General features: G+C 35.4%; 59 protein-coding genes and 1 tRNA gene. 32 read left to right on the plus strand and 28 right to left on the minus strand.

Annotated features, from left to right (window positions below; genetic code table 11):
- The first annotated feature begins 197 nt into the window (after positions 1 to 197).
- On the plus strand, positions 198 to 776 hold the full coding sequence (locus GGR32_RS12045; RefSeq protein ID WP_246415197.1) for a hypothetical protein: 579 nt from the start codon (positions 198 to 200) through the stop codon (positions 774 to 776).
- A gap of 444 nt (positions 777 to 1,220) precedes the next feature.
- Here the strand turns inward: GGR32_RS12045 and GGR32_RS11980 are convergent, their stop codons facing one another.
- On the minus strand, positions 1,221 to 2,057 hold the full coding sequence (locus tag GGR32_RS11980; RefSeq protein ID WP_221403722.1) for an IS3 family transposase: 837 nt from the start codon (positions 2,055 to 2,057) through the stop codon (positions 1,221 to 1,223).
- Between the two features lie 23 nt (positions 2,058 to 2,080).
- Positions 2,081 to 2,551 carry a transposase gene (locus tag GGR32_RS11985; protein WP_221403723.1) on the minus strand — a complete coding sequence of 157 codons (471 nt, stop codon included), beginning with the start codon at positions 2,549 to 2,551 and terminating at the stop codon, positions 2,081 to 2,083.
- 25 nt (positions 2,552 to 2,576) lie between these two features.
- Between GGR32_RS11985 and GGR32_RS10595 the strand changes: the two genes are divergently transcribed.
- The 9 genes from GGR32_RS10595 to GGR32_RS10635 all read left to right on the plus strand — a co-directional run bounded on the left by GGR32_RS10595 (position 2,577) and on the right by GGR32_RS10635 (position 11,846).
- Positions 2,577 to 2,750: a hypothetical protein gene (locus GGR32_RS10595; RefSeq protein ID WP_183478177.1), complete on the plus strand. Its 174-nt coding sequence runs from the start codon at positions 2,577 to 2,579 to the stop codon at positions 2,748 to 2,750.
- A gap of 33 nt (positions 2,751 to 2,783) precedes the next feature.
- Positions 2,784 to 3,287: an outer membrane protein gene (locus GGR32_RS10600; protein ID WP_183478178.1), complete on the plus strand. Its 504-nt coding sequence runs from the start codon at positions 2,784 to 2,786 to the stop codon at positions 3,285 to 3,287.
- Between the two features lie 79 nt (positions 3,288 to 3,366).
- A complete protein-coding gene (locus GGR32_RS10605; protein WP_183478179.1) occupies positions 3,367 to 4,602 on the plus strand; it encodes a hypothetical protein in 1,236 nt (411 codons plus the stop codon).
- A gap of 141 nt (positions 4,603 to 4,743) precedes the next feature.
- The gene (locus GGR32_RS10610) at positions 4,744 to 5,829 is read left to right on the plus strand and encodes a hypothetical protein (protein WP_183478180.1); all 1,086 of its coding nucleotides are present in this window, start codon (positions 4,744 to 4,746) and stop codon (positions 5,827 to 5,829) included.
- Positions 5,830 to 5,843: 14 nt separating this feature from the next.
- Positions 5,844 to 7,148: a hypothetical protein gene (locus GGR32_RS10615; protein WP_183478181.1), complete on the plus strand. Its 1,305-nt coding sequence runs from the start codon at positions 5,844 to 5,846 to the stop codon at positions 7,146 to 7,148.
- A gap of 251 nt (positions 7,149 to 7,399) precedes the next feature.
- Positions 7,400 to 8,023, plus strand: coding sequence for a response regulator (locus GGR32_RS10620; protein ID WP_183478182.1), 624 nt, complete (start codon positions 7,400 to 7,402; stop codon positions 8,021 to 8,023).
- Positions 8,024 to 8,033: 10 nt separating this feature from the next.
- Entirely contained in the window at positions 8,034 to 9,905 is a 1,872-nt protein-coding gene (locus GGR32_RS10625) for a tetratricopeptide repeat-containing sensor histidine kinase (RefSeq protein WP_183478183.1), read from the plus strand.
- Between the two features lie 254 nt (positions 9,906 to 10,159).
- Positions 10,160 to 10,921: a 5'-nucleotidase C-terminal domain-containing protein gene (locus GGR32_RS10630; protein WP_183478184.1), complete on the plus strand. Its 762-nt coding sequence runs from the start codon at positions 10,160 to 10,162 to the stop codon at positions 10,919 to 10,921.
- Between the two features lie 4 nt (positions 10,922 to 10,925).
- Positions 10,926 to 11,846 (plus strand): bifunctional metallophosphatase/5'-nucleotidase, encoded by a 921-nt coding sequence (locus tag GGR32_RS10635; RefSeq protein ID WP_183478185.1) that lies wholly within the window; start codon positions 10,926 to 10,928, stop codon positions 11,844 to 11,846.
- Between the two features lie 78 nt (positions 11,847 to 11,924).
- On the opposite strand, the gene GGR32_RS10640 is transcribed toward GGR32_RS10635, so the two are convergent.
- Entirely contained in the window at positions 11,925 to 12,347 is a 423-nt protein-coding gene (locus GGR32_RS10640; RefSeq protein WP_183478186.1) for an Ohr family peroxiredoxin, read from the minus strand.
- 94 nt (positions 12,348 to 12,441) lie between these two features.
- Between GGR32_RS10640 and meaB the strand changes: the two genes are divergently transcribed.
- Positions 12,442 to 13,518 carry a methylmalonyl Co-A mutase-associated GTPase MeaB gene (gene meaB / locus GGR32_RS10645; protein ID WP_183478187.1) on the plus strand — a complete coding sequence of 359 codons (1,077 nt, stop codon included), beginning with the start codon at positions 12,442 to 12,444 and terminating at the stop codon, positions 13,516 to 13,518.
- A 10-nt stretch (positions 13,519 to 13,528) separates the two neighbouring features.
- Here the strand turns inward: meaB and GGR32_RS10650 are convergent, their stop codons facing one another.
- Genes GGR32_RS10650 through GGR32_RS10665 form a run of 4 tightly spaced genes read right to left on the minus strand, consistent with a single transcriptional unit; the run spans position 13,529 to position 16,238 of the window.
- Complete coding sequence (locus tag GGR32_RS10650; RefSeq protein ID WP_183478188.1) at positions 13,529 to 14,029, minus strand: DUF1648 domain-containing protein; 501 nt, start codon at positions 14,027 to 14,029, stop codon at positions 13,529 to 13,531.
- 3 nt (positions 14,030 to 14,032) lie between these two features.
- Positions 14,033 to 14,596: a phosphatase PAP2 family protein gene (locus GGR32_RS10655; protein ID WP_183478189.1), complete on the minus strand. Its 564-nt coding sequence runs from the start codon at positions 14,594 to 14,596 to the stop codon at positions 14,033 to 14,035.
- A 9-nt stretch (positions 14,597 to 14,605) separates the two neighbouring features.
- Entirely contained in the window at positions 14,606 to 14,833 is a 228-nt protein-coding gene (locus tag GGR32_RS10660; protein ID WP_183478190.1) for a hypothetical protein, read from the minus strand.
- Between the two features lie 40 nt (positions 14,834 to 14,873).
- On the minus strand, positions 14,874 to 16,238 hold the full coding sequence (locus tag GGR32_RS10665) for an MATE family efflux transporter (protein ID WP_183478191.1): 1,365 nt from the start codon (positions 16,236 to 16,238) through the stop codon (positions 14,874 to 14,876).
- Positions 16,239 to 16,390: 152 nt separating this feature from the next.
- Between GGR32_RS10665 and GGR32_RS10670 the strand changes: the two genes are divergently transcribed.
- The 5 genes from GGR32_RS10670 (at position 16,391) to GGR32_RS10690 (ending at position 21,812) form a co-directional block, all read left to right on the plus strand.
- The gene (locus tag GGR32_RS10670; RefSeq protein ID WP_183478192.1) at positions 16,391 to 16,987 is read left to right on the plus strand and encodes a hypothetical protein; all 597 of its coding nucleotides are present in this window, start codon (positions 16,391 to 16,393) and stop codon (positions 16,985 to 16,987) included.
- A gap of 14 nt (positions 16,988 to 17,001) precedes the next feature.
- Positions 17,002 to 18,021: a DUF368 domain-containing protein gene (locus tag GGR32_RS10675; RefSeq protein WP_183478193.1), complete on the plus strand. Its 1,020-nt coding sequence runs from the start codon at positions 17,002 to 17,004 to the stop codon at positions 18,019 to 18,021.
- Positions 18,008 to 19,021 carry a DUF368 domain-containing protein gene (locus GGR32_RS10680; protein WP_183478194.1) on the plus strand — a complete coding sequence of 338 codons (1,014 nt, stop codon included), beginning with the start codon at positions 18,008 to 18,010 and terminating at the stop codon, positions 19,019 to 19,021. The genes GGR32_RS10675 and GGR32_RS10680 overlap by 14 nt, the downstream gene beginning before the upstream one ends.
- The gene (locus tag GGR32_RS10685) at positions 19,008 to 19,739 is read left to right on the plus strand and encodes a shikimate dehydrogenase family protein (protein WP_183478195.1); all 732 of its coding nucleotides are present in this window, start codon (positions 19,008 to 19,010) and stop codon (positions 19,737 to 19,739) included. The genes GGR32_RS10680 and GGR32_RS10685 overlap by 14 nt, the downstream gene beginning before the upstream one ends.
- 93 nt (positions 19,740 to 19,832) lie before the next feature.
- A complete protein-coding gene (locus GGR32_RS10690) occupies positions 19,833 to 21,812 on the plus strand; it encodes a DUF349 domain-containing protein (RefSeq protein ID WP_183478196.1) in 1,980 nt (659 codons plus the stop codon).
- 108 nt (positions 21,813 to 21,920) lie between these two features.
- Here the strand turns inward: GGR32_RS10690 and GGR32_RS10695 are convergent, their stop codons facing one another.
- From GGR32_RS10695 to GGR32_RS10730, 7 genes are all read right to left on the minus strand, one after another.
- Positions 21,921 to 22,691: a LexA family transcriptional regulator gene (locus GGR32_RS10695; protein WP_183478197.1), complete on the minus strand. Its 771-nt coding sequence runs from the start codon at positions 22,689 to 22,691 to the stop codon at positions 21,921 to 21,923.
- A gap of 80 nt (positions 22,692 to 22,771) precedes the next feature.
- Positions 22,772 to 23,041: an ATP-dependent Clp protease adaptor ClpS gene (locus tag GGR32_RS10700; protein WP_183478198.1), complete on the minus strand. Its 270-nt coding sequence runs from the start codon at positions 23,039 to 23,041 to the stop codon at positions 22,772 to 22,774.
- A gap of 52 nt (positions 23,042 to 23,093) precedes the next feature.
- A complete protein-coding gene (gene prmA / locus GGR32_RS12105) occupies positions 23,094 to 24,686 on the minus strand; it encodes a 50S ribosomal protein L11 methyltransferase (protein ID WP_343066442.1) in 1,593 nt (530 codons plus the stop codon).
- Complete coding sequence (locus GGR32_RS10715) at positions 24,683 to 25,174, minus strand: TlpA family protein disulfide reductase (protein WP_183478199.1); 492 nt, start codon at positions 25,172 to 25,174, stop codon at positions 24,683 to 24,685. Before GGR32_RS10715 ends, prmA begins: the two co-directional genes overlap by 4 nt.
- A gap of 18 nt (positions 25,175 to 25,192) precedes the next feature.
- The gene (locus GGR32_RS10720; protein ID WP_183478200.1) at positions 25,193 to 26,269 is read right to left on the minus strand and encodes an ABC transporter permease; all 1,077 of its coding nucleotides are present in this window, start codon (positions 26,267 to 26,269) and stop codon (positions 25,193 to 25,195) included.
- 27 nt (positions 26,270 to 26,296) lie between these two features.
- The gene (locus tag GGR32_RS10725; protein ID WP_183478201.1) at positions 26,297 to 27,256 is read right to left on the minus strand and encodes a BT_3928 family protein; all 960 of its coding nucleotides are present in this window, start codon (positions 27,254 to 27,256) and stop codon (positions 26,297 to 26,299) included.
- Positions 27,257 to 27,351: 95 nt separating this feature from the next.
- On the minus strand, positions 27,352 to 27,903 hold the full coding sequence (locus GGR32_RS10730) for a DUF1599 domain-containing protein (RefSeq protein WP_183478202.1): 552 nt from the start codon (positions 27,901 to 27,903) through the stop codon (positions 27,352 to 27,354).
- 157 nt (positions 27,904 to 28,060) lie between these two features.
- On the opposite strand from GGR32_RS10730, the gene folP reads away from it, so the two are divergent.
- A complete protein-coding gene (folP, locus tag GGR32_RS10735) occupies positions 28,061 to 28,885 on the plus strand; it encodes a dihydropteroate synthase (RefSeq protein ID WP_183478203.1) in 825 nt (274 codons plus the stop codon).
- 27 nt (positions 28,886 to 28,912) lie between these two features.
- Positions 28,913 to 29,701, plus strand: a complete 789-nt coding sequence (gene cdaA, locus GGR32_RS10740; protein WP_183478204.1) for a diadenylate cyclase CdaA — start codon at positions 28,913 to 28,915, stop codon at positions 29,699 to 29,701.
- Between the two features lie 2 nt (positions 29,702 to 29,703).
- On the opposite strand, the gene GGR32_RS10745 is transcribed toward cdaA, so the two are convergent.
- Both GGR32_RS10745 and truA read right to left on the minus strand, forming a co-directional pair.
- Positions 29,704 to 31,476: an ABC transporter ATP-binding protein gene (locus GGR32_RS10745; protein WP_183478205.1), complete on the minus strand. Its 1,773-nt coding sequence runs from the start codon at positions 31,474 to 31,476 to the stop codon at positions 29,704 to 29,706.
- Positions 31,466 to 32,254: a tRNA pseudouridine(38-40) synthase TruA gene (truA, locus tag GGR32_RS10750; protein ID WP_246415199.1), complete on the minus strand. Its 789-nt coding sequence runs from the start codon at positions 32,252 to 32,254 to the stop codon at positions 31,466 to 31,468. The genes GGR32_RS10745 and truA overlap by 11 nt, the downstream gene beginning before the upstream one ends.
- A 21-nt stretch (positions 32,255 to 32,275) precedes the next feature.
- Between truA and GGR32_RS10755 the strand changes: the two genes are divergently transcribed.
- Positions 32,276 to 32,770 carry a metallophosphoesterase family protein gene (locus GGR32_RS10755; protein WP_183478206.1) on the plus strand — a complete coding sequence of 165 codons (495 nt, stop codon included), beginning with the start codon at positions 32,276 to 32,278 and terminating at the stop codon, positions 32,768 to 32,770.
- 58 nt (positions 32,771 to 32,828) lie between these two features.
- On the opposite strand, the gene GGR32_RS10760 is transcribed toward GGR32_RS10755, so the two are convergent.
- A complete protein-coding gene (locus GGR32_RS10760; RefSeq protein WP_183478234.1) occupies positions 32,829 to 33,239 on the minus strand; it encodes a DUF4293 domain-containing protein in 411 nt (136 codons plus the stop codon).
- Positions 33,240 to 33,443: 204 nt separating this feature from the next.
- Between GGR32_RS10760 and rho the strand changes: the two genes are divergently transcribed.
- The 7 genes from rho to GGR32_RS10795 all read left to right on the plus strand — a co-directional run bounded on the left by rho (position 33,444) and on the right by GGR32_RS10795 (position 40,585).
- Complete coding sequence (gene rho, locus GGR32_RS10765; protein ID WP_183478207.1) at positions 33,444 to 35,192, plus strand: transcription termination factor Rho; 1,749 nt, start codon at positions 33,444 to 33,446, stop codon at positions 35,190 to 35,192.
- A gap of 127 nt (positions 35,193 to 35,319) precedes the next feature.
- Positions 35,320 to 37,266, plus strand: coding sequence for a threonine--tRNA ligase (gene thrS, locus GGR32_RS10770; protein ID WP_183478208.1), 1,947 nt, complete (start codon positions 35,320 to 35,322; stop codon positions 37,264 to 37,266).
- Positions 37,267 to 37,290: 24 nt separating this feature from the next.
- Positions 37,291 to 37,842 carry a translation initiation factor IF-3 gene (infC, locus tag GGR32_RS10775; RefSeq protein ID WP_343066444.1) on the plus strand — a complete coding sequence of 184 codons (552 nt, stop codon included), beginning with the start codon at positions 37,291 to 37,293 and terminating at the stop codon, positions 37,840 to 37,842.
- A gap of 37 nt (positions 37,843 to 37,879) precedes the next feature.
- Positions 37,880 to 38,077 carry a 50S ribosomal protein L35 gene (gene rpmI, locus GGR32_RS10780; RefSeq protein WP_183478209.1) on the plus strand — a complete coding sequence of 66 codons (198 nt, stop codon included), beginning with the start codon at positions 37,880 to 37,882 and terminating at the stop codon, positions 38,075 to 38,077.
- A gap of 103 nt (positions 38,078 to 38,180) precedes the next feature.
- Positions 38,181 to 38,525 (plus strand): 50S ribosomal protein L20, encoded by a 345-nt coding sequence (rplT, locus tag GGR32_RS10785; RefSeq protein WP_183478210.1) that lies wholly within the window; start codon positions 38,181 to 38,183, stop codon positions 38,523 to 38,525.
- Positions 38,526 to 38,660: 135 nt separating this feature from the next.
- Positions 38,661 to 39,509 carry a hypothetical protein gene (locus tag GGR32_RS10790; RefSeq protein ID WP_183478211.1) on the plus strand — a complete coding sequence of 283 codons (849 nt, stop codon included), beginning with the start codon at positions 38,661 to 38,663 and terminating at the stop codon, positions 39,507 to 39,509.
- A gap of 110 nt (positions 39,510 to 39,619) precedes the next feature.
- On the plus strand, positions 39,620 to 40,585 hold the full coding sequence (locus GGR32_RS10795) for an OmpA family protein (RefSeq protein WP_183478212.1): 966 nt from the start codon (positions 39,620 to 39,622) through the stop codon (positions 40,583 to 40,585).
- 18 nt (positions 40,586 to 40,603) lie between these two features.
- On the opposite strand, the gene GGR32_RS10800 is transcribed toward GGR32_RS10795, so the two are convergent.
- The 6 genes from GGR32_RS10800 to GGR32_RS10825 all read right to left on the minus strand — a co-directional run bounded on the left by GGR32_RS10800 (position 40,604) and on the right by GGR32_RS10825 (position 47,598).
- A complete protein-coding gene (locus GGR32_RS10800; protein ID WP_183478213.1) occupies positions 40,604 to 41,869 on the minus strand; it encodes an asparagine synthetase B in 1,266 nt (421 codons plus the stop codon).
- 44 nt (positions 41,870 to 41,913) lie between these two features.
- Positions 41,914 to 43,458: a replicative DNA helicase gene (gene dnaB, locus GGR32_RS10805; RefSeq protein ID WP_183478214.1), complete on the minus strand. Its 1,545-nt coding sequence runs from the start codon at positions 43,456 to 43,458 to the stop codon at positions 41,914 to 41,916.
- Between the two features lie 168 nt (positions 43,459 to 43,626).
- Positions 43,627 to 44,577, minus strand: a complete 951-nt coding sequence (locus GGR32_RS10810) for an acetyl-CoA carboxylase carboxyltransferase subunit alpha (protein WP_183478215.1) — start codon at positions 44,575 to 44,577, stop codon at positions 43,627 to 43,629.
- Positions 44,578 to 44,672: 95 nt separating this feature from the next.
- Complete coding sequence (locus tag GGR32_RS10815; RefSeq protein WP_183478216.1) at positions 44,673 to 45,749, minus strand: LptF/LptG family permease; 1,077 nt, start codon at positions 45,747 to 45,749, stop codon at positions 44,673 to 44,675.
- 1 nt (position 45,750) lies between these two features.
- Positions 45,751 to 46,884, minus strand: coding sequence for a tRNA guanosine(34) transglycosylase Tgt (tgt, locus tag GGR32_RS10820; RefSeq protein ID WP_183478217.1), 1,134 nt, complete (start codon positions 46,882 to 46,884; stop codon positions 45,751 to 45,753).
- A 78-nt stretch (positions 46,885 to 46,962) separates the two neighbouring features.
- The gene (locus GGR32_RS10825) at positions 46,963 to 47,598 is read right to left on the minus strand and encodes an SAM-dependent methyltransferase (RefSeq protein ID WP_343066443.1); all 636 of its coding nucleotides are present in this window, start codon (positions 47,596 to 47,598) and stop codon (positions 46,963 to 46,965) included.
- 137 nt (positions 47,599 to 47,735) lie between these two features.
- Here GGR32_RS10825 and GGR32_RS10830 point away from each other — a divergent pair, with 137 nt between their 5' ends.
- The 4 genes from GGR32_RS10830 to GGR32_RS10845 are packed head-to-tail and all read left to right on the plus strand — an operon-like array spanning position 47,736 to position 51,115.
- Positions 47,736 to 48,581 (plus strand): transketolase, encoded by an 846-nt coding sequence (locus GGR32_RS10830; protein ID WP_183478218.1) that lies wholly within the window; start codon positions 47,736 to 47,738, stop codon positions 48,579 to 48,581.
- Positions 48,582 to 48,603: 22 nt separating this feature from the next.
- Positions 48,604 to 49,557 (plus strand): transketolase family protein, encoded by a 954-nt coding sequence (locus GGR32_RS10835; RefSeq protein WP_183478219.1) that lies wholly within the window; start codon positions 48,604 to 48,606, stop codon positions 49,555 to 49,557.
- Positions 49,558 to 49,584: 27 nt separating this feature from the next.
- Positions 49,585 to 50,505, plus strand: a complete 921-nt coding sequence (locus tag GGR32_RS10840) for a T9SS type A sorting domain-containing protein (protein WP_183478220.1) — start codon at positions 49,585 to 49,587, stop codon at positions 50,503 to 50,505.
- Between the two features lie 19 nt (positions 50,506 to 50,524).
- Entirely contained in the window at positions 50,525 to 51,115 is a 591-nt protein-coding gene (locus GGR32_RS10845; protein ID WP_183478221.1) for an outer membrane beta-barrel protein, read from the plus strand.
- Positions 51,116 to 51,198: 83 nt separating this feature from the next.
- Here GGR32_RS10845 and GGR32_RS10850 read toward each other — a convergent pair whose 3' ends face one another.
- The 3 genes from GGR32_RS10850 to GGR32_RS10860 form a co-directional block, all read right to left on the minus strand.
- Positions 51,199 to 52,383 (minus strand): C1 family peptidase, encoded by a 1,185-nt coding sequence (locus GGR32_RS10850; protein WP_183478222.1) that lies wholly within the window; start codon positions 52,381 to 52,383, stop codon positions 51,199 to 51,201.
- Between the two features lie 18 nt (positions 52,384 to 52,401).
- A complete protein-coding gene (gene ettA / locus GGR32_RS10855; RefSeq protein ID WP_183478223.1) occupies positions 52,402 to 54,096 on the minus strand; it encodes an energy-dependent translational throttle protein EttA in 1,695 nt (564 codons plus the stop codon).
- 65 nt (positions 54,097 to 54,161) lie between these two features.
- Entirely contained in the window at positions 54,162 to 54,344 is a 183-nt protein-coding gene (locus GGR32_RS10860; RefSeq protein ID WP_183478224.1) for a CAL67264 family membrane protein, read from the minus strand.
- Positions 54,345 to 54,539: 195 nt separating this feature from the next.
- On the opposite strand from GGR32_RS10860, the gene GGR32_RS10865 reads away from it, so the two are divergent.
- Positions 54,540 to 56,168 carry an acyl-CoA carboxylase subunit beta gene (locus tag GGR32_RS10865; protein WP_183478225.1) on the plus strand — a complete coding sequence of 543 codons (1,629 nt, stop codon included), beginning with the start codon at positions 54,540 to 54,542 and terminating at the stop codon, positions 56,166 to 56,168.
- A gap of 195 nt (positions 56,169 to 56,363) precedes the next feature.
- Positions 56,364 to 56,438, plus strand: a tRNA-Pro gene (locus GGR32_RS10870).
- A 151-nt stretch (positions 56,439 to 56,589) separates the two neighbouring features.
- Here the strand turns inward: GGR32_RS10870 and GGR32_RS10875 are convergent.
- Together GGR32_RS10875 and GGR32_RS10880 are read right to left on the minus strand one after the other, a co-directional pair.
- Positions 56,590 to 56,934, minus strand: a complete 345-nt coding sequence (locus tag GGR32_RS10875; RefSeq protein WP_183478226.1) for a DUF3024 domain-containing protein — start codon at positions 56,932 to 56,934, stop codon at positions 56,590 to 56,592.
- 229 nt (positions 56,935 to 57,163) lie between these two features.
- Positions 57,164 to 57,652, minus strand: coding sequence for a DUF2938 domain-containing protein (locus tag GGR32_RS10880; protein ID WP_183478227.1), 489 nt, complete (start codon positions 57,650 to 57,652; stop codon positions 57,164 to 57,166).
- Positions 57,653 to 57,671: the final 19 nt, after the last annotated feature.

The following is a 57,671-nucleotide window of genomic DNA, read 5'->3' on the forward strand; positions in this document are numbered from 1 at the left end:
AGTGGGGCGGGATGCCTTGCTTTATTGTTTCTTGTAAAAAAACGTTTACAGAAGTCTATATCTTCACTTTTAAGACACTCAACTATTAACTATTCGCTTAACTAATAAAAAAAATAAAGCCGCTTAAAACGGCTTATATAAAATCGATTTAGGCAAAATTATAGGCTTGTGCAACGGTTACCATTGTTTCGACCTGCATGGGTATTGACGGCAAGAAAATCCCCGATGATTACGACCACCCACGTTCAATGGCTATCTGTCGGGATTTGGAACAGAAATACAACCTGCACAAAGCCACCGAGCATGAGCAGAAACAGGGCAATAAAATTTTCAAACCTGTTGATTATCAGCGTGGCGATATAAAGAGCCAAATTGCTTCGGTCGTCCGTCATTTACCAAAGTATTACAGCTTTCCGACTATGGGAAGCTATAATGCTTTGCTTTCCCTATTCAACATCACAGCGGAAGAAGTCAAAGGCGAACGTAACGGTCAGACCGTAAACGGATTGGTGTATGTGGCATTGGACGAGAAGGGCAACAAGGCAAGCAATCCGTTCAAAGCATCGCTTTTCGGAAAAGACGCAGGAGTTGCACAACTGCAAAAACATTTTGAACAGTCAAAAGAGAAAATGAAAAGCAACCCTGCGCGGTCTGTTCTGAAAAACACAGTGGAGCTTGCCATTCATACTACAAGTAGTGAAATGGATTTTAAAAAACAACTTGTAGAGCAAGGCATTAATACGGTTGGAACGACAACGGACGGATTTACGGTATAACATTTATCGACCACGAGAGCCGTAGTGTTTGGAACGGTTCGGCTTTGGACAGAAACCTGTCAGCCAATGTGTTTAACGATTGGTGGAACAACGGAAACAAACCCGAACTGAAAACACGGGATAATCCTCTATCCAAAACGAACACAATGGACGATTTGCCAACGAAAGACCTTTTTGAATTTCTTTCAAATGAGCATTCGTCCAATTCCGATTTAGGATTGCTAAGCTTATTACCCGATGCACAGGGCGAGGACTACGAGGAAGAACAGTTTGCCAACCGAATGAAGAAGAAAAGGAGGAGGTTGTGAAATATTTGTTTTATCTAATAACAAAACCGACTTTATATCTTCGGTTTTTGCCCTCTTTTTCAGTCAGGTTTTTGATAATTCTTTTTTTGTGTCGTCCTGAAAAAATGATACAGGATTAAACAAATAAAACTTTATTTCAAACAGTACAGATATTCAAATTTGTACTGTTTTTCTTTTTATAAGATTTAGGTATTAATTCTTGTTGCTGATGCATTTGGACCGGTGTTAAATAATGGTTTGACAAATGCGGCCTTAATTCATTATAAACTTTTACGGTTTGTTTGACCAAAATCTTTCTTGTATTCAAATCTACATTAAATTTATCAATATCATATTCCTGTTTTAATATTCCATTGATTCTTTCGGCTATGGCATTCTCATAAGGATCTGATTCTTGCGTCATGCTACAACGAATTTCATGTTTTTTCAATAGCTTTTGATAATCATCGGAACAGTACTGTAACCCTCTGTCTGAATGATGAATAAGATTCTTTATGTTTTCTTTTTTCAATGCCATTTTTAGCGCATTTAGACAAGATGCTGTTGCCAAGGAATCCGACACATCAAAGCCTACAATTTTTTTAGAATAAGCATCGGTTATCAAGCTTAAATAAGCTGGGTTTTCTCTGTTTCCTAAGTATGTAATATCTGAAACCCAAACATTATTTGGTTTTCTGTATTGAAAATCTTTAATCAAATTTTTATGTTTTTTAAAACGATGATACGAGTTGGTTGTTTTGTGATAACTTCTTCTAGTTTTGATTAGCAAATGATTAGCTCTTAGTATGTTGAAAAACTTATCTCTGCCAATTTTTAAATTTTCAAACTTCTCTTTCAAAAGAAAATACAGTTTCTTTCCACCCATTTTTGGATGAACCATTCGTATCTCTTCTACCCAATCCACAACCTGCTGTGCATTTTGTTGTCGCTTTGTTCTTCGTTTTAAATGACGATAATAAACCTGTCGGTCCACCCCGAACAATTCACAGGAGAAACTTATGGTTTCTTTTTGTTCCTTTCGGAAAGATTCGATAGTTCGGGTGGTGAGTTTTTTCGTATATCAATTTGATATTCCTCTTCGGCAAGGTTAATCATCATATCGAAAATAATGGCTTTTTTATCAGCCACATAAGCCTGTTTTTCAAGAAAAGTCTTCTGTTTTTGCAAAAGCTTTACCTGAGCTTCGAGCTCCATAATTTTTTGTTCGGGTGACTTTGGCATATTCGATGGTGTTTGGTTTTCCCAGTCAAAGGTACCAAATTTTCTGAGCCAATTGACAACTGTGCTTCGAGCTTGGATGCCATACTTTTGGCAAGCACCAACAGTAGATAACTCCCCAGACTCAATTTCTTTGACAACACTCAACTTAAACGACATACTGTAATCGCGCTGAGTGCGTTTTACATAATTGTTTTTTTCTTCCATAATAACGATTTCTTTTTGTATCGCTATTTCAGGACGCGACATTTCTTTCTAATAAAGATCATTCGGATTGACAAAGAAACGATCTTTTTTATATGCGATTGACCTCGTTTTACAGCCAATTCCGCCAATTATAACTGGATTACAAATAGATATTCTGAAATTTAAAAACACTATCTCAGGGAAAACCCTTAGATGGAATTTCCGTGATTGCCCCGATAAAAACTTATGGACAGCAGCCTAACTTTGCTCCCGAAAACTTTAAATAACATTAGCTATGAATTTAAAATTAACATTTTGTGGAGTTCTATTAAGCCTTGGGGTTGCATTTTCTGCCCAAGCACAGGAAAAAACCCGTATAGGTGCATTTTTCGCGTATGGAACGGAAATAGAAAACATAGGTATTGGTGCCAACGCAGAATTTCCAATTATGGAAAACCTGACCATCTCACCTTCATTGATCTACTATTTCCCCAAAGAAGAATATAGTGTTAAGGTGAATTGGTTTGAAGTAAACGCCAATGCCAATTATTATTTTGTCAATCAAAACAATATGAGCGTGTATGCTTTGGGCGGATTGAATTACAATAGCGTGAAAGTTTCTTTTGATGATGCTTGGCTTGGTGACCATTCTGCTTCAGACGGCCGCTTTGGGCTAAATCTTGGAGGTGGGGTCAACTTCAAAATTGATGGAAAAATCACTCCTTTTGCCGAGCTTAAATATGTCATTATAGACGGTGGGCAACTGGTAGCAGGAGCAGGAGTAAAGTTTAATTTATAATAATAGTTAGAAAACCAGAGGTGAGTTAACAAGTAAACGCAACCCCAAAAACAAAAAATGTAATATAAAATAATTAGATATGAAGATTTTTTTAAACAAACAAACACAGAAATTGGCAACGCTTACCGTTGCTTCGCTAATACTGTTTTCTTGTAGTAGCGACGATGACGGCGTGGATCCAGTTACCCCAATAGTAGAACCTATCGTGCTGGATTGCAGTTATTTTGATAAAAACCCTGACGTTCATTTGACTGATGATCCCAATGCCCCGGTAGATTATATTGTCACCTGCGACCCCATGACCAGCGGAGATTTTATAATAGATGCCGGAGTGGTAATAGCGTTTGAAAGCGATGCCGGACTACGCTTAGGAAAATATGCAGACGGTAAAATACAGATGAACGGTACTGCCGACAAACCGATTATCCTGACCGGAACGCAAAAGGACAAAGGCTCGTGGAGAGGTATTCAGATTTCCAGCGACAACCCTGCGAACCGAATGGACTATGTAACCGTGGAATATGCCGGACAAACCGGTCGCAACGGCTGGGGACTGCAAGGTTCTCTTATAGGTACCTATGGTGCGGTATTGGAGATGAACCATTGTACGGTTCAGCACGGACACCTCATTGGATTTCACTGGTATAATAATTCAAAATCGTTAACACTGTCCAACAGTACCTTTACCGGTAATGACACACCGATTGAAACCTCTGTAAACCACATCAACTCTATCGACGGAACCAGTACCTACACAGGCAACGTAAACAATTATATAAAATTAACGAGCCACGATGTTTATCAAGATGTAACCTTTCATAAAACCGATGTTCCTTTTCTTTCCACAGGCTTCAAGCCCGATAATGGAGCCAAACGTAGGTTTACATTTGAACCGGGAACTACATTGCTGATGGAAGCCGGCAGTCAAATTAGGTTTCAAAATGCTTTTCATTTCAACCACGAAATCATTATGGTGGGAACTGCGAACGAACATATCACGATTAAAGGAAAAGAAGACGTGGCGGGATATTGGGAAGGTATTCGAATTGACGCTAACACCAATCCGCTAAATGAAATCGTGTTCTTGGATATTGCCAACGCGGGGAGTACCAACGGATATCCTAATGGCGCTATTCAGTTAGAAAGCAGTTCAATCTTTTTGAAGATGAACAATGTGAACTTTATTAAATGTTTTGAGTATGCGGTAAGTATTCAGCATCCAAGTACTATTAATTTCAGTTTCAGCAACTTCAATTTAGACAACACACCCAAAATGTTTTCGAACTGGAGTGGAGTTGAAATATTACAAAATTAATACCGCAAAAGCACAACCTCTTATATATAACATTCAACAGGCGGGAGCGGTGCTTGTATAGTATCCTCCCGTTTTTTACTGATTTTAGAAAATGGTAATTTATAATTCTAACAAAAAAATGTAACACTTAAAAAAAATAAGATGATAAATTATTTAAAACAAAACAGATTCTACGCTATACTGCTATGCAGTATATTGGTGTTTTTTTCCTGCTCTAAGAGTGATGATACGCCTTCACCGGATGATGACATCCCCCCATCAGAGCCCACCTCCGATGTTTATGTAGCAGGGAATGAGTACAATAGTAGTTCCGGAATAGGTACTGCCGTACTCTGGAAAAATGGCACTGCCCAAAGCCTGACCGATGGATCAACTGATTCCAGAGCCTTTTCTGTAGCAGCCTCTGGCACTGATGTATATGTAGCTGGATACGAAGATAATAGTGCCGGAACACCTGTCGCCAAACTTTGGAAAAACGGTGCTGTCCAAAACCTGACCGATGGATCAACTCCTGGCTATGCGCGTTCGGTAGTGGTCTCCGGCACCGATGTGTATGTAGCAGGATTTCAAATGAATAATTCCCGAACACGCTATATTGCCAAACTTTGGAAAAACGGTGTTGCCCAAGACCTATCCGATGGTACTAACTCTGCAAATGCCTATTCGGTAGTGGTTTCCGGTGCAGATGTGTATGTAGCTGGAGATGAATCGAATAGCCCCGGAAAGGTTGCCAAGCTTTGGAAAAACGGTGTCGCCCAAGACCTCTCCGATGGTACTAACAATGTCTATGTCTATTCGGTAGCGGTATCCGGAACCGATGTGTATGTAGCAGGATATGAAACGAATAGCTCCGGAAACCCTGTCCTCACACTTTGGAAAAACGGAATGGCCCAAACCCTCTCCAGTGGTGAAGACTCTGGCTATCCCCCTACTGTTTCGGTAGTGGTCTCCGGTACCGATGTGTATGTAGCGGGGTATGAAAAGAATAGTGCCGGAACACGGGTTGCCACACTTTGGAAAAACAGTTTTGCCCAAACGCTCTCCGGATCCCGTGCCAGTTCGGTAGCGATCTCTGGTACTGACGAGTATGTAGCCGGAGTTAAAATAAATAACTCAGGAACAGAGATGGTCGCCAGACTTTGGAAAAACGGTGAAGCTCAAGATTTGCCCAGTGGCTCTAGCCTTGCCGAAGCCACTTCGGTAGCAGTGGTACAGGCAGAAGAATAAAACTTAAAAACCAAATGATGAAAACACAGTTTACACGATACAGAAGATACGCGGGAATGTTACTTTGCAGTGCACTCCTGCTTTTTTCTTGCACCAAAGAGGACGGATCAGATCAGGAACCCGACCCAACAGAGAAGTCAGGACTTATGCTTACCGCATCTGCTACTGAAATAAGTATGGGAGATGAGGTAACTTTTGAGGTGACACTCGAGGGTGAAGCCACCGATGCCGACATCTATGTCGACAATGAAAAAATAAGCGGTACGAGCTATGCTTTTGACGAGACCGGGAGTTATCAAGTTATGGCCAAAAAAGAGGGCTATATAGATAGCGATCCGGTGCAGATTAAGGTAAAAATGTCAAAAATGGATGTGTATATCGCTGGAACTGGGGGTAAAGATTATAAAGAAGAACACTTCGCCAGATACTGGAAAAACGGTGTACCAGTTATTCTTAAGGGAAGTGACCTTGATAAACCAGACAAAACTGAAACTGCAATGTCCATCATAGTGGACCAAGGAGATGTTTATGCGGCAGGATATTCCCACTCGGAATCCTATGGTGATGCAGTATACTGGAAAAATGGAACCATGGTACAACTGGAAAAAAGTCCAGGCTCGGGTTCAACTTACACAAAGGAAATTGCCGCTTATAATGGAGATATCTATATAGCTGGTAATGAATACAACCCGGCTTCAATAAGTGTTGCCGTATACTGGAAGAATGGTACGATTGTACAGCTGACTGACGGAACAAAAAGTGCATTTGCACGTTCAATAGTCGTAGATGACGGAAATGTTTATGTAGGAGGCCATGAAGTTTTCGGAGCAAACGAAATTGCCCGATACTGGAAAAACGGCACACCGGTAGATCTAACAGATGGAACCACAGATGCGGGCATAAATTCTATATTCGTATCAAACGGAGATGTGTACGCCGTTGGATATCGAGATAATGAAGACGGTAAAGCGATTGCTATGTACTGGAAAAATGGGGTGAAGTCAACGCTGAGCAGTGCAACAACACACGCATATGCAGAGGATATATTTGTCGAGAACGGAAATGTATATATAATAGGAAGGGTACTTAATGCGTCTTTCAAGTGGGAGGCAACTTTCTGGAAAAATGGTACGCCTGTAGTGCTTTCCGAAGGCGATAACGACGAATACCCAACCTCTATAGCTATACATAATGGGGATGTTCACATCGTTGGATATCAAACTACTGGAAGCGGTTCGATTGCCAAATACTGGAAAAACGGCGCATTAGTCCCACTCGAGGAAGCTTTCAGGGCAAATTCTATATATTTAGATTATTAGTTTGAAGGGGATTAAAAAAAGTGAGCGTAGAGGTCTCCTAAAACAGATCTGAGGCGTGGTCAAAGTCTGTGGATGGTGATTTGAATCCCGGTTCAGACAATTGAAAATTAAAGATCCTCCCCCAACCCTCTCCTTTGGAGAGGGTTGGGGGAGGAGGATAAAAGGAAGTTTTACAAAGAATTAGCTAAAAAACGCGGATTCTGCTATAAAATAGTATCTTTAGCATTCTATGGTTTTAACCCTAACTAATCATGATGAAAATTTTACTTGCAGACGACCATTTTCTTGTATTGGAAGGCTTAGAGGTGCTATTGTCCACTTTTGAATTTGTAGAAAAAACACAAAGCGTGTTGAATTATATGGAACTAAAAGATGTTTTAGAAAAAGAAAACTTTGACGTTTTACTGCTCGACATTCACTTTGGCAAACACGACGGCAGGGAAATCATTCAGGAAATCAGGCAACTGATGCCTAAGATGAAAATTATTGCTCTCACAAGCCAATCGGATTCCGTAACCATCAAATCGTCCGTAAACGCGGGTTTTGACGGTTATCTGTTAAAAATTGACAGCAGGAAAGATATTGAAAAAGCACTGAAAGCGGCAATCAACAACGAAAAATATTACAGCCCAAAAACGCAACAGGCGTTTTTTGAAACCCAAACGTCCAAAAGCAAAACCGTGCTGACCGAACGTGAAATAGAAATTTTACAGTTGATTGTAAAGGAAAAAACCACCAAAGAAATCGCCGAGGAGCTTTGCCTGTCCAAAAAAACAATAGAAACGCATCGCGGAAACATTATGCTGAAACTCGAAGTGAAAAACATTGCCGGAATGGTAAAAAAAGCCATTATGCAAGGGTTGGTAAACATTTAAAACAAATTATATGAGAACAATATTCATTTTTACTTTGCTATTAATGCTATTAATCAATGCCAATGCACAAAACCGTGATAAAATTGTTGACGTGGGGTCGGAGTTTAAGGGACTATTCAACGAGTTTGACAGATGCATCGAGCATAAAGAACAAAACTGCATTCAAATATTAAATAAAATCATTGCCAAAGGAAAACAGGAAAACGTTCCGTTTTTAGACTATTTATACAATCGGAAAGCTTTTTATTTTTGGAGCCGTCAGGAACTGGATTCCACAATGGTATATAGCCAATTGGCTATTAAAAACCCAAACCCTAACGAAAAACAACGAAGAGATGTAGATTCTTATAATCTTTTGGCCAATTGCCATTATTTCAGAGGAGAATTAAATACAGCATTGGATTATTACCTTAAAATTGCGACCATATTGGAAAATGGAGGAAATCCGTTGCATTTGGGTTATTTGTATTCTAATATAGCGACACTGCTTGGCGAGACCGGAAATGACGATAAACAAATTGAGTACTTATTAAAGTCCTATAAATTACTGGAGGAAAATCAAGACAAAAAATTCATTGCTACTATAGCTAGCAATTTGGCACTCGGATATTACCATAAAAAAGACACAATAAATGCCATTGAATGGTCAGAAAAAGCCTTGAAACTGTCTGAACTTTCCAATGATTTGGTGGCAAAAACACAGGCATCAATAACTTTATCCTTACTTGAGAAAGACCTCAACAAAGCATCGAAATATGCCGAAGAATCCGTAAAATATTCCGACGAACTGGGCGATAAGATACATATGGCTTCAGCCTATTACAGATATTCTGATGCTTTGGACAAGCTTGGAGAAGGCAAAAAAGCATTAAACTATGCCGAGCAGGCTGTAAATTTCGCGGAAGAAGTTGGAGACAACCTTACGTTAACCAAAGCTTCTTACACAGCGGCAACTATTTATTTCAACCTGGGGAAAAAAGAGAAGTCTGCGGATTTTTACCATACTTATTCAATCTTTAAAGATTCTATTTCTTCTGCCGAAAATGCAAGGGAAATTAATGAAATAAACACCAAATACGAAACCGAAAAGAAAGAGAAACAAATAGCAGAGCAAAAACTAAAAATCCAGAAGCAACAGTCAAATTTATTATATGCTATTTTAGGCGGAGCTTTATTTGTTGTCATCTTTGGCGGTATTTTTATCTACACCCGAAAAGCACAAAAACTAAAACTAAAACAATTACAGCAAGAAAAGGAAAACGCCATTTTAAACTCCTTTATTTTGGGTGAAGAACGGGAACGAAAACGTATTTCACAAGAATTGCACGATGGCGTAGCCGCAATGATTGGTGCGGCCAAAATGAGCCTTGAGTCTATACCGCACCTTCCACAGGAAAAACAGGTGGAACAGCTTTCTAAAGTAAAATCAATTTTAGAAAATACACACGCTGATGTACGGTATATTGCACACAATCTTCTTCCCACCGTATTGGAAAAAGAAGGATTGATAAAAGCCACCTCACATTTTGCTTCAGAAATCAATGAAACCAAATTGGTAACTATTTCAGTAACTGATAATAATAGTAATGTTCAAGAGATTGCCCCACAATTACAGCTGATGCTTTTTAGAATCATACAGGAATTAGTCAATAATATCATCAAACACTCGCAGGCACAAAGTGCAGAAATTATATTTAGCAACAGTCCAAACGGTTTACAGATTGAAATATCCGATGACGGCATAGGCTATGAAGATACTAACGATACCGGAAATCAAGGTTTATACAGTATTGCCAAGCGACTAAAATCTATAGGTGGTAATTTTAAAATAACAAAAATAAAATCTGGAGGTACACAAGCCAAAGTAGAGGTGACAGTATAGAGGTGTGATAAATCCTAAGTTAATATAAATTATTTTCACTCATTCTATTACACTTACATACAAATCAGAACAATAAAATTGTATGGTTTTGAGAAAAATATATTGTGTATATTTGCTTTGAGCTAACGGAAACGTATTGAAAAGCAAAGCAATAGGCACCGTTACCAAATCGTTACCTGACTTTTTTGATAATCTCTATAAAAGCTTAGTATTCAACTGATACAGCTTTTTCCTGAAAACTTTAAAATAAAATTATGATACGATTCCTTATTTTTTTTATAGGATTAAGTTTATTTTCTTGTGCAGAAAACAAAACATCATCACCAGTATTTCCTAGCAAAATTGAAGGCAAACAAGTACCTGTAAGTGCAAAAATTACCGAAGATAAAGCCATTAAAGACTTTATAGCACCCTACAAAGAACGTATAGATGATGAGATGAATAAAGTACTCTCCTATACCCCAAAAATACTTTCTAAAACTGACGGAGAATATAACACCCCAATAGGCAATATGATGGCAGACGCCGTGTTAGAAATGGCTCAACCTATATTTCACCAACGAACAACTAAAAATATCGATGCTGTTTTATTAAATCACGGTGGTATTAGAGCAAATATAGACAAAGGCGATATCACTACAAAAACAGCTTACAACATTATGCCGTTTGAAAACGAAGTGGTAATTGTAGAAATTACTGGAGCTAAATTAAACGATTTATTTACTTATTTAACCAAAGCTAAACGTGCGCATCCTATTGCTGGAATGCAATTAATTCTAGACAAGAATAACCAAATAAAAAAGGCTACAATACAAGGCAAACCGGTAGATAAAAATAAAACATATTACATTGCTACTAGCGATTTCTTACAACAAGGCGGAGACAACATGCTCTTTTTTGCACACCCCAAAAACTTAACAATACTTGACTATAAATTACGAAATTTATTTATCGATTACTTTAGCAAACACCCTAAAATAAACCCTATTAAAGATCAGCGTTTTATAAAAGAATAACCCTATGAAAAGAAGAAGTTTTATCCAAAAAGCATCAGCAGCCACCTTACTTTCTACCGTAGGAAGTACCGCTTTTTTAAGTACCGCTTTTAAAAAACCTGTTTCACAAAAACACATCACCATATTACATACAAACGATGTTCATAGCCATATAGAACCTTTTCCTGCTAGCCACTCTAGAAACCCAAATCAAGGTGGGGTTGCAAAACGCTATACGTTAATTAAACAAATACGTAAAGAAAACCCCAATACCTTATTACTCGACGCGGGAGATATTTTTCAGGGAACACCTTTTTTTAATTTCTACGGAGGTGAATTGGAATTTAAACTAATGAGCAAATTAGGTTACGATGCAGCAACATTAGGAAATCATGATTTTGATAACAGTATAGAAGGACTTCATGCGCAATTACCTAATGCTTCTTTCGAGATTCTTAATGCCAACTATAACTTTGAAAACACCGTTTTAAACGGAAAAATAAAACCTTATAAAGTATTTGTTAAAGACGACGTGAAAATTGGTGTTTTTGGGCTAGGAATAGAGCTAAAAGGATTGGTTAACCAAAAAATGTATAAGGAAACTCGCTATATAAATCCTGTAGAAATTGCCCAAGATATTACCGAGAAACTTAAAAAAGATGAGAAATGTGATCTTGTAATATGCCTTTCGCACTTAGGTTATCATTATAAAAATGATAAAATTGACGATTTAAAGCTTGCTAAACAAACAAAAAACATCGATTTAATTATTGGCGGACACACACATACCTTTTTAAAAAAACCAACAATTACCCAAAACAGTGAAGGGAAAAACGTTTTGGTTAACCAAGTAGGTTGGGCAGGTATTAATTTAGGTAGAATTGACTTTTATTTAGATGAAGCCCAAAAAATAACCAACAACAAAGGAGCTAGCATTATTGTATAATTTTATACCTAGTAAACAAACTAAAAAGGCTATCCAAATTTGGATAGCCTTTTTAATAATCATAACTTAGTAATTAGCCTAAGCCTCGTCTACCAATAAATTTAATGTTACATCTATATTATCGCGAGTAGCTTTAGAAAAAGGACAAATTTCATGAGCTTTATTTACCAGCTCCTCTCCCTTTTCGATACTTAGGGTAGGTAAATAAGCATCTAAAATTACAGAAAGCACAAATTCGTTTGCAGCTTCTGCGTTAAAGCTAACCGATGCTGTTACAGAAAAATCGCCTAAATCTAAATCGCCTGCAATCGCTTGTAAAGCTCCACCAAAGCAAGCAGCATAAGCCCCACCAAACAATTGTTCGGGATTTGTACCGTTACCACCTTTACCTCCCATGCCTTCGGGCACGCTTAGATCCATATCTAAGATTCCATCATCGGTTTTAACACTTCCGTTTCTACCACCTTTTGCTGTGGTTTTTGCAGTATACAAAGTTTTCATAAATTTCGTTTTTAATTTTAGTTCCTCAATATAAAAACTATTTAGGTTAAGTTCAAAAATGAATTCCTAAATTTGTATTAAATAACTAAGCATAATGAGCTCTCATTCTTCTTCAAACCTACACCAGCAAAACAACGATGCTTCCAGTAACCTTAGTAAAAAAAGTGCCGAACGCATAAAAGCTTTACGCAGAAAAAAACAAAACATTAGTACTTTACAAAAAGATGTACTAAAAGGCAATAAAACCGCCTTGAGTAGAGCTATTACACTTATTGAGAGTCAACAACAAAAACATACAGCTAACGCCAATAAACTTATTGAAGGCTGCCTTCCTTATGCCAATAAATCTATCAGAATAGGAATAACAGGCGTACCAGGTGTAGGGAAAAGCACTTTTATTGAAGCTTTTGGGAATTTTCTTATTCAACAAGGAAAAAAAGTAGCCGTATTGGCTGTAGACCCTACAAGCTCTGTTTCTCATGGAAGTATTTTGGGCGACAAAACACGTATGGAAGAATTGGTAAAACAAGAAAACGCTTTTATTAGGCCTACTGCCTCTGGAAATTCTTTAGGTGGGGTAGCCCAAAAAACACGAGAAACCATTATTTTATGCGAAGCGGCAGGCTACGATGTTATTCTAATAGAAACCGTTGGCGTAGGACAAAGTGAAACAGTTGTACACAGCATGACCGATTTTTTCCTTTTACTGAAACTTGCCGGTGCTGGTGATGAACTACAAGGAATTAAACGTGGGATAATGGAAATGGCTGATGCCATTGTTATCAACAAAGCCGATGGTGAAAATAAAAAAGCCGCCATGAGAGCAAAAATAGAATTTAGAAGGGCGCTACATTTTTACCCGCTAAAAGAAAACCAATGGCAACCTAAGGTTAAAACTTGCAGTGCTTTACACCAAAAGGGAATCGATAAGATATGGGAAATGATTTTAACCTACGAAAAGCTCACCAAAAACAACACTTATTTTTATAAAAACAGACAGGAACAAAATAAGTTTTGGATGCTGCAAAGTATCGATGAGCAATTAAAATTAAATTTCTATTCCAAACCAAACATCAAAATAGCATTACAAGAACAATTAAAAGCAATCGAGGAAAACAAGACAACGCCGTTTAAGGCTGCAAAACATTTGTTAGATTTAGCAAGAGAATAATTTTTCACCTCTAGTGTCTATTCATTTTTACTAAACCTATAATGAGTGGTAATAATGTTATAATAAATACTAACGGAACAAACCAAAAGCCTAAACCTATTTTTTCTGTTTTCACTATAATAATAGTTTCTATAACTACTAATAAAAATAAGAACGCTAATCCTATTGCCAACCAATGCATCATCCAGATAGCTATACGATAATTAGTACGAGCGTTTTCTTTTGTTATTTTTACCGGATAATTAAATACGTGCGGAAATTTATTAAGATATACAATACCAAAATACAACAATGTACTTACAATGGGCAGCATAAGGAAATTTGTTTTATCTCCGTAAGCGTCGGGTTCACCATAGACATTAAAATGAATTGGTATTGTATCAGGAGAACACAACATCCCATATATTGCTAACCCCCAAGTAAGCAACAACAAAAAGCATCCTAAAGCTATTAAAAACTTATCGTATGTAGTTTTTTCTAGTTTTAATTTAGGACGATTGCTACCAAACATTTTTTATACGTTAAAATATTTATGCATTACCCAAGTATGCAGTTTATAAAATAGCCAACCTATAAGCACCCCAAAGAAAATTCCTGTGAGTACATCTCCGGGGTAATGTTTTCCTACATAAATTCTACTATAACTCACAAACATTGCCCATGTAAGCAAACCTATAAATGCATAGCGATAATATTTTTTTAAAATACTCCCTAAAAATATAGCTAATGCGGTAGAGCTAGCTGCATGTGCTGAAAAATAACCATATTTTCCGCAATAATCCATCAAAAACCTCCCTTGTGCCATAAAATCTTCCTTACAAGGTCTAGGGCGTTCAAAATAATCTTTAAAAACATTGGCTAACTGGTCGGTACAAGTAATTAATCCTGTTATAAAAACCAGGGTTACTAAGGTAGGTTTTACCCCTAAGTTTTTATAAAGTAAATACAACAGTAAAGCATACATTGGTATGGCTGCAAATTTATGCGTAATAAACACCCAAAACCAATCCCAAGTTTTTGTTCCTAAGTTATTTAAATACAAAAACACTTCTTGATCTAACTGTAGTAATTCTTCCATAAACTTTATTTATGCTTGATAGCGTTCTACTTCACGGTCATAAAACAATGAAGCTTCTTCGATAAGGTTTTCGGTCTGGTGGGTTAGTTCTTCCTCATCTTCTTTAGAGAACTCTTCCAGCCACTCAATCTCATCGTCTACTAAATTAATAATAAATCTAGGAAATTCTGTATGAATTACAAAAATAGCTTCAGGACAATCGGTATTATCACCAAGTAAAAAACGTGGTATTTCCATAAGTTTAATGTTTTTAATAGTTAAGTATCTGCAAAGTTATTTAAACTAAACCTTTTATACTGCCATCGCTAATAAGTTTCTTACTTAGGTAATTAAACCTAAAATAAAGTAGAATTGCCGATACACTTAATCCGGCTAATAGTCCGTACCATATTCCCATGCTTCCGTACATATCTTCTTTTCCTAAATAGAAAGAAATAGGAAAACCTACCACCCAATACGCTATAAAACAAATTAACGTAGGGGTTTTTACATCTTGTAAACCACGTAGAGCTCCTAAAATAACCACCTGCATCCCGTCGCTTAATTGGAATAATGCTGCAATAATAAGCAATTGAGCCGCAACGCTAATTACAATAGTATTATCATCGATATATAAGGTAGGGAGAAAATCTTTTAAAAGAATAAAGCCAACAGCAAAAACAGCTTCTATCACAAATACTAATAAAAATGTAGAAAGCGCAATCCTACGGAGTTCCTTAAAGTTTTTAAGTCCTTTCTGGTTTCCTACACGTATGGTTGATGTTACCCCTATTCCTACCGCTACCATAAACGTCATCGATGCTAAATTAAGTGCCACCTGGTTTGCTGCTTGAGCGTTAGTCCCTAAGGTTCCTGCTAGAAATACAGAAGCTGTAAAAATAGCTACTTCAAAAAACATTTGTAACGCCGTAGGAAACCCTAGCGAAAACAATTGTTTAAATACTTTTCTATCTAATGGGCGTTGTAGTTTGGTAAAAAACGGTGCAAATTTCTTTTGCCTACGCAAAATGTAATAAATCATTCCTAGCATAAAAAACCTAGAAATAAGCGTTCCTATAGCTGCACCTTCTAATTCTAAGCGAGGAAAAATCCATACGCCATAAATTAGCAAATAATTAAAAAGTACGTTTACTACATTAGCAACCAAAGTAGCGTACATGGCATATTTTGTTTGCGAAAGCCCATCGCCAAACTGTTTAAATGCCTGAAAAATCATTAAAGGAAGAAGGGAAAACGCTACAATATCTATATAAGGCAGCGACAAATCGACCACCTCCTTTGGTTGGTCTAAATGATATAAAATAGGTTTAGCTAATAAAATTAGCAAAAAGAGAAGAACTCCGTTTACCGTACACATTATTAACCCATGCTGAAACACAGACCTCCCACGGTTGGTATCTTTTACCCCATCTGCTTCTGCAACCAGTGGGGTAATTGCAAAACTAAAACCTATTCCTATAGATAAAGCTATAAAAATAAGGCTATTTCCTAAAGATACTGCAGCCAAAGGAGCTGCTCCTAGCCTCCCCACCATACTATTGTCGGCAAAACCAACCATTACATGCCCTAACTGCCCTAACATAATAGGAAAAGCAATTTGCAAATTCTGTTTAAACTCTTTTGTATATGCCGATAATTGCACCTTATTTTTTTGGGCAAATATATCTTAAATATTTTGAAGAAAAGCTTTATCTTTAGAATTCATTAAGACTTAAAATTTGCTTAAAGAAAAAATTAGCTTTAAGCTTTTAACGGAGTTTTTTATCTTCGCTAAATCTTTAAAAAATTAAATTCTTGAATAAAAAAATAATAATAAATCGTGTTGCTAAAATACTTACCGAGACCCCTTCGGCACAAGACATTGTAAAAAAAGGAAAAGGCCGAGAAAAACGCTTTGAGTATTTAGCAAAACAAATGGTAAATAAAGCAATAGCAGAAGATGCACTAGTAACAGCGGGCGATGATACTGGAATTGCCATTCTGTTTAAAACAAGTAAGAAAAAGAAAAACTTTTGGTCGGAAATGATAAATGACTTAAAACTTGTTTACCATGTAACAGGTATTAAAAACGCCCTAAAAATTTTAAAAAATCAAAACTACATAAAAAGCTTACGCCCAGACGAAGGCGAATACTTATACTGTTGGTTTTGGGGAGTAGATAAATCTACGCGTGGTAACGAAAGTAAAGTTGCTCATGAAATGCGCGACGAATTTTTACGCCGTGCCGATATGTACAACATCCCACTTTACGCAGAAACACGTATTAGAAAAAACATGATTGTTTATCAACGATATGGGTTTGAACTTTTCCATACTTGGGATCGTCCCGAAGGGGATAAAATGTGGTTTTTACGCTACGTTCCTGAACCCTTAAAATCACAAAAAAGTTAAACAAAATTATTTCTATGCGTAATCTTAAAGATTATTTCCTTATCGGAATAAAAGGAATGGCAATGGGCGCAGCAGATGCCGTACCAGGTGTTTCTGGAGGTACAATTGCTTTTATTGCGGGAATTTATGAAGAACTTATTGAAACCATAAGTAATGTAAACCTAAACTTATTTAAAACGCTTTTTACTAAAGGCTTTAAAAGCTTTTGGCATGAGCTTAATGGAAACTTTATCCTCGCATTACTTAGCGGAATTATTATAAGCTTTATTACTTTTATGCGTATTGCAAAATACCTTTTAGAACATCACCCTATTTATATCTGGTCGTTTTTCTTTGGGCTTATTATTGCTAGTATCTTTTTAGTTGCCAAACAAATTACCAAATGGCGGTTTAGCACTTATTTATTTCTGCTTATAGGAGCTGTTCTTGCATTTTATATCACAACATTACCTGCCTTAGGCAGCAACAACAACGCTCTTTTTCTTGTTTTAGCAGGAGCCATTGCCATTTGCGCCATGATTCTCCCTGGTATTTCTGGTTCGTTTATATTGGTAATTTTAGGTGCTTATAAAAGCTTAAGCGATGCCATACATGATTGGGACTTTAAAAAAATAGCCCTTTTTGCGTTAGGCGCACTTATTGGTTTGCTTAGTTTTAGTAGAGTTTTAAAATGGTTTTTTAAACACTACCACAATACAACCCTAGCAATACTCACAGGATTTATTTTTGGCTCACTAAATAAGGTTTGGCCTTGGAAAACAACTGCCTTGGTTATGGAGCAAGATACAGGTAGGATTATTGATTTTTCAGAAGTTTCATCCTTAGGTACTTTAAATGTGTATCAGCAAAAAATAGGGAACTTTGACAATTATAAAATTGTGCTCGAAAAAAGCGTACTCCCCAACACATTTACAGAGGCAAACATACAAACCGAAGCTCACCTTTTTGCGGCAATACTTTTTGCTGTTTTAGGCTTTTTAACCATATATTTATTAGAACATTTCGGAAATAAACATAAAAATGCACCCCACTAGAAGTTTAAAAGATAAAATCATACTTATTCTTAAAGGCTTAGGAATGGGCGCTGCTAATAAAGTTCCTGGCGTTTCGGGAGGTGTGGTAGCTTTTGTTGCTGGTTTTTACGAAGAGTTTATCTATTCTCTTCAGAAAATAAATTCCAAAGCATTTTTATTACTCGTTAATGGCAGATGGGCTAATTTTTATCGGTATATCAACGGTAAATTTCTTAGTTTATTAATTTTAGGAATGTTAATTAGCTATTTTAGTATTTCTAAGCTACTAGATTACCTTATTGTACATTACGAGCTTTATGTTTGGGGATGCTTCTTTGGGATGATTATAGGCTCTATTTTTTATATCGCTAAAGATTTTAATTTAAAATCTACCTCCAACCTACTCTTTATCGTTATAGGAATTGTTGTTGGTGTTGGTATAAGCCTACTAGAACCAGCTAAAGAAAATGATAACCTTTGGTTTGTGTTTTTCTGCGGAATTATTGGTGTATCCGGCATGACGCTCCCAGGTTTATCAGGCTCATTTATCCTTATGTTACTTGGCAATTATGTATTGCTTTTGGTAGATTCTGTAAATGCACTTTACGATACTTTAGCAGATGTTGCACAAGGCAATTGGGATTTTACCCCAAAACGCATCCGCTTGCTACAAGTTTTAGGCTCTTTTACGCTAGGTTCTGCAGTAGGTTTGGTAAGTTTATCGCACTTATTAGCTTATGTTTTAAAACACTATAAAAACATTACTTACGCAATTATTATTGGATTTATTACAGGCTCATTAGGCGTGGTTTGGCCATGGAAAGAAAAAATTTATAAAACAGAAGCCGACGGAAGCTTTCTTCTGGATGCTAATGGAAATTTAATTATAGACAATTACGACAGGTATATCCCTCAAATAGATCATTTAACTACCTGGATGGTTAGCCTATTTATCATTATAGGTATTTTTATCGTAATTGGTTTAGAACGTTTTAGAACAAATAAAAATGCAAAAATCTAATTTCGGGCTTATTGGCAAAAATATCGAGTATTCATTTTCTAGGGCTTATTTTAAACATAAATTTGAAACAGAAAACATAAATGCTTCTTATAAGAACTTCGACCTTAAAGATTTATCGGAATTTCCTGCTGTTTTTAAAAAAAACCACCTAAAAGGACTTAATGTTACAATTCCATACAAAGAAGAAATTATTCCGTACCTAGATGCGTTAAGCCCCGAAGCCAAAACAATAGGTGCCGTAAACACCATTACTCTTAAAAACAACAAACTTATAGGGCATAACACCGATGCCTTTGGGTTTAAAAACTCCTTAACCCCTTTGCTCGAAAAGCATCATGAAAAAGCCCTTATTTTAGGTACAGGAGGAGCCTCTAAAGCTATTGCTTATGTACTAAAAACACTCGGAATAGCTTATACCTTTGTTTCCAGAAAAAACACCAGTACCAACCTTAGCTATACAGAACTCAGTCCACTAATTATCCAAGCTCACAACCTAATTATCAACTGTACACCTTTAGGTACTTTTCCTAACATAGAAACTTCGCCTAACATCCCATACCAACACCTAAATTCTCAACACCTATTGTACGATTTAGTATACAATCCACCTCTTACAACCTTTTTAAAACAAGGAAAAAAGCAAGGATGTAAAACCATAAATGGATTAAAAATGTTAGAACTACAAGCCGAAAAAGCATGGAAAATCTGGAATTCTTAAAAAAAGCCCTCCTTTTTTTTAAATTATTTGCAGACAAGTTACGGTCTTACTATCTTTAAACCAGAATTAATACGAACTTAAACATTGAAAAATATGTCTGACAAGGAAAACAATAGCACACCGGAAGAAGCTCAAAAACAAGAAAACTTCATCGATCAAACAGCAGAAAATGCAACAAACAATAAAGATGAAAGCAATCAAGAGCCTCTAAGCAACGAAGGAAATATTAGCGAAAATACCTTAACAGACACCGAGGATATCTCTAGCACACCTACAACAGAAAAAAATGCACAACAAGAAGTAGACGAAGCACTTGCGGAAGACAGCGAAGATGAAGAAGCAAACCTACGCCATGAAATAGAGATGAAAGATTACCACTCGCTCACCATGAACGAACTGATAAAAGAACTTTCTGACCTTGTAAAAACAAACAAAATTCCAGCAATTAGAGAACATATAGTAGAAATCAAAGCCGAGTTTGATGCTAAATATGAAGAGGAGTTTGAACAAAAAAAAGAAGATTTCCTAGAAGAAGGCGGAAATATTATTGATTTCCATTACTATAGCCCTATCAAAAAGAAATTCGATACGATTTATTTCGACTATAAAGAAAAAAGAAACAATTACTACGAGCAATTAAAACAAAACCTCAACGAAAACCTGAAAGTTAGACTAAGTATTATAGAAGAACTTAAAGGCATGATAGGTGTTGGCGCAGATATGAACAGTAATTTCCAGCAGTTTAAAGAACTACAAGAACGCTGGAAAAAAGCAGGTCCCGTACCACGTAACCAATACAACGATATTTGGCGTACTTACCACCACCACGTAGAGCATTTCTATGATTTTTTGCACTTAGACCGTGAATTTAGAGACCTCGACTTTAAACACAACCTGGACCAAAAGCTTAAAGTTATAGCACGTGCTGAAGAATTGGCAGAAGAAAAGGACACCAACAGAGCTTTCCGAGAATTGCAAATGCTACATAAAATGTGGAAAGAAGAAGTTGGGCCCGTTGCTAAAGAATATCGCGAAGATATCTGGGAAAAATTTAGTGCCGCTACAAAAAAAATCCATGAAAACAGGCAAGCTTTTTTCTCTGAACTTGATAAAGCTAGAGAAGACAACTTAGCAATAAAACAAGAACTTATTGAAAAAATAGACGCTATTGCTAACAACGAAATAACAAACCATTCACAAGCCCAACAGCTTATAAAGGAAATGGAAAGTTTACGTGAAAGTTTTTTCAAATCTGGTAAAGTTCCGCAAAAAAACAACCAAGAAATTTGGACAGAATTCAAAGAAGCGATTAGAAAATTTAACCGAAATAAAAATGCTTTCTATAAAAATTTAAAGAAAGAACAGCAAGAAAACCTTAAACGAAAGTTAGACCTTATACTAATTGCCGAAGAAAATAAAGACAGTGAGGATTTTGAAACCGTAACCCCAGTTATGAAAAAAATCCAAAACGACTGGAAAAAAATAGGTTATGTACCACGCAAGGATAGCGATAAAATCTGGAAACGCTTTAAAAAAGCTTGCAACCATTACTTTGACAGAGTACATAAAGCACGAAATGAAGAAAATAAAGAAGAACTAAAAGCATTTGAAGATAAAAAAGAACTGCTAAACAATATAAAGGATGTTAAACTAACCGGAGACCATCAAGAAGATTTAAAAGTAATAAAACAACAAATAGAAGCTTGGAAAAATATTGGACGCTTACCTTACAATAAACGTTACCTTGAAGGAAAATTTAATAAAGCCTTAGATACTTTATTTAACCAACTGGATATAGATCGTAAGCAAGCTGAAATGCTAAAATATGAAAATAGGTTAGAAACGCTTGATAAAAATGATAACATTAGAGAAATAGAGAAAGAAGAATTTTTCTTACGTAAAAAAATATCAGAAACCAAGGCAGACATCAACCAGCTCGAAAACAATTTACAATTCTTTTCTAACGTAGATGAAAATAATCCGTTAGTTAGAGATGTACATAAAAACATAAAAAAACATCAAGAGCAATTAGAAACTTGGAAAGCAAAACTTAAAAAAATTAAAGCTTTATAAGTGATAAATTTTTGAGTTTTGAGCATAAAAAAGGTTACCAGATTTGGTAACCTTTTTATTTAAAATAAAGTCCTTTAAAACCTTTTAAGCCAAAATTAATCTCAAACACTAGGCTTTTAATTTATTTGCTTCTTTAAGTTGTGCTTTTAGCTCTTCCATAGAATGCTGTAATTGCGTTAGCATGCTATTTTGTGAATTTTCATCTAAACTAAATGTCAATTTACTTGTTACTTCCCATAATTCCTGAATCTCGCTAACGGGTAAGGTAAACGGGGCATACTCTTTATTTAAAGAAATAAGTTCTATAAAATTTCTGGAAACTATTTTATTTAATTTCTTAATAACAACCGTATCGTGAGTAACCACCACATAAATTTTATGATTGGTAGCTTCGTTAAGGCTACTCATTGCTTTAGCTAATACCCAATCTCCAGAATAAAAAGTTGGGAACATACTATCGCCTTCTACCTGAAACCCTCTATATGTTGCATTTTTAAATGCTGGCAAAGGAAAATTAAATGCAGGCAACTGTTCATACCAACCTGTGTCGTGAATATTTTGAGGATATCCAGCTGATGCACGCTGATTTACCATTAAAATCTGCTCCTCTTCTTCCTGATTTACCTGTATAACTTTTGGCAGCGTACTAAGGGTTTCGGGCAATGGTAAATATTGTTGTTTACTTTCCCCGTAGAGCCATAAAGGATTAATCTGATATAATCGCATTAGTTCTGCAACTACCTTCCCTGTAATACGTGTTTTTCCTCTCTCGAGGTCTGCGGTAGATGATTTTACTCCTAAAAGTGCTGCAAATTCGGTTTGTGTTAAGTTTAGGCTTTCTCGTATTTCTTTAAAACGTTGTGCTTCTGTTTTTTCCATACACAAGTATACAATAAAAAAAGGAATATTTCCTTTTTTTATTGGAAATATTCCTTTTTAAATTATTTTATAAATAATGTTTATTGAATTTCTGCACTTAGGCCTGCGTCTAACAGTTTAGAGCAACGAGGCTTTAAATCGTCATAATCTCCTGTTTTTACAGTACATTTTCCTGTGTAATGAATTAATAATGTACATTGCTCTGCCTGAATTGGGTCATGGTCGCAAGCCAACATTAGCATTTCTATTACGTGGTCGAATGTATTTACATCATCGTTAAAAACAACTATTTGATTTTCTTTTTTTACTTCAGAAAACACTTCTTCTAAAACTTCCTCTTGAACACTCATAGCATAAAGCATTTTTTAATAAATAGTAATTAGTAGGCTACAAAATTATTAATTATTTTGTAAACTTCGCCCCTATCCATTTATCTTTCTCTAAATGAGTTTGATAAGTTAGTCCTAACGAAGCAGCTTTTTCTTTAATAACAGGTAAATCTTCCTCATAAAAACCACTTAAAAATAAACTGCCATTTTCAGCCAAATGCGTTGCATAAATAGGCATATCTTGTAATAAAATATTTCTATTAATATTGGCTATAATTACATTGTAAGTAGCGTTTATCAAGCTCGCGTCGCCTTCTTTTACGCTGATGGCTGGACACTGATTACGCGCTATATTTTCTAAGGTATTTACATAACACCAATTGTCTATATCTATGGCATCTACGGCTGCTGCTCCTTTTTTATACGCAAGAATAGCAAGAACGCCTGTACCACAACCCATATCTAAGACTTTTTTACCTTCCCATTTTTCTGCTAAAATATGCTTTAACATCATGTAGGTTGTTGCGTGATGACCTGTACCAAAAGACATTTTTGGCTCTATAATAATTTCGTAAGGAACTTCTTCTGCTGGATGAAATGGAGCTCGAATTAAGCATTGATCATCGACTTTAATTGGATTAAAGTTTTTTTCCCATTCCTCATTCCAGTTTACTTGTGCGATTTGCTCTACGGTATAAGAAACATCAAAATCTGGGTTTTCAAATACATACAAATCGTCTAGGATTGTGTGGTCAAAATTTTCTTCTAAAATATATGCCTCTAATCCTGTTTCTGTTTCTACAAAAGTATCAAAACCTAATTCTGACAATTCGGCTATTAAAATTTCATTTACAGGATTAATAGGCGCTACGGTAAACGTTAGCCCTACATATTGCTGTAATTTTTGGTCGCTACGTGCATTAACGATGGCAGAAAAATCGTCTGCTTTTAATGCGGCTCCTCCAATCAACCCACCATCTACATCTGGTTTGGTAAACAACTCATCGGCATTACTAGGTTTTACACTTCCTCCATACAGAATAGATACGCTGTCTGCAACGCCTATAGTGTACCTATCGGCTATTACATTTCTAATATGGGCGTGCATTTCTTGCGCTTGTTCTGGACTTGCGGTTTCTCCTGTCCCTATTGCCCAAACGGGTTCGTATGCGATAATTATTTTATCTAACTCAACCGGACTTAGATGAAAAAGCCCTTCGGAAATTTGTTGAGTTACGATATCAAAATGTGTATTGTTTTTTCTGTTTTCTAATTCTTCGCCTACACAAAAAATTACCGTTAGTTTATTCGCTAAAGCAATACTTACTTTTTGTGCTAGTTTAGCATTGGTTTCTCCAAAGTATTGGCGGCGTTCACTATGCCCTAATATTACATAGTTTAGCCCGATACTTTTTAGCATATCTGCAGAAACTTCCCCGGTGTAAGCTCCTTTTTCATGCTCAGACATGTGCTGTGCTGCTACTTCTATATTAACGTTTTCTAGTTGTTGAACAGCTGTTTGTAAATTGGTAAAACTTGGTGCTACAATTACTTTTACATCTGAAGGATAAGTGTTTGCTTCCTCTATCAAATCGGTAAGTAATTGTTGAGTTTGCTGCAGGTTTACATTCATTTTCCAGTTTCCTGCTACTATTTTTTTTCTCATTGTAATGCTTTTATTAAGTTTGGATCATCGGCTTCGATGGCATTAAACCAAAGAATTTCTCCCTTTTCTCCTATTAAAAGGTATCTAGGAATCCAATTGAGTTGTAGGAAATTTCCGAATTTTCCTTTCCAACCCGATTTCATATAATAATGATCTCCCTTTAATTTATATTTATCTAAGGCTTTTTTCCAGCTTTCTTTATTTTTATCTAACGAAAGAAATACATAAGATACTTCTGGGAATTTTTCTTGTAGCATTCTAAGTTTTGGCATTCCTACAATACAATCTTTACACCAAGATGCCCATACATCTATCAAGATTTTATTTCCTTGATGTTCGGCTAGTATTTCCTTAAATTTCACTTTATCGCCTTCTGTACTGATAAAGGTATCGTTTAAAGCTTTATCTGAAAATTGCGTAGGTACTTCCTGCGCATTACTTGCTGTAATTAGTAATAAACCAATTATTAATAAAGTTACTTTTTTCATAACGTCTAATTTTTGTTTCTAACTTTCTTTTACTTTTGGGTCTAACCAGATATAAATAAGATCTACAAACATATTAATTAAAATAAACATACTGGCAATAATAAGCACAGCTCCCATAATAATTGGCAAATCTAATGTATTTAGTGCATCTACTATTTCTTTTCCTAGTCCGTTCCACCCAAAAATATATTCTACAAAAACAGCTCCGGCCAACATTGAGGCAAACCAGCCTGAGGTTGCTGTAATCACAGGATTTAAGGCATTCTTTAACGCGTGTTTACGGATAATTAATGGCATGGATAATCCTTTTGCTTTGGCTGTACGTATGTAATCTTGTTGCAAAACCTCCAACAAAGAGTTTCGCATTAGCTGTGTTACTACAGCTAACGGACGAATACCTAAAACAATAGCGGGCAAAATTAAATTTTTAAGGTGTAGTTGATAAACTTCGCCAAAATCGTCTAATTGATATAAACTTCCCGTCATGTTAAGTTGTGTATATTTATTTAATACATAACCAAATAACCAAGCAAATAATATGGCACTAAAAAAGGAAGGCACACTCATGCCTAAGGTGCTAATAAATTGAATGGCTTGATCTATCCAAGTATCTTTATACAATGCAGAAATAATTCCTAAAAAAATTCCTAAAAGCAATGCTATGCTAATTGCTGCTATGGCTAGAACAATGGTATTTGGAAGTGTCTCGGCAATAACAGCTGATACTTTTTTTCCGTTTTTCTGAAAAGATTCTCTTAGGTAAGGATATTTTAAAGCCAGCATAAAAGTCCCTAAATCTAATAGTTCTATTCCGTTATATTTTTTCTCATCAAAAAAGGTGTAATTACCTACAGTATTAGCATGAATTGATAGCGGAAGTAAATCATTTATATAATATAAATACTGCGTGGTTATTGGCTTATCAAAACCATACTTTGCCCTAATGGTTGCTAATTGTTGCTCACTCTCGTTTTGTCCTAGCATCATTTGTGCAGGATCGCCAGGGAGCAATGTAAATAATAAAAATATAATACTTACAACACCAAATAGGGTGAATAATGCCGTGAAAAATTTCTTAAATATATATTTAAGCATAACCTTAGAACCTATATAGAGGTATTGCTAAAAATCTAGATCGCTAGCATCGTTCCAGTGTTTCTTTTGCATAATCGTTCCTTTATGCAAAATCATTAAACCTGGGTTAGCTCGGATAATGGTTTTTATGGCTGTTTCATCGGTAAAATAAAAATTGATATTAACATCATATTTTTCTTTCAGCGCAGAAACTTCTTGAGGACCAGAAGCCGATAAGCCTACTACCCGATAGTTATGTTGTTTAGCTTTTTGTATGGCTTTATTTATATTTCGCCAAGCTTGATTTTCTGATTTTGAAAGATTATAGGCTACAACTACCAATACTTTTTTATCGTTTAATATTTCGTCTGTAAAATCATCATCCATGGTATAAAACCCAAAATCGTTGATTGATGGTAAATCTTCTCCTTTGCGCTGAATCATTCCCTCTTCTATATTCACCCCAACTTTATAGGCTCTAAAATCTATTGCAGGCAAGTGCATCAATACATAATAAGCAAAGCCTAAACAAGCTATAAACACGGCAAAAACAATCCACTTTGCAGTTTGTTTAAAAATAGGTGTAATATATTCCCACTTAAAAAAGATTAATGCGATTAAAAGCAATAAAATTACATCTTTACTAAACGATTGCCATGGGGTTAATGGGATGGCATCTCCAAAGCAGCCACAATCGGTTACTTTATTAAAATATGCTGAATAGAAGGTTAAAAACGTAAAGAATATAATCATGAGCAACAAACTCCAACGTGTAAAATTCTTTGCATAGCCCAACAACAAGGTTACCCCTAACATAAGTTCATAAACAACTATAAAAATTGCTAATGCTAATGCAAAAGGTTGTAAAAATTCTAGGTTAAGTACATCGGGTTGAAAATAATCGTTTAGTTTATAAGAAAATCCTAACGGATCGTTTAGCTTTACAAAACCGCTAAAAATAAATAATACACCTACAAAAATTCTAGCAAAATTTACGAGTAACCTCATCTCTATTCTATTTTTTTATGTTGTGGAAATATACTATTTTATACCGAAATACACTTTGTAATATGTTAAGATTTTTGCTCTTTAAAAAAACTCACTTAAACTGCTGGTGTATTCTCTTCTAACAAAATCATTGCAAAAACAGCATAATTTATAATATCCTGATAATTAGCATCTACTCCTTCACTAACTTGAGTTTCCCCGAGATTATCTTCAATTTGTTTTACCCGAAGTAATTTTTGGATAATCAAATCTGTATGCGAGCTTATACGCAAATCTCTCCAAGCCTCGCCATAGTCATGGTTTTTATTTTCCATTAAAGTTCTGGTTACAAGCACATGCTTATCATAAACTTCCAAAGCTTCTGCCACCAATAAATCTGGTTGTTTAGCTACGCCTTTATCCAATTGTATAAGAGCCATAATGGAATAATTGATGATTCCTATAAACTCAGATATTTCTCCTTCGTCTATTTTACGCTCTTCATTTTCTTGTAAACCACGAATACGCTGTGCTTTAATATAGATTTGATCGGTTAAAGAAGGAAGCCTTAAAACACGCCAAGCACTCCCGTAATCTTCCATCTTTTTTTTAAATAAATCGCGGCATATTTTTATCACCGAGTCATATTGCTTAAGCGTGTGTTTCATAAAAAATTATATTTTGCGTAAATTTCGTAACTTATTTCAAGTATCTGTTTAAAATTGCCTAATTTAATTATTTTAGGCTTTCTTAGACTATATTTTATCGGTTTTTAAACTTCTTTTAATTAATAAATAATTTTTTAAAAATTCTAAATTAAACTAAATGACTATTAATTGCAAAGGCAAACTTATAGATTTTTCTGTTCCTAAGGTAATGGGGATTTTAAACCTTACGCCCGATTCATTTTACGACGGCGGGAAATATAAAAATCAAGACGAAATTCTTCTGCGTACAGAAAAAATGCTAAACGAAGGTGCTAATTTTATCGATATAGGCGGTTATAGCAGCAAGCCTAACGCTAGTTTTGTTACAGAAGAAGAAGAAATAAAACGGGTTATACCTATTGTAAAATTACTGGCTGAGACTTTTCCCGATATTTTAATTTCGGTAGATAGCTTTAGGGCAAAAGTTGCCCAAGAAAGTATTGCTGCTGGTGCAGCGATAATCAACGATATTTCGGCGGGAAATCTTGACGATAAAATGATTCCTACCATAGGGAAATTACAAGTACCTTACCTTATGATGCACATGCGTGGTACACCGCAAACCATGCAAACAAAAACCACCTACAATAACTTGACACAGGAAATAAACTACTATTTTTCGCAAAAAATACAAGAAGCTTATAACGCCGGGATTAACGATATTATCATCGATCCAGGTTTTGGGTTTGCCAAAACCACCGAACAAAATTTTGAACTTTTTAAACAATTAGATATTTTCAAACATTTTCAATTGCCTATATTGGTTGGAATTTCTAGAAAATCTATGCTTTATAAAACCCTAGAAACCACACCCGATAATGCCTTAAATGCTACCAGTGTTTTAAACACTTATGCCTTGTTAAACGGGGCTAATATATTACGTGTTCATGATGTAAAAGAAGCGGTAGAATGTGTAAAACTTACCCAGAAACTTATGTTTTAATTTTTTACATTTACAAAAAAGAAATTCATGTTAGATTCTTTTGATTTTTTAGACTTACGTTTTCTAGACATCTTAGATATTGTTCTCGTTGCCGTTTTACTTTATTATATCTATAAATTGGTAAAAGGCACCGCTGCAATTAATATTTTTATAGGTATTGCTGTTATCTATCTAGTTTGGTTGCTTACACAATTGCTACGTATGGAGATGCTTAGCACTATTTTAGGGCAATTTATAGGAGCAGGAATGTTTGCGCTTATTGTAGTTTTTCAGCAAGAAATAAGAAAATTTTTACTTATGGTAGGCTCTACCAATTTCAGGTCTAAAAACAGCATATTTAGACAATTTAAGTTTTTAAAAATTGAAGATGAAGATACACGTACAGATGTAGAAGCTGTTATTGGTGCTTGTGAAAACATGGGAAAAGAACGCACTGGAGCCCTTATTGTTATTCAACGAAATACAAAACTAGATTTTGTAAAAAACACAGGTGATAAAATGCAAATAGAAATCAACCAACCCATTATAGAAGCGGTTTTTTTTAAAAATTCTACCTTACATGATGGCGCTATGATCATAGAAGACAATACCATTACGGCTACACGTGTAATTTTACCGGTATCTAACGATAGGAAAATCCCTTTGCGTTTTGGACTTCGCCATAGAGCCGCACTAGGAATTAGCGAAAAAACCGATGCTATTGCACTTGTAGTAAGTGAAGAGACTGGGAAAATTTCTTATATTAAAAATGGTAATTTTGAGTTTTATGATTCTATCCAAGAACTTACCCATAAAATTAAAAAAGACCTTCGTTAATTTTACACATCTAATGTATTCTCTTGTAAAAACTGAACCTCATACAAGTTTCGGTAATAACCATTCTCTTTTTCTAGCAACTCATCATGTTTGCCCATTTCTACAATTTGTCCAGCGTCCATTACAATAATCTTATCTGCCTTTTTTATCGTTGCTAATCGGTGAGCAATTACAATAGAGGTTCTTCCTTTTGTAATACGCTCGGTAGCATCTTGCATTAATTGTTCACTATAAGTATCTACCGATGATGTGGCTTCATCTAAAATTAAAATACTTGGCTTGCTTACATAAGCCCTTAAAAAAGCAATAAGTTGACGCTGTCCTGAAGAAAGCATTACCCCTCTTTCTTTTACATTATATTGATACCCGTTAGGTAAGCTCATAATAAAATCGTGCACCCCAATGGCTTTTGCCGCTGTAATAACATCTTCTTCTGTAATAGAATTTTCTTTTAGCGTAATGTTATTCATAATGGTGTCGGCAAACAAAAACACATCTTGTAACACTACGGCTATCTGATTACGTAAAGAGGCTAACGTATAATCTTTTACCGAAACCCCATCTATACTAATGGTTCCGCTATCTATTTCATAAAACCTATTTAACAAATTAATGATGGTACTTTTTCCTGCTCCTGTGGCTCCTACTATAGCTACGGTTTCTCCTTCATTTACAGCAAAGCTTATTCCTTTTAGCACTTCTTCTCCTTTAATATAGCTAAACCTTACCTCATTAAATTGTATTGCTCCTTTTAATTGCTTTGCCTCTATTGCACCTACATCTGTTATGGAGGCTTGTGTATCTAAAATTTTAAAAACTCTATTGGCTGCCACCATTCCCATTTGTAAGGTATTAAACTTTTCGGCAATTTGTCTTAAAGGCCTAAATAGCATTTGTGTAAGCTGTATAAACATTACAATAAGTCCTAGCGATAAATTGTTGTTTTCTACAATTTGCATTCCGCCATACCATACCAATACACCTATGGTTATCGAGGTGGCAACTTCGGCAACGGGAAAGAAAATAGAATTATACCAAACCGTTTTTATCCAAGCTTTTTTATGCTTTGCATTAATGGCTTTAAATCGCTCATATTCTGCATTTTCTCTACCAAAAATTTGTACAATTTTCATTCCTGTAATTCGTTCTTGCACAAAAGAATTTAGGTTTGCTACTTGTGTACGCACTTCTTCAAAGGCCGATTTCATTTTCTGCTGAAAAACCCGCGTTGCATATAATATAAACGGCATAACCAAAAGTACAACGATACTTAATTTCCAGCTCTGATAAAACATAAAACCTACTACCACCAACATTTTTAATAAATCGCTTATAATCATAAACAAGCCTTGACTAAAAATGCTTGCAATGGTTTCGATATCGCTTACCGCACGTGTTACAAGTCTACCTACTGCAGAGTTATCGTAATATTGTTTTTTAAACCCTAGCATGTGTTCAAAAAGTTTTACTCGAATATCTCGTATCACCTCTTGTCCTAACCAATTGGCATAATAAATAAAACCAAACTGAAAAATAACCTCCAACACCAAAGTAATAAGCATAAGAGCTGTGTAGTAAACAAGGTTATCGTAATCTTGAGTATTGATAGACAAATCTATAGCCTCTTGAGTAAGGTAAGGCCTTACAATAGCAAAAACAGAAAGTATTATTGCTGCAAAAGCCACAAAATAAAATACAAACTTATACGGCTTTGTAAACTTTAGTAATCGCTTAAAAAGCGAATAATCAAATGCATTTCCTGAATTATTTATCATTTTTCTCTAAAATTCGATTAGGATAAGCTACTTCTGTCAAAAACAAACCTTGAGCGGGTACAGAAAAACCTGCTTTTCCACGATCTTTACTTTTTATTATTTCTTGAATCCTTTCGGGCGGAATTTTCCCTAAGCCAACTTCCAGCAATGTTCCTACAATAGCTCGTACCATATTACGCAAAAACCTATTTGCCTTTATGGTGAATATGAGTTTCTCTTCTTTTTTTTCCCAAACAGCCTGCTCTATAGTACAAAAATAAGTATATACATCGGTTTTACTTTTTGAAAAACACTGAAAATCGGCTTCTTTAATTAAATAAACTGCGGCTTGATTCATTTTCTCTACAGACAAAGGCCTCGCCATGTAATAAGAATAAGCGGCTAAAAATGGATTTTTCTCAATACTAATTACATATTCATAAGTACGGCTAATGGCATCAAAACGAGCATGAGCCTCATCATGAACACTAAAAATACGCTTCACCCCTATTGTATTAGGTAAAAATCTATTTAATTTATACACAAGTTGTTTTTCATCTATAGGTTTTTCTATATCAAAATGGGCAAATAGTTGTTTTGCATGTACTCCAGCATCTGTACGTCCTGCCCCTACAATGGATAGTTCTTGATTAAGCAATACACTTAAAGCTTTCTCGAGGTGTTCTTGCACGCTCTCTGCATTTGGTTGTATTTGCCAACCATGAAAAGATTGACCATCGTAAGCTAATTCTATAAAATACCTCAAACTTTCTATGTAATTTTGTTCACAAAGATACATAACTAAGAATTTTTACACCCCTTGAAACAAATACTTTTATTAAGCGATACCCATAGTTATATTGACGATAGGATTTTACATTATGCTTCTCTAGCCGATGAAGTTTGGCATGCCGGTGATATTGGCTCGCTAGATGTTACCGATAAACTCGCAGAAGTTGCTCCGTTAAAAGCTGTTTATGGCAATATTGACGACCATAAGGCCAGAAAAACCTTTCCGTTACACCAACGCTTTTTATGTGAAGAAGTTTCGGTATGGATAACACATATTGGTGGATACCCACCTAAATACAATACTAAAATACGTTCGCTTTTAAAAGAAAACCCTCCTAAGCTTTTTATCTGTGGGCATTCGCACATTTTAAAAGTTATGTTTGATAAAACCTTAAAAACCCTTCACATGAATCCTGGAGCGGCAGGAAAACATGGCTTTCATCAGCAGCGCACCATGCTACGCTTTTGCATAGATAAAACCGAAATTAAAAATCTCGAAGTAATAGAACTAGGAAAAAGGTAATAAAAAAACCCCGATACTTCGGGGTTTTTAACGCACTAATACTACTAAGATGTTAGGTTTATCGGAATCGATCTACAGATTTTACAAGAGCTTCATCCTTTTTAATTGCCTTATTGGCTAACACTAAAAAAACGATAGAAAGAATAGGAATCAGCATCCCAATACCCTTCTCAGAAATATTCATTTCTCCAGGTAAGCTTAGCGACCAATACACAAAAAATCCTAGTAAAATAAAGTTTGATACTATATTTAAACGCCCCATAACAAATTGAAGCTGTCTATTTTTAAATAAAAAAATACTTACTAAAGCCATAAAAGCAGAACCTATAAAAATGCTCTTTGCTAAAAGAACATCAATAGCATAAACGGCAGCACCTTCTGGTGTGGTCCATAACGGAAAAATAAAAGGCAGTACACTCCCTAAAAGTACTACTATGAGTAAGTATATGCTTTGTATTCGTTGAATCATTACTTTTTTGGTTTCGTCGCAAATGTAGGCTTTTATTTTCAAAAAAAATATTTTCATATAAAAAATAAAATTGTACATTTGCAGTAACAAATCGTAACCCACTCATATAAGGTTACTTGTTGCTTCAATAAAAAAATCACATCTCTTTAAAGTATATTATTTAGTTTTCACTAAAAAATAGTACATATCATTATTTAAGAATACATGTTAGACATTTCAGAATTAAAAGCCAAGAAACTACCCGAGCTTCAAGAAATTGCACAATCGCTTAATGTACCCAAATACCGCTACTTAAGAAAATTAGATTTAGTATACCAAATTCTAGATCACCAAGCAGCTAACCCACAGGAAGTAAAAGCAGTTCTACAAGACAATAAATCAACCAACGAAACAGTGACTGAAAATAGAAGTAAGCCTGATAATAATACAAAAAAAGTTGTAGATAGTAAAGTTGATAACAAAAAGGAAGAGCATTCTAAAAAACAAAAACGTCCTCGTACAGCTAAAAACAATACCAGAACAAACTCAACTTCCAAGCCCGCTGTTAACAATGATAACAGAGAGCAAAAACAAGCTCAAAAAACTAAACCCGCTACTAGCACTAACGAGCAGACAGACAACTCTGTAAACAATAAAGGAGACAACAAGAATAAATCCAATTTTGAGAACAATCAAAAAAGGAAACATCAAAAGGATAGCAAAAATCCTCAAAAAAATCAGCAGAAAGACAACAAAAACCAACAAAACAACAATTCTGCCAACCACAATAACAAGAAACAAACGCAAAAAAATGGCAACCGCGATAACCGCAACCGTTACCGAGAGCCAGACTATGAGTTTGAGGCTATTATAGAAAGCGAAGGTGTTTTAGACATTATGCAAGATGGTTATGGTTTCTTACGCTCGTCAGATTACAATTACCTTTCTTCTCCAGACGATATTTACGTATCACAATCACAAATTAGATTATTTGGTTTAAAAACTGGAGACACCGTATTAGGCGAAGTTCGCCCTCCTAAAGAAGGCGAAAAATACTTCCCACTAATCAAAGTAAGTAAAATTAATGGGCTAGACCCACAAGTAGTTAGAGACCGGGTTTCGTTTGAACACTTAACCCCTCTTTTCCCACAAGAAAAGTTTAAGATAACAGAAAAGCAAAGCTCTATCTCTACACGTATCATCGATTTATTTTCCCCTATAGGAAAAGGACAACGAGGCATGATTGTATCGCAACCAAAAACAGGTAAAACAATGTTATTAAAAGACATTGCCAATGCCATTGCAGCAAATCATCCAGAGGTATATCAAATTGTTTTATTAATAGACGAGCGCCCAGAAGAAGTAACCGACATGCAACGCCACGTAAAAGGAGAAGTTGTCGCTTCTACTTTTGATAAGGAAGCCCACGAACACGTTCGCGTAGCAAACATCGTATTAGAAAAAGCAAAACGCTTGGTAGAATGCGGACACGATGTTGTAATCCTATTAGACTCTATTACCCGTCTAGCAAGAGCATACAACACCGTACAACCAGCCAGCGGAAAAGTATTAAGTGGTGGTGTAGATGCAAATGCCTTACATAAACCTAAACGTTTCTTTGGAGCTGCACGTAACATCGAAGGCGGAGGCTCTCTCTCTATCATAGCTACAGCATTAACCGATACAGGTTCTAAAATGGACGAAGTTATCTTTGAAGAATTTAAAGGAACAGGAAACATGGAGTTACAATTAGACAGAAAAATTGCCAACCGCCGTATATTCCCTGCTATAGACCTCACCTCCTCGAGTACAAGACGAGACGATTTATTGTTAGACGAGCAAAGCATACAACGTATGTGGATAATGCGTAAATACTTAGCCGATATGAATCCTATAGAAGCTATGGAATTTATTAGCGACCGCATAAAAAGCACCCGTTCTAACGAAGAGTTTTTACTTTCGATGAATAGATAAAATCACAAAAAACAATACAAAACCAAAACCCTGCAAAAAAGCAGGGTTTTTTAGTCAAGAAAACTCACTACCTCTTGTACAAAAAAATTATAGGTTTATCTTTGCAGGATATAGAAAAAATCGTCTCATGATAAAAATAACTTTGCCCGATGGGAGTGTTAGAGAATACCAACAGAACACAACCCCTTTTGAAGTAGCTCAAAGCATAAGCCAAGGTTTGGCTAGAAATGTAATTTCTGCAAGTTTTAATAAGACTACCGTAGAAACAAAAACACCGCTTACTACAGATGGCACGCTTACGTTATACACATGGAATGACGACGAAGGTAAGAAAGCCTTTTGGCACAGTTCTGCCCACGTACTAGCACAAGCATTACAAGAACTATACCCAGGTATAAAACTCACCATAGGTCCAGCCATAGAAAACGGTTTTTATTACGATGTAGACTTTGGTGAGCATAAAATATCTGACAACGATTTTAAGAAAATCGAAGATAAAATGCTCGAAATCGCTCGTGGAAAGCACGAATTCTCTATGCGAGAAGTAAGTAAGCAAGATGCTTTAAACCTCTATAAAAACGAGAAAAACCCTTATAAAGTAGAACTTATAGAAAACCTTACCGATGGTGACATTACCTTTTGCGACCACGATAACTTTAGTGATTTATGCCGAGGTGGTCATATTCCTAATACAGGAATCATAAAAGCGGTAAAACTAATGAGCGTTGCTGGAGCATACTGGCGTGGTAATGAGAAAAACCCGCAACTTACCCGCGTATACGGAATAAGTTTTCCTAAGCAAAAAGACTTAAAAGAATACCTAGCGCTACTAGAGGAAGCTAAAAAAAGAGATCACCGTAAATTAGGAAAAGAATTACAACTATTCACCTTCTCAAAAAAAGTAGGACAAGGATTACCTCTATGGCTTCCTAAAGGAGCAGCCTTAAGAGAACGCCTAGAAAATTTCCTAAAAAAAGCACAGCAAAAAGCAGGCTACGAGCAAGTAGTTTCACCACATATAGGTCAAAAAGAACTTTATGTAACTTCAGGACACTACGCTAAATACGGCGAAGACAGTTTCCAACCCATACAAACACCTAGCGAAGGTGAAGAGTTTTTATTAAAACCCATGAACTGCCCTCACCATTGTGAGATTTATAATGCCATATCGTGGAGTTATAGAGACCTCCCAAAGCGTTTCGCGGAGTTTGGTACCGTATACCGCTATGAACAAAGTGGAGAATTGCACGGATTAACCCGTGTAAGAGGGTTTACACAAGATGATGCCCATATATTCTGTACTCCAGATCAATTAGACGATGAATTTAAAAAAGTAATCGATTTAGTGCTTTATGTATTTGGTTCATTAGGATTCGAGAACTTTACAGCACAAGTATCGTTAAGAGATCCTGAAAACAAAGAAAAATACATAGGAAGCGAAGAAAATTGGGAGAAAGCAGAACGAGCCATTATCAATGCAGCAAAAGAAAAAGAACTCAATTATGTAATCGAAACAGGCGAAGCAGCATTCTACGGGCCTAAATTAGACTTTATGGTTAAAGATGCCCTTGGTAGAAGTTGGCAATTAGGAACCATACAAGTAGATTATAATTTACCCGAACGCTTCGATTTAACCTATAAAGGAGCCGACAACGAGGAGCACCGCCCAGTAATGATACACCGTGCCCCATTTGGTAGCATGGAACGCTTTATTGCTATTTTATTAGAGCATACAGGCGGTAACTTCCCCCTATGGTTAATGCCTGAACAAGCTATTATTCTGTCTTTGAGTGAGAAATATGAAAATTATACACAAAAAGTTTTAAATTCATTAGAAAATCACGAAATTCGCAGTCTCGTAGATAACCGTAGTGAAACTATGGGTAAAAAAATTAGAGAAGCTGAAGTGAACAAAATACCATACATGCTTATTGTTGGCGAACAAGAAGAAAAAGATGGTACGGTTTCTGTAAGAAAACACGGAGGAGAAGATTTAGGAAGCATGAAAGTAGAAGAGTTTGCCAAGCTCATCGCTTCTGAAGTTAACGCTTCTCAAAAAACATTTGAAGTTTAACCTTAAAATTATATAGTCATAGCAATACGCAGGAAAAAATCGAAAAGTAATTTTCGTCAAAAAAAGGAAGATTTACACAGAATTAACGAAAAAATTCGTGTTCCGGAAGTTAGGCTTGTAGGTGATAACGTAGAGATGGGAGTTTACCCAACTCGAAAAGCCTTAGAAATAGCTAAAGAGCTAGAATTAGATCTTGTAGAAATTTCTCCAAATGCTAAACCACCAGTGGTTAAAGCCATGGATTATAAAAAGTTTCTTTACGAACAAAAGAAACGTGAAAAAGCCATGAAAGCTAAAACCTCTAAAGTGGTAATTAAAGAAATTAGATTTGGCCCTAACACAGACGATCATGATTATGAATTTAAAAAGAATCATGCTGTAAAATTCTTAAAGGACGGCGCAAAACTTAAAGCATTTGTTTTCTTTAAAGGGCGTTCTATTGTCTTTAAAGACCAAGGAGAAATCCTTTTACTTCGTTTAGCACAAGAGCTAGAAGAATATGGTAAAGTAGAACAATTACCTAAGCTAGAAGGAAAACGTATGACTATGTTTATCGCCCCAAAAAAGGTAAAATAAAAACATTAAGTAGAGATAATTAAAAACAAGGATAGCAATGCCTAAAATGAAAACCAAATCTAGTGCTAAAAAGCGTTTTAAGCTTACAAGCTCTGGAAAAATTAAAAGAAAGCACGCGTTTAAAAGCCACATCTTAACAAAGAAGTCTAAAAAACGTAAGCTTAAATTAACGCACAGTACACTAGTGCACAAGTCTGATGAAGACAATATTAAACTACAATTACGCTTAAAGTAATAAAGGTTTAATTGGTTAACTAAATTAATAACCCTGGAGTTAGGCTCATAAAAGTATTTTTTAAATTAAAAAAAATCGCCTACTACAAAAAAAACAGTAAATTATGCCAAGATCAGTAAATTCTGTTGCTTCAAGAGCTAGAAGAAAAAAAGTAATGAAGCAAGCTAAAGGTTACTTCGGACGTCGTAAAAACGTTTGGACAGTAGCTAAAAATGCGGTTGATAAAGCAATGTTGTACGCTTATAGAGATCGTAAAACCAAGAAAAGAAACTTCCGTTCATTATGGATTACGCGTATTAACGCAGCAGCACGTATTAACGGAATGTCTTACTCGCAATTTATGGGTAAATTAAAAGCTAATGAAATTGAGCTTAACCGTAAGGTTTTAGCAGATTTAGCAATGAACCACCCAGAAGCTTTTAAAGCGATTGTAGAGAAAGTTAAATAAATACAACAACCTAATTATCTCTCTTATAAAAAAGTCTTCTCCAATCGAGAAGACTTTTTGTTTTAATAGCATTTCTTACGTATTTTACAATCTCAATAAGCAGTATAATACTACTAAAATAGACCTATACGAAACATGAAAAAAATAAAAATTTTAACATTAATATTGGTCTGTATATCTATACTTTCTTGCCATAATGATGATAACGAGCTAGCGTTTAAAACAAAAATCATTAAAAATGTTACAAAGTCTACTAATACTCCATATCAAGGTTATAACCACTCTTTTGAATTTAATAATGGATTGTTAATAAGTGCGACTGGAAACACTCCGTTTGTTGGAGAATATGAATATGACTCCTCTGGGAGAATAAAAAAAAGAATCCAAAATAATAATACTTACGAATATAAATACGACACTCTAAACAGGATTGTAAGAGTAAATACAGTAGGAAATGAACGTTATTTTGAATTATCCTACCAAACAAATAAAGTAATAACAAAAGCTTATGTTTATTACGATTATAATAACACTACATCGATAACAGATTATGAATTACAATTAGACGATAAAGGTCGAATTATAAAAGCAACCTACTTAACACCCGACAACATACACAATATCGAATATAAAAAATACACCTATGATAGTAGGGGAAATATTACCGAAATTATCACGAAATATGAAAATAAACAAATTAAATCTATTGATAAATATTTTTACGATGATAAAATTAACCCGTACTATGTATCTTTTAAAAAGCATAATAGCTTAACCTATTATCTTAATAACCTCTCTGGAATAGAATTAACCAACGCTTCAGGATTAACTCCTAATAACATTACACGTCTTAATAATACAATGTATAACGATATTTGGATCATTAAGTATGTTTACGATAATGATGGCTATCCTATAAGTTATAAAAGACACCTTTGTCTTGTTAATGGTTCAGAACCCGATATTATCATCGAGTATTATTAATCAGAAAATAAAAAAATCTACCTTCACAATATCGATATTTATACTACTAAAGAATGAACTAAACCCATAATATTTTTGTATTTTCCCATAAATTATTTGTTTTATTTCTCATGTTTAAAAACCTTTTATTTTACAGTTGCCTATTAGGGTTCTTAACTACTAAAGCACAAGTAATCCCGATTGAGAAAATAAAATTTCAACAATTTTACACCCTTAAAGATAAATCGCATGTTTTTATCCCGCTAGGAAATGTAGCCTTTGCCGATACCATCATAAGTTTTAAAGAAGGTAATCCCAAAGCATTACCACAATACTCAAATCCGCAAAATGCTGCTGGCGAACCTGATTATAAAAAGTATTTAGACACTTCCTACGTATCTGTAGGTTGCAAAGGACAATTGGTCGCTCAGTTTAAAGATAACGGCTTTATCGATATAGAAGGACCTGATTTATATTTTTTCGAAATAGGTCCCTCTGTAGAAGCTTTTACGGTAGAGATTTCTTCCGATAATAAAAACTGGATTATGATAGGGGAAGTTTCTGGAGGAAAATCTAGTGCCGATATTGCTAACGCCAACTTACCCGCCAACAAAAAAGATATTTATTATTATGTACGTTTAACCGATTTAGGTTCATTTTGTAGAGGACCCACGCCAGGTGCCGATATAGATGCTATTGCTACCGTTGGTGGTGTTTTAAAATTAAATGTCTCGGCTCACCTCCTATTCGATACCGATAAAGCTATTTTAAAAACCTCTGCTATTAATGAGTTAGAACGCTTTATTGTGCTTATTTCTGAAATTCCTAAGGCTAAAATTTTAGTTTCGGGACATACCGATAGCGATGCGAGCTATGACTACAATATGAAACTTGGGGATAAACGAGCTCGAGCAGTGAAAAAATATCTTTCAGAACAATTAAAGGATAAAGGCACTTACCTCATAAACACAGAATCTTTTGGAGAAACCATGCCCATTGCCTCTAATAAAACAGCTAAAGGAAAACAACAAAACAGACGTGTAGAAATACTGGTATTACCCGACAAAAGTTTCTACATTCCACCAGCTAAAAAATAAACACTCTATCAATTATGTTTACGTTTTTTGCTTCTTTTTCTTTGCTGCAGGAAACAACACATTATTAAGAATAAGACGATAACCAGGTGAATTAGGATGTAAAGCCAATTCTGTTTTTGGATCACCTACCAAATGCTGATAATCTTCAGGATCGTGCCCGCCATAAAAGGTAAAAAAACCTTTTCCTTTTACCCCATGGATGTACCGTGCTTCCTCATTTCGTTTGTTTTTTCCCATAACCAAAACATTAGGTTTTATCTGTTCTGGATGATAAGCTGTAGTTTGCCCCATAAAGCCTTTTACCAATGTGGTATGGTTTTGTGTTAACATGGTAGGAATAGGGTCCCACTTGGCAGAATAAGTCATTAAACTAAAATAATCTTTTTCTTTTGGCACATTTCGTTTTGCTGTCATATCTATAGAAGAAAACTCATACACCATAGGGCTACGCTCTAAGGTAAAATTGGTAAAAGCAAAAGTTTTAGTATAATCTATTTTATTCTGATAACTTGGGTCACTGGGATCTCCATCAAACATAGGCTCGCAAATATCAACCCCTTCTGCACTTAACGCAATATCAAAGCTATCGGTTGCGCTACACATCGCAAACATAAAACCACCTCCCACAACATAGTCTCTAATTTTTAAAGCTACAGCTAGTTTTTGTTCCGATACTTTTTGGTAACCTAGTTCGTTAGCTAAAGCCTCAGCATCGGTTTTTGCTTTTATATACCAAGGGGTTGCACGGTAGCGATTATAAAACTTACCGTATTGCCCTGTAAAATCTTCATGATGCAAATGCAACCAATCGTAAAGTAGTAATTTATTTTCTAATACTTCTTTATCGTAAATGGTTTCGTACGGAATTTCGGCGTAGGTTAATACCATTGTTACAGCATCATCCCAAGGGGCATCATCGTTGGGGGTATAAACCGCTATTTTTGGAGCTTTTTCTAATAAAACAGCTTCTTGGTTTTTAGCGGGAGAGCTAATTTCTTCTAAAATTTTTTCGGCATTCGCATTGCTAATCAGCTCGTAAGAAACTCCACGTATGGTGCATTCTTGTTGTAAAGCTTCGGCAGCTGGAAGCAAAAAAGCACCTCCTCTATAATTTAACAACCACTTTACTTTTATTTGTTTAGTTAATGCCCAATAAGTTATCCCGTAAGCCTTTAAATGATCTTTTTGAGATTCTGCATCCATAGGGATTAAAACATAAGCAGCAAAGGTCTTTGTAGTTAATCCTATAAAAAAAAGTAGAAGAAGCAGCGTTTTTTTAAACATTTCTCATCGATTAATCATTAGCTGTTGAATTTAAAAACTTTTTCTTAAAAAGGAAAATCATCATCATCATTTCCAGACGAAGAAATTGGTGTTCCAAAGGCCTCGCTAGCAGGAGGTAAATGACTTGGGTCTATTTGGTCAGAGTCATCATCATTCATTTTAGAATGCAACTCTTGTGGAAAATCAAAACTTTCTAAGTTATCAAACTTACCTAATTCTCCTATAAACTTCAACCTAATATTCTCCAATCCTCCATTACGGTGTTTTGCCACAATAAATTCTGCTTGCCCTTGTGTTGGCGTACCTTCTTCATCATCCCACTCTTCTATTTTATAATATTCTGGACGATAAATAAACGAAACAATATCAGCATCCTGCTCGATAGCTCCAGATTCACGCAAATCTGAAAGTAATGGGCGTTTGCTTCCTCCACGGGTTTCTACCGCTCGCGATAACTGTGATAGTGCAATTACAGGCACATCTAGTTCTTTTGCTAAAGCTTTTAAATTTCGAGAAATGGTAGAAATTTCTTGTTCACGGTTTCCTGCTTTTGTAGTACTTCCTGCGGTCATTAACTGCAAGTAATCAATAACAATCATACGTATTCCATGCTGAGAAGCTAATCGTCGTGCTTTAGCACGTAAGTCAAAAATAGATAGCGATGGCGTATCATCGATAAACAAGGGGGCTTTTTCTAAGCCTTTTACTTTTACGTTTAATTGTTCCCACTCGTGAGTTTCTAGTTTACCGGTTCGGAGTTTCTCTGACGATAATCCTGTTTCTGAAGATATTAAACGCGTAATTAACTGTACCGATGACATCTCTAGTGAGAAGAAAGCTACCGGAATATTTTGACCTACAGCAATATTTCGAGCCATCGAAAGGGTTAATGCTGTTTTACCCATACCAGGTCGAGCTGCCACAATAATTAAATCACTTGGTTGCCAACCAGAAGTTAAAGCATCTAGTTTTTCAAAACCAGTAGGAATTCCACTCAAACCTTCTCGGTTAGAAATTTCTTCAATCTTCTTTTTTGCCTGAACTACTAAATCTTGTGCTTTTTCGGATGATTTTTTAATATTCCCTTGTGTTACTTCATAAAGCTTGGATTCGGCTTGATCTAATAAATCAAAAACATCGGTAGTTTCATCGTAAGCTTCCTCTATAATTTCACTAGAAATCTTAATAAGACTACGTTGAATATATTTTTGTAGTATAATACGTGCATGAAACTCTATATGTGCTGAAGATGACACTTTCTGCGTAAGCTGAATAAGGTAATAATCGCCTCCTGCAGCGGCCAATTTCCCTTGCTTTTGAAGCTGATAGGAAACCATTTTTAAATCGGTAGGTTGCCCATCGTGAAAAAGTGCATGTAGGGCTTCAAAAATATGCTGATGTGCTTCTTTATAAAACGCATCGGGATGCAGCAAATCAATAACTTCATCTACTCCTTTTTTATCAATCATCATCGCCCCTAACACAATCTCTTCGAGGTCTATAGCTTGCGGCGGTATTTTACCACGTTCTAAACTGATTACGTTGGTTTTAGGTTTCTTAAATTGTTTTGGTGCATTTACTTTTTCCATGCCACGAAGGTAACTAAAATGTTATTGAAAATAATTAATTTAACAGGCTATATGATTAACCGATTATAAACATTTTACTTGTTAATAAATTATTTTTTTTGTTAATATGTGTAAAAAAATCCGAAGTGTAAAACTTCGGATTTTTTAAACTATTTCTGTAATTGTTGTTTATTTAAAATCACCCATGTCTGTATATTTATCCATACGTGCTTTTATTAAGTCTTTTTCGGGTAGTCCTTTAAGTTCTTCAAACGAGGTTGTAATTACCTTTTTCATAATTTCAAACATCTCTTCTTTGTTGCTGTGTGCTCCTCCTACAGGTTCTTTTACTATCGAATCGATTACCTTAAGGCGTTTTGCATCTTTGGCAGTTAATTTTAGGGCTTCTGCCGCTTGCTCTTTATGATCCCAGCTACGCCATAATATAGACGAGCAGTTTTCTGGAGAAATTACCGAATACCAAGAGTTCTCGAGCATCATTACTTTATCACCAACACCTATTCCTAAAGCACCTCCACTTGCTCCTTCGCCTATTACCACAACAATAATAGGTACTTTTAGGCGTGTCATTTCGATAATATTACGTGCAATAGCTTCTCCTTGTCCTCTTTCTTCTGCTTCTAAACCTGGATATGCTCCTGGAGTATCGATAAAAGCGACTACCGGAATATTAAATTTTTCTGCAGACTTCATTAATCGCAATGCTTTGCGGTAACCTTCGGGATTTGCCATCCCAAAATTGCGGTATTGTCTGGTTTTTGTATTGTGCCCTTTTTGTTGCCCAATAAACATATAGCTCTGGTCGTCTATCTTACCTAGACCTCCTACCATCGCTTTATCATCCTTTACGCCTCTATCTCCATGTAGCTCTAAAAAAGTATCCCCGCATATTGCATGGATATAGTCTAAAGTATACGGACGGTTAGGGTGTCTTGAAAGCTGAACGCGCTGCCAAGGCGTTAGGTTTTTATATATTTCAGATTTTATTTCCTGAAGTTTTTTCTCTATCTGTTTACAGGTATCAGACACATCTACTTCGCTGTCGTAACCTATTTTACATGCTTTTTCGTATTGCTCTTGAAGTTCCTTTATAGGAAGTTCGAAATCTAAATATTCCATATACTAAACTATGGGTTTATTATTTTTATAGCTTACAAATATAAAAAAACTATAAAGCGTTTTTAAAAAATAACACTTTAAATTTTTAAAGTTCTTTAACGTCTGGCTTTATTGAGTAGTAAAACCGCTAATATTCCGAACACAATGTTAGGAAACCATACGGCTAATAATGGTGAAAAGGTTGATTGCTCTGCAATGGTACCAAATACTTTATCAATAAATACAAAACTAAAAGCTACCGAAATTCCTATAGCTAGGTTTATCCCCATTCCTCCTCGTCTTTTCATAGAGGAAACCGCCACGGCTATAATGGTTAAAATATATGCCGAAACAGGTAAGCTTAACCGCTTATAAGCAACTACTTTATAGGTGTTTATGTTAGAGGAGCCTCGCCTGGTTTCTTGTTCTATAAACTTTTTCAGTTCTACATAGTTTAATGTTTCTGCTATATAAGTAACTGGGGTTAAAGCATCAAACTCGAAAGGGAGAATGGTGTCAAATTTAGCTTTACTAATAAGGATATCTTCTTCTTTTCCTACAATTCTTTTTTCATAGTTTCTTAGGCTATAGGTAGAATCTTTAGGGTTAAAACTTAAGGAACGAGCTTTAATTTTAAATTTCAGCGTATTTCCTTCAAAATGTTCTAAAGTAAAATTACTTGCAGTGTTTCTTTTAGGATAAAAATTTGTGGCATAAATATACTCATCATCATTTATTTGCCTGTAAATATTCTCGGTTTCTTGTGGTGCGGCTCCACGTTTAAGGTATTTATACTTAAACTCATTATAACCTGCATTGGCTTCTGGCGCCAAGTATAAACTAAGCACCAATGCACTTATACAAACAATGGTAGCTCCTATTAAATAAGGACGCAAAAAACGGTTAAATGAAACACCCGAACTTAAAAAGGCAATAATTTCTGTGTTGTTTGCCAGTTTGGAAGTAAACCAAATAATAGAAAGAAACAGAAACAGCGGAAATAATAAATTGGCAAAATATATGGTAAAATCCATATAGTATTGAGCTACTTCTAGAAACGGAACATCGTTTTCTAGGATTTTATCAATTTTCTCTGCTAGATTAACGGTTATTCCTATCGGAATAAACAAAAGCAACATTGTTATAAATGTTCCTAAATAGCGTTTTAATATATACCAATCTAAAATTTTCACCTTATAAACGCTTATCCATTTGTTTTACCATTTTTGATTTCCATACAGCAAAATCTCCTGCAATAATATGTTTTCTTGCTTCACGTACAAGCCATAGGTAAAAGCCTAAATTATGTATGGTGGCAATTTGTTTTCCTAGCAATTCGTTTACTTTAAATAAGTGCCTTAGGTATGCTTTAGAGTATTCGGTATCTACCCAAGTTATATTCATATCATCTATAGGAGAAAAATCGGTTTCCCACTTTTTATTTTTTATATTTATGGTTCCTTCTGCGGTAAAAAGCATTCCGTTTCGGGCGTTACGTGTAGGCATTACACAGTCAAACATATCTACTCCTAAAGCTATGTTTTCCAATATATTTATAGGTGTTCCTACTCCCATTAAGTAACGTGGTTTGTCTTCTGGCAAAATGGCATTTACCACTTCTGTCATGGCATACATTTCTTCGGCTGGCTCTCCTACAGAAAGTCCTCCTATGGCATTCCCTACGGCTCCAGCTTCTGCAATATATTCGGCAGATTGTTTTCGCAAATCTTTATAAGTACTTCCTTGAACTATAGGAAATAGGTTTTGCTCATACCCGTACAAAGGCTGGGTTTTATTGGTAAAGTGTTCTATACACCTATCTAACCATCTATGGGTGCGGTGCATAGAGTTTTTGGCGTATGTATAATCACATGGGTATGGGGTACATTCATCAAAAGCCATAATAATATCGGCTCCTATTTCTCGTTGGATTTCCATAACATTTTCTGGTGTAAAAAAATGATACGAACCATCGATGTGTGATTTAAATTTTACACCTTCCTCTTTTATCTTTCTATTAGCTGCTAGAGAATAAACTTGATAGCCACCACTATCGGTAAGGATGTTTCTATCCCAATTCATAAACTTATGCAAACCTCCTGCTTGCCGTAATACCTTGGTTTCTGGACGTAAATACAAATGGTAGGTATTTCCTAAAATAATATCAGGGTTTATATCTTGTTTTAATTCTCGCTGATGTACACCTTTTACCGTAGCAACGGTTCCCACAGGCATAAATATTGGGGTTTCAATAACTCCATGATCGGTAGTAATACTTCCCGCACGAGCTTTAGACCCTTGATCTTTTGCTAATAGACTAAACTTCATAAAAATCTTTCTGTAAGCAGCAAAGATAGCTAAATCTTTAAATTATTATACTGATGTATTTAGCTTTTGAAACTGAATTTACATTTTCTTTCCTAAAAACCGAACAACACCTCCTTTTCCTATATGCCCGTCACCTTCATTAAGCATTGTTTCTGTTTCTAACAACTCTATAATTTCATAATTAGAAAAGGTCTCTTTTAGCTCTTTATCAGATAGTAAAAAATCTTTTTGTTGAGGCCCACCTACATTCGGATTCACTTTCTGGTAAGCTTCATGTCCTACCCTAAACGCTTCTAAAATAATATACCCACCGCTTTTAAGGTATGTATCTAAAAGTTTATGATAGGTTTCGCGTATATTTTTAGGAAAATGAGCATAAATCAACGCAATGGCATCAAACCTTTGTGGTTTATATCCTAATGTAGGAAGCAATCCGTTTTTATAGTCGATTTCTACTTGATTCTCCTTTGCCAATCGCATAGCTTTTTTTCTTCCTTCTTCGCTTATATCAAACGCGGCTACCTCCCAGCCTTTTTTCGCAGCATAAACCGCATTACGCCCTTCTCCTTCTGCTCCACATAAAATTTTTCCCACAGGTAGGTTTTCTAACTTCTCTGCTAGGTATAAATTAGGTGTTTTCCCGTAGGCATATTCTTCTGTACTAAACTTAGTATTCCATTTTTCTGTCCAAGCATCCATAATTTTTTCTTTCAAAAATATCATTTTTTATTCGCCTAAAACAATCTAAAATAATGAAACACCAACTTTGCCTAAAGAAATACATACCAAATATTTTATATAAACCCCCAAATAAAGTATTTTTGCCTATACCAAGATAATTTTAAAAAATCATGCCACAAACACAACAACTTAACGATTTTGTTACACAAGTACGCCGAGATATACTTAGGCAAGTCCACCAAGTAAATTCAGGGCATCCAGGAGGTTCCCTTGGCTGTGCCGAATTTTTCACTGCTTTATACCAAGAAGTAATGGAATATTCGACCAAATTTACCATGGATGGAAACAACGAAGATATTTTTGTACTCTCTAACGGTCATATCTCTCCTGTTTTTTATAGCGTTTTAGCACGTAGCGGATTCTTTCCGGTAGAAGAATTAAACACTTTTAGAAAGTTAAATTCTCGTCTGCAAGGGCATCCTACCACACACGAAAACCTTCCTGGTGTAAGAATAGCTTCTGGCTCTTTAGGGCAAGGCCTATCTGTTGCTTTAGGAATTGCACAAACCAAAAAGCTTAATAAAGATACTAAACTGGTGTACTCGTTACACGGTGATGGCGAATTGCAAGAAGGACAAAACTGGGAAGCCATTATGTATGCTGCGGCAAATAACGTAGATAATATAATTGCTACGGTAGATTATAACCAACAGCAAATAGACGGCTCTACAGACGATGTACTTAGCCTAGGAAACCTTAAAGCTAAATTTGAAGCCTTTGGTTGGCACGTACTTGAAGTAGAAAAAGGAAACGATATCACCCAAGTTATCGAAGGTTTAAAACAAGCAAAAGCAGCAACTGGAAAAGGAAAACCCGTTTGCATATTGCTTAAAACCGTTATGGGGAATGGAGTAGATTTTATGATGCATACACACGAATGGCATGGTAAAGCTCCTAGCGATGAACAATTAGAAAATGCCCTTACACAAAACCCAGAAACTTTAGGAGATTACTAAAAAACACTCAGAAACTTTAGACATGAAAAAATATCAAGATACAGGAAAAAAAGATACACGCTCAGGATTTGGTGCAGGACTAGAGGAGTTAGGAAAAAGCAATCCTAATGTTGTAGCGCTTTGTGCAGACCTTACTGGCTCATTAAAAATGGATGCCTTTAAGAAAAACCATCCCGAACGCTTTTTTCAAGTAGGAATTGCCGAAGCCAACATGATTAGTATGGCAGCAGGAATGACTATTGGCGGAAAAATTCCGTTTACAGGAACATTCGCAAACTTTTCTACAGGACGTGTTTACGACCAGATTAGGCAAAGTGTAGCTTATTCTGGTAAAAATGTAAAAATATGCGCTTCGCACGCAGGGCTAACCCTTGGAGAAGACGGAGCAACACACCAAATTCTTGAAGATTTAGGATTGATGAAAATGCTTCCAGGAATGACCGTTATCAATACCTGCGACTATAACCAAACCAAAGCAGCCACCATTGCTATTGCCGAATATGACGGCCCTGTTTATTTACGTTTTGGAAGACCAAAAGTAGCAAACTTTACTCCTGAAAATCAGAAATTTGAAATCGGAAAAGCCGTACAACTTACCGAAGGAAACGATGTTACCATAATTGCTACCGGACACTTAGTTTGGGAAGCTTTATTAGCTGCCGAAAAACTAGAGGAAAACGGAATTACAGCAGAAGTAATCAATATACACACCATAAAACCATTAGATAAAGAGGCTATTTTGGCTTCTGTAGCAAAAACAAAATGTGTAGTAACTGCCGAAGAACACAACTATTTAGGCGGCTTAGGAGAAAGTGTGGCACGTGTACTTACCGAAAATACACCTTATCCTCAAGAATTTGTTGCTACTAAAGATACATTTGGAGAAAGCGGAACCCCAGCTCAGCTTATGGAAAAATACGAAATAGACCATAATGCTATTGAGAAAGCAGTAAACAAAGTACTTAAAAGGAAGTAAATTATCAATTAAAAAATAAAATACGCTATGAAAAAAAATTACATTCTATCATCACTTGCTTCTTTACTATTATCTGGTTTTGCCTTTGCCCAAACCCAAATATCTTTTGAAAGTTCAGAGGGTTTTACCTTAACCAGTATACATACCCAAAATGCTTGGGAAGTGTCTGAAGGCAGCGACGGAGTATTACAAAATCAAATAATCTCAGATGAGCAAGCCAGCGACGGAAGTTTTTCTTTTAAAAACAGTCATGAAGATGCTTTCGGATCGCAATGGCTACCTATATTTGGTGCTGCAAAAGCCTTTGATACACCACGTGACTATAAAGACTTGGTAATTTCTTACGATATTTATATCACCGAACAAAATGGAGCAGATTTTGAATTTACTGCTTATGCAGAAGGTCAAGAAGTATTTTCTCCTGTTGCAGGTATAGGTTTAGAAAATCGCGGCTATATTTATGTAATTGTCGACGAGAATTACGGAACAGAATACACCGATGAGTCTATTGCTTGGAACATTAATACCTGGCATAACATAAAAATAGAAATTACAGAAAACAACATTAAGTATTACCTAGATAATAATTTAATTTATACAGGAAACAATTTCACGCAATTAGACGTATACGGCATTAACATGCTTCATAATAATTACGGCGGAAGTGCTTACTATGACAATATCAACATAGAAGAAGGCACATTAAATACTCAACAAAACAAGCTTGATTCTTTTTCATTTTACCCAAATCCGGCTAAAGATTATATCCATATAACTTCTGCAGGTAACAGCATCGAAAATGTTAAAGTATTCTCAATTACAGGAAAAGAAATAATAAACTCGGTGCATAAAAGTTTTATTAATACAAGTGCTTTAAATAAAGGTACGTATTTACTAGAAGTAACACAAAACGGAAACACAACTAGAAAACTTTTTATTAAAGAATAATAACTCTAACACAAACATTATGAAAAAGTCTTTTTTTATTCTTATTGCCATTTTTATCAGCAGTGTAGGATTAGCGCAAACAGAATCTACTTGGGGAGTTAAAGCCGGGTTAAACTACAACTCAAATGGAGATTTACGCACCATAGATGAAGAAATTAGTGCCGATGGGCGTACTGGTTATCATTTTGGAGTTTTCGGGAAAATAGATTTACCAATTATCTATTTAAGACCAGAACTTGTTTACACCTCTACTAAAAGTAAATATGATAACTATAACGGAGCTAGCTTCGATATGCAAAAGCTAGATCTTCCTGTATTGGTAGGAATTGATATTGTAGGCCCTTTAAGTGTTTTTGCTGGACCTTCATTTCAATACATTATCGATGAGGATTTTTCTAATGCGCGTGTAGAAGAAATAAAAAACGACATTAGTGTTGGTTTCAACATAGGTGCTGCGGTAAGCTTAGGAAGAATTGGGATAGACCTTAGGTACGAACGTGGTTTCTCTGATAATGAAGCGAAATTAATTCATGATGAAATTAACACTGGAAGCTTAACTTTAGACACAAGACCTTCTCAAGTTATCTTGAGTTTATCTCTAGGTTTTTAAAACAAAGTTTTTAGTTAAAAATAAAAAAGGAGGCTTGAAATATTTCAAGCCTCCTTTTTCTTGCAATAAAACTAAACTACTTATTAAGATTTACGCTTTTTAAGCAATTGTTTGGGCATTCCGTTTTTATTAACCAACAAAGCAGTAGTTTTGTATTGTACAAAATTCTTAGTTACATAAAGGTACCCTTTATAATCGTTAGATTCTCCCCAAGAATTCTTTATAATATAGTATGCCTTCCCATCTTGATCTTTAGCCAAACCAACTATTTGCATTCCGTGGTCATCTGTAGTTGTATAGTTATCAAAAGCTTCTGCACGCATATCTATCGTAATTTCTCGCTCTGGTTTAGGCCCATCAAACAAGGTTTTACGCTCCTCGTTGCTCATGTCTCTATAGTCTTTTTCAGGAACAAAAGCCACTCCGTTTTTCCAGCTAAAGTATTTTTCGCTTACATCGGTAGCCCAACCTATGGTATAACCTTTATCTAAAGCATTGTCTATAATATCGGTAAGATCTGTCATGCTTACATTATAGGCATAATCAAAGCTCCAGTTATCTGGCACAGGGAAAAACACATCGGTATACAAAGGTTCGTAAGCTAAATTCACTACCTCTATATAATTACTAGCTTCTAAACCTACCACCTCTTTTGCAAAGCTTTTTGGGGTATATTTTTTTCCATTATAAGTAAAAGTTTCTGGAACTTCTCCTAAATAACTATCTAAAGCTGCGGTAAAAGCTGTAATCCAATTTGGGGTAAGCTGACCGTTTTTATTGGCAATTACGCCATCCAACATTCCTTTCAATACAGCTTGCATTTCTCCAAACCTATTAATATCTGTTCCGTAATTTAAACCGGTATAAACTTCTTCAGGTAAAGCGCCATATTTTTCATAAATATTAATTACATCATGCAAAGCTCCACCATCTCCATAGTTTAAACTTCCGTGCATACGTACATAATTAATAGCTTTCTCGATATAAGTGCAACGAGCGGTATAAATCTCAGAAATATCTACAGGTTCTTTACCTGCTTTTATCATTTCTGATTCTAGAAAAGAATTTCCAGAGTAGCTCCAACAAGTTCCGCTACTTCCTTGGTTTTTAACCGAAGTGGTGGCAAGGTTAATAATCGGAGTAAAAACAAATCCTTCTTTTGCAGCTTTACTTTGGTTTTCTTTTAAAGAAGCGATTAAGTCGTCTTGCGCAAAAGCACCTATACTTAGCATAACTGCTAACCCAAGACTCATTATTTTTTTCTTCATCTTACGTGTATATTTAATTTAATCTCTAGTTAATTTTTTATATTTTATACGTGTAGGTGTTACATCTGCTCCTAAACGTTTACGTTTATTTTCTTCGTATTCAGAGAAGCTTCCCTCAAAGAAATAAACTTCAGAGTTTCCTTCAAAAGCTAAAATATGTGTACATACACGGTCTAAAAACCAACGGTCGTGTGAAATAATTACAGCACAACCTGCAAAGTTCTCTAAACCTTCTTCTAGTGCTCGCAATGTATTTACATCAAGGTCGTTTGTTGGCTCATCTAGCAGCAGCACGTTACCTTCTTCCTTAAGAGTCATTGCTAAATGTAAGCGGTTACGCTCACCACCAGACAAAGCACTTACTTTTTTATTTTGTTCGCTTCCGCTAAAATTAAATCGACTTAAATAAGCCCTAGAATTTACCTGACGGCCTCCCATCAAAATGAGTTCTTGCTCATCGCTAAAGTTTTGCCAAATGGTTTTATCGGGGTCTATATTGGTATGTGTTTGATCTACATAAGCAATTTTTGCTGTATCTCCCACCTCAAAAGAGCCTTTATCAGGTTTTTCTTCCCCCATAATCATTTTAAAAATGGTGGTTTTTCCAGCTCCGTTAGGACCAATAATCCCTACAATTCCTGCCTGTGGTAAGTTAAAGTTTAAATTTTCATAAAGCAATTTATCGCCAAAAGCTTTACTTACTCCTTTTGCTTCGATTACGTTGGTTCCTAAGCGAGGTCCGTTAGGAATGTAAATTTCTAACTTCTCATCTACTTGCTTTTGGTCTTGGTTAAGCAATTTATCGTAATTATTTAAACGAGCTTTTTGTTTGGCTTGCCTTCCCTTAGGTGCCATTTTAACCCATTCTAGCTCGCGCTCTAATGTTTTTTGACGTTTAGATGCTGCTTTTTGCTCTTGTGCTAAACGTTTAGACTTTTGGTCTAACCAAGAAGAGTAATTTCCTTTCCATGGGATACCTTCTCCTCTATCCAGCTCTAATATCCAACCAGCCACATTATCTAAAAAGTAACGGTCGTGGGTAACAGCTATTACCGTTCCTTTATACTGTTGTAAATGGTGTTCTAACCAAAGTACCGATTCTGCATCAAGGTGGTTGGTAGGTTCATCTAATAATAATATATCGGGTTCTTGCAGTAATAATCTACAAAGTGCCACTCGCCTACGTTCTCCTCCAGAAAGCACGGCAATTTTTTTATCCGATTCTGGGGTACGCAACGCATCCATCGCAATTTCTAACTTGGTATCTATTTCCCAAGCATTACTAGCGTCTATTTTATCTTGTAATGCTGCTTGCTTATCCATTAGTTTCTGCATTTTATCAGCATCTTCATACACTTCTGGTAAAGCAAATTGATCGTTAATAGCATTGTATTCATCTAAAACAGCTATGGTATCGGCAACTCCTTCTTTTACCACTTCAAGAACAGTTTTTTCCTCGTCTAGCTGTGGCTCCTGCGCCAAATAACCAACCGAATATCCTGAAGAAAATACAACATCTCCTTGGTAATTTTTTTCTAAGCCAGCAATAATTTTCAAAAGCGTAGATTTTCCAGAGCCATTTAACCCTAGAATACCAATTTTTGCACCGTAGAAAAAACTCAAATAAATATCTTTTAGCACTTGCTTATTAGCACCTTGATAGGTTTTAGAAACCCCAGACATTGAAAAAATAACTTTCTTATCGTCAGCCATATTGTTGTTATAAAAAATTAAAAATTAAAAAAATCGTTCTAAAATATTATATTTCATAAGTTGCTCTATACCCGTCCTTTAAGTGCATTAAAAACCCAAGCAATAGCAAAAAAACCTATTCCTACAGAGGCAAACCCCCAGCCTGCAACATCGTCATACCTAAAAACACCTAAACCTATAAGTGTTAAGCCTACAATAACCATTATCAGTGTTGCCCAAGCCAACACCGTATTCTTATTCATTTTCATATTATTCTATATTATTTTCAAGCCAGCGTATAGTTTACGCCAATTTACAAATATCGTATTATTAGATGGCATTTCTAAAAAATATTATAATTTTCTTTTGTAATTTCGGCCGAGTATTAAATAATTTCGATGTGTAACGAAAATATTTTATTATATTTCAGCAATTCTAAAAATATATAAAACGAGTAGATTTCGATGGATATTAAGTTTAACAAAAACGAAGACCACAATAAGCTATTAGTCTCTGATTTAAACCATAAATTAAAAAAAGTTTATCTAGGAGGCGGCGAAAAAAATATTGAGAAACACCACAAAAAAGGTAAACTCACAGCGCGTGAACGTATAGATTACCTGCTGGACAACCCTAAGGATGCGATAGAAATTGGAGCCTTTGCAGGCGATGAAATGTATGCAGAACATGGCGGATGCCCTAGCGGTGGTGTAGTTATAAAAATTGGAAAAGTAGCAGGACAGCAAGTTATTGTTGTTGCAAACGACGCTACGGTGAAGGCTGGAGCTTGGTTTCCGATAACTGGAAAGAAAAATTTACGTGCGCAAGAAATATCGATAGAAAACAGACTTCCTATCATCTACCTTGTAGATAGTGCTGGAGTTTACCTACCAATGCAAGACGAGATTTTCCCCGATAAAGAGCATTTTGGTAGAATTTTTAGAAATAATGCCGTAATGAGCAGTATGGGAATCACCCAAATTGCAGCCGTTATGGGAAGCTGTGTAGCGGGAGGTGCTTACCTACCTATTATGAGCGATGAAGCGCTTATTGTTGATAAAACAGGGAGTATTTTCTTAGCAGGGAGCTACCTTGTTAAAGCGGCCATCGGAGAAACTATCGATAATGAAACCCTTGGAGGAGCTACTACCCATTGCGAGATTAGTGGCGTAACCGATTATAAAGCTAAAGATGATAAAGATGCTTTAGATACCATAAAAAATATTATGGATAAAATTGGAGAACCCGAAAAAGCTGGTTTTAACCGTAAAGCTGCTATGCCTCCTAAGTTAGACCAAAATGAAATTTTTGGAATCCTACCAGAAAAACGTAGCGACCAATACGATATGAAAGAAATTATTAAACGCTTGGTTGATAATTCTGAATTTGAAGAATATAAAGCAGATTACGGGAAAACCATTATTACAGGCTATGCCCGTATAGATGGCTGGGCTGTAGGAATTGTTGCCAACCAACGTAGTATTGTAAAAACAAAAAAAGGAGAAATGCAATTTGGGGGCGTTATCTATTCTGATTCTGCCGATAAAGCAACTCGCTTTATTGCTAATTGCAACCAGAAAAAAATTCCGCTTGTTTTCCTACAAGACGTTACCGGTTTTATGGTGGGAAGCAAAAGCGAACATGGAGGCATTATAAAAGATGGAGCAAAAATGGTTAATGCAGTAAGCAACTCTGTTGTTCCTAAGTTTACAGTAGTATTAGGGAACTCTTACGGAGCTGGAAACTATGCCATGTGCGGAAAAGCATACGACCCACGTTTAATTTTTGCTTGGCCAAGTGCAGAACTGGCTGTAATGAGTGGAAACTCTGCGGCTAAAGTATTGTTACAAATAGAAACCGCTTCCTTAAAGAAAAAAGGACAAGAATTAACCGAAGAGAAAGAAAAAGAACTTTACGATAAAATAAAAGCCAATTACGATAAGCAAATTAGTCCGTATTATGCTGCTGCCAGAATTTGGACCGATGCGGTAATTAATCCGTTAGACACCAGAAAATGGATTTCGACAGGAATAGAAGCGGCTAACCATGCGCCGATTAAAAAAGATTTTAACCTTGGAGTTATTCAAACCTAATCAAACTTTTATAATAACCCAAAGACTGTCTTTGGGTTATTTTTATTTTTTATTATCATATTACAATAAAAAGTACAGCCTATTCTTGTACTTAACCTTGTTGCTCTCGCTAAAAACAAGTGCTAAATAAATAAGTTTTGTTTTTTGAATACAACTATTTTTTTATGTAAATTCGCATCGCTTAAAAATTAATTTCGGGATGTAGCTTAGTCCGGTTAAAGTGCACGTCTGGGGGGCGTGAGATCGGAGGTTCGAATCCTCTCATCCCGACTAACAAAAACATTAATTAATTGATAATAAATCAATTAAGTTTTTTTCAGCTTCTAAAAATGCACAAAAAATTAGCCTCTTTTACTATTATTCAATTAACACGGTAATCCTATTCCTTTCAGTATTAAGTTGAAATAATATTTTGCCGTAATTATCCAAAAAAACAACCGTAATTATCATCATTAATTACAGCTATTATTTCGTCTAAATGAGTTGATTTTGGAAAAGGCTTGTAACGCTCCCATTTTTCGCTTGCTCGTTTCCAATATAAATTCCATTCTTTGGTTGATTTATAAAATCTAATTTTAGCGAATTCAATATTTTGTATTTCTTCAGGGTTATCCCAAAAAGGTCTTATTTCATACAGAATTACAATTTTACCATCGTAGGAATACCCATAATCTAATTTTTTACGGATTGATTTTTCTTCTGGCCGTAACTTTTCAACATATTTTTTTATTATAAACTCATTTATATCAATTACATTATCTTTCATTTTTTTCACTTTTTAGCTTATACAAAATTTCTAACAAGTATAATAAAAAAGTTTAACAACTTCTCTTCTAAGCAACACTTATAAAAAATCGTTTGCCATAGCAAAAAGTGGTTTACCTTATGATGCTACTTATAAAAATACTTTGGTTTAAAAAAGTATAAATTTTATTTGTTTTTTACCTCAGTTCTTTGTTGTGCGTTCGTTTTTTGCTTATATTATCTTTCTGTGATTACAAAAGTTTAATTTTATTAATCAATAACGCGCTTAGAAATAGTCCGATACCATAAATACTATGGATAATTAAACTCATCAAACGGGCTTTATTAGGGTCTGGCAAATTTGCTCCTGCAATTCCAAATCCAAAAGCTGGTTGCATTAAAAAGAAAGGAGCAACCATTGTTAATATACCAATTACCAAGGCTGGAAAAAGAGAAGGACTTTCTACCCATTTTTTACCAAATAATATTACAAGTAAAAAGGCAAAAGCAATGCCTATAAAGTAATGTGCAAATTGCCCAATGATTTGTTCATTTTTTATTATTGGAGCGTCAAATATTTTATTGTGAAAAAATTTCCCCTTAAAAATATGACCTATCCATCTTCCTAAAAATCTATAATCTAGACCGTTTATTCCAAATTGCTTTAAAATAAATGCGTAAATATCCATCGTAGCGGTAGCACCAATGCCTATGAGGATTATTTTAATTATTGTGTTCATCGCTTCTAAATTTTGTTAA

Source organism: Mesonia hippocampi, assembly GCF_014197445.1.
Taxonomy (GTDB): domain Bacteria; phylum Bacteroidota; class Bacteroidia; order Flavobacteriales; family Flavobacteriaceae; genus Mesonia; species Mesonia hippocampi.

What these genes read in the sequence shown, in the direction of transcription:
- GGR32_RS12045 (WP_246415197.1), top strand. Translation starts at nt 198, where the DNA reads ATGGGTATTGACGGCAAGAAAATCCCCGATGATTACGACCACCCACGT.
- GGR32_RS11985 (WP_221403723.1), bottom strand. Translation starts at nt 2,551, where the DNA reads ATGTCGCGTCCTGAAATAGCGATACAAAAAGAAATCGTTATTATGGAA.
- GGR32_RS10600 (WP_183478178.1), top strand. Translation starts at nt 2,784, where the DNA reads ATGAATTTAAAATTAACATTTTGTGGAGTTCTATTAAGCCTTGGGGTT.
- GGR32_RS10605 (WP_183478179.1), top strand. Translation starts at nt 3,367, where the DNA reads ATGAAGATTTTTTTAAACAAACAAACACAGAAATTGGCAACGCTTACC.
- GGR32_RS10610 (WP_183478180.1), top strand. Translation starts at nt 4,744, where the DNA reads ATGATAAATTATTTAAAACAAAACAGATTCTACGCTATACTGCTATGC.
- GGR32_RS10615 (WP_183478181.1), top strand. Translation starts at nt 5,844, where the DNA reads ATGATGAAAACACAGTTTACACGATACAGAAGATACGCGGGAATGTTA.
- GGR32_RS10620 (WP_183478182.1), top strand. Translation starts at nt 7,400, where the DNA reads ATGATGAAAATTTTACTTGCAGACGACCATTTTCTTGTATTGGAAGGC.
- GGR32_RS10625 (WP_183478183.1), top strand. Translation starts at nt 8,034, where the DNA reads ATGAGAACAATATTCATTTTTACTTTGCTATTAATGCTATTAATCAAT.
- GGR32_RS10630 (WP_183478184.1), top strand. Translation starts at nt 10,160, where the DNA reads ATGATACGATTCCTTATTTTTTTTATAGGATTAAGTTTATTTTCTTGT.
- GGR32_RS10635 (WP_183478185.1), top strand. Translation starts at nt 10,926, where the DNA reads ATGAAAAGAAGAAGTTTTATCCAAAAAGCATCAGCAGCCACCTTACTT.
- GGR32_RS10640 (WP_183478186.1), bottom strand. Translation starts at nt 12,347, where the DNA reads ATGAAAACTTTGTATACTGCAAAAACCACAGCAAAAGGTGGTAGAAAC.
- meaB (WP_183478187.1), top strand. Translation starts at nt 12,442, where the DNA reads ATGAGCTCTCATTCTTCTTCAAACCTACACCAGCAAAACAACGATGCT.
- GGR32_RS10650 (WP_183478188.1), bottom strand. Translation starts at nt 14,029, where the DNA reads ATGTTTGGTAGCAATCGTCCTAAATTAAAACTAGAAAAAACTACATAC.
- GGR32_RS10655 (WP_183478189.1), bottom strand. Translation starts at nt 14,596, where the DNA reads ATGGAAGAATTACTACAGTTAGATCAAGAAGTGTTTTTGTATTTAAAT.
- GGR32_RS10660 (WP_183478190.1), bottom strand. Translation starts at nt 14,833, where the DNA reads ATGGAAATACCACGTTTTTTACTTGGTGATAATACCGATTGTCCTGAA.
- GGR32_RS10675 (WP_183478193.1), top strand. Translation starts at nt 17,002, where the DNA reads ATGCGTAATCTTAAAGATTATTTCCTTATCGGAATAAAAGGAATGGCA.
- GGR32_RS10680 (WP_183478194.1), top strand. Translation starts at nt 18,008, where the DNA reads ATGCACCCCACTAGAAGTTTAAAAGATAAAATCATACTTATTCTTAAA.
- GGR32_RS10685 (WP_183478195.1), top strand. Translation starts at nt 19,008, where the DNA reads ATGCAAAAATCTAATTTCGGGCTTATTGGCAAAAATATCGAGTATTCA.
- GGR32_RS10690 (WP_183478196.1), top strand. Translation starts at nt 19,833, where the DNA reads ATGTCTGACAAGGAAAACAATAGCACACCGGAAGAAGCTCAAAAACAA.
- GGR32_RS10695 (WP_183478197.1), bottom strand. Translation starts at nt 22,691, where the DNA reads ATGGAAAAAACAGAAGCACAACGTTTTAAAGAAATACGAGAAAGCCTA.
- GGR32_RS10700 (WP_183478198.1), bottom strand. Translation starts at nt 23,041, where the DNA reads ATGAGTGTTCAAGAGGAAGTTTTAGAAGAAGTGTTTTCTGAAGTAAAA.
- prmA (WP_343066442.1), bottom strand. Translation starts at nt 24,686, where the DNA reads ATGAGAAAAAAAATAGTAGCAGGAAACTGGAAAATGAATGTAAACCTG.
- GGR32_RS10715 (WP_183478199.1), bottom strand. Translation starts at nt 25,174, where the DNA reads ATGAAAAAAGTAACTTTATTAATAATTGGTTTATTACTAATTACAGCA.
- GGR32_RS10720 (WP_183478200.1), bottom strand. Translation starts at nt 26,269, where the DNA reads ATGCTTAAATATATATTTAAGAAATTTTTCACGGCATTATTCACCCTA.
- GGR32_RS10725 (WP_183478201.1), bottom strand. Translation starts at nt 27,256, where the DNA reads ATGAGGTTACTCGTAAATTTTGCTAGAATTTTTGTAGGTGTATTATTT.
- GGR32_RS10730 (WP_183478202.1), bottom strand. Translation starts at nt 27,903, where the DNA reads ATGAAACACACGCTTAAGCAATATGACTCGGTGATAAAAATATGCCGC.
- folP (WP_183478203.1), top strand. Translation starts at nt 28,061, where the DNA reads ATGACTATTAATTGCAAAGGCAAACTTATAGATTTTTCTGTTCCTAAG.
- cdaA (WP_183478204.1), top strand. Translation starts at nt 28,913, where the DNA reads ATGTTAGATTCTTTTGATTTTTTAGACTTACGTTTTCTAGACATCTTA.
- GGR32_RS10745 (WP_183478205.1), bottom strand. Translation starts at nt 31,476, where the DNA reads ATGATAAATAATTCAGGAAATGCATTTGATTATTCGCTTTTTAAGCGA.
- truA (WP_246415199.1), bottom strand. Translation starts at nt 32,254, where the DNA reads ATGTATCTTTGTGAACAAAATTACATAGAAAGTTTGAGGTATTTTATA.
- GGR32_RS10760 (WP_183478234.1), bottom strand. Translation starts at nt 33,239, where the DNA reads ATGATTCAACGAATACAAAGCATATACTTACTCATAGTAGTACTTTTA.
- rho (WP_183478207.1), top strand. Translation starts at nt 33,444, where the DNA reads ATGTTAGACATTTCAGAATTAAAAGCCAAGAAACTACCCGAGCTTCAA.
- thrS (WP_183478208.1), top strand. Translation starts at nt 35,320, where the DNA reads ATGATAAAAATAACTTTGCCCGATGGGAGTGTTAGAGAATACCAACAG.
- rpmI (WP_183478209.1), top strand. Translation starts at nt 37,880, where the DNA reads ATGCCTAAAATGAAAACCAAATCTAGTGCTAAAAAGCGTTTTAAGCTT.
- rplT (WP_183478210.1), top strand. Translation starts at nt 38,181, where the DNA reads ATGCCAAGATCAGTAAATTCTGTTGCTTCAAGAGCTAGAAGAAAAAAA.
- GGR32_RS10790 (WP_183478211.1), top strand. Translation starts at nt 38,661, where the DNA reads ATGAAAAAAATAAAAATTTTAACATTAATATTGGTCTGTATATCTATA.
- GGR32_RS10795 (WP_183478212.1), top strand. Translation starts at nt 39,620, where the DNA reads ATGTTTAAAAACCTTTTATTTTACAGTTGCCTATTAGGGTTCTTAACT.
- GGR32_RS10800 (WP_183478213.1), bottom strand. Translation starts at nt 41,869, where the DNA reads ATGTTTAAAAAAACGCTGCTTCTTCTACTTTTTTTTATAGGATTAACT.
- dnaB (WP_183478214.1), bottom strand. Translation starts at nt 43,458, where the DNA reads ATGGAAAAAGTAAATGCACCAAAACAATTTAAGAAACCTAAAACCAAC.
- GGR32_RS10810 (WP_183478215.1), bottom strand. Translation starts at nt 44,577, where the DNA reads ATGGAATATTTAGATTTCGAACTTCCTATAAAGGAACTTCAAGAGCAA.
- tgt (WP_183478217.1), bottom strand. Translation starts at nt 46,884, where the DNA reads ATGAAGTTTAGTCTATTAGCAAAAGATCAAGGGTCTAAAGCTCGTGCG.
- GGR32_RS10830 (WP_183478218.1), top strand. Translation starts at nt 47,736, where the DNA reads ATGCCACAAACACAACAACTTAACGATTTTGTTACACAAGTACGCCGA.
- GGR32_RS10835 (WP_183478219.1), top strand. Translation starts at nt 48,604, where the DNA reads ATGAAAAAATATCAAGATACAGGAAAAAAAGATACACGCTCAGGATTT.
- GGR32_RS10840 (WP_183478220.1), top strand. Translation starts at nt 49,585, where the DNA reads ATGAAAAAAAATTACATTCTATCATCACTTGCTTCTTTACTATTATCT.
- GGR32_RS10845 (WP_183478221.1), top strand. Translation starts at nt 50,525, where the DNA reads ATGAAAAAGTCTTTTTTTATTCTTATTGCCATTTTTATCAGCAGTGTA.
- GGR32_RS10850 (WP_183478222.1), bottom strand. Translation starts at nt 52,383, where the DNA reads ATGAAGAAAAAAATAATGAGTCTTGGGTTAGCAGTTATGCTAAGTATA.
- ettA (WP_183478223.1), bottom strand. Translation starts at nt 54,096, where the DNA reads ATGGCTGACGATAAGAAAGTTATTTTTTCAATGTCTGGGGTTTCTAAA.
- GGR32_RS10860 (WP_183478224.1), bottom strand. Translation starts at nt 54,344, where the DNA reads ATGAAAATGAATAAGAATACGGTGTTGGCTTGGGCAACACTGATAATG.
- GGR32_RS10865 (WP_183478225.1), top strand. Translation starts at nt 54,540, where the DNA reads ATGGATATTAAGTTTAACAAAAACGAAGACCACAATAAGCTATTAGTC.
- GGR32_RS10875 (WP_183478226.1), bottom strand. Translation starts at nt 56,934, where the DNA reads ATGAAAGATAATGTAATTGATATAAATGAGTTTATAATAAAAAAATAT.
- GGR32_RS10880 (WP_183478227.1), bottom strand. Translation starts at nt 57,652, where the DNA reads ATGAACACAATAATTAAAATAATCCTCATAGGCATTGGTGCTACCGCT.